We start from the raw sequence: 57,671 nt of genomic DNA on the forward strand, positions 1-57,671 counted from the left end.
CTTGCTGATTCGCGGTGAAGGTGATCCGGGCAGGCACTGTTTTCCGTTGGTGCTGGCCATGGCCGCGGCTATGGATAAAGGCTCTTCAGCCGTTGATGCGCTGAGTGGCCGGCTGGCCAATGCCAACCTCGAACCGCTGGCCAGCGAAACTCACGCATTGCTGCGCACCCTGGCTGAGCTGCGCAGTGTGCCGTTGGCTGAGTCCGGCACGGTGCTGGGCGCGTCCCGCCTGGATCAGGCGCTGCGCACGCTGGAAGGCAAAACCTCCACCAGCACGTTGATGCTCAATAGCGAAAGTCATTCGATGCTCTTGGCCAAAGTGGTGAACGGCGAGTCGAGCTCGTATCGTTTCTATGACCCTAACTTCGGTGTCTTCGGGTTTGAACAGGCACAGGGGCTGCAGCGTGGTCTTGAGCAGTTCTTCAGCGACCCGCAATTGACCCGGCTCTACGACATCCCGGCATCGATTGATGCCACGTTTAATGTCATCGAACTCAATGGCCAGCGAATCGCCGACAAAGCGTTACCGTCGAAGATCAGCGTCGCCGGTTTGCTCGCTCATGAACCGGTGAGTGCTGGTGTCAAGGTGGCGGCCTGGGACCACCACGCGGCATTGCGTATCCGTTCGTTGTCAGAAAATGCACGTCTGGGACGCGGCTTGGCGGAGCTGGACGCGCGTCATTGGGCAAAACAGATCGATAGCAGCGCGGTTCGCCTGCAGACAGAAAACCAACTGGGGCGCGAGTTTGTCCCGGTGTTCGAAACCCTGCGCGAAATGGCGGGCGGCAGCGTTGAAATCAGTCTGGTCCACGCCAGGGACGCCACGCGCACGGTACGAGTGTCGAGCACCGACCGTGCCCTGTCGCGAATCAAATCGTTCCTGACAGAGACCTTCCAGACGTTATCGGTCAAGCCATCCATACCGGGTGTGGTGGATCCGACGAACTTCAGTGCGGTGCATTCCATCAATGCGGCTTACACGGTGCAAGCGTTGCTGGCGGCACTCAAAACCATTGAGCAGACCGGCGACATCAATCACGACCGGGGCCTGACCACCGCCGTGCGGATGCATGGCTATCTCGCCTATGCGCAGCTGGCACATGGGAATCTGGTGGATGTGGTGGAGCTGGTCAAACTGTTCAATGTGGCGCTCAAAGATGCGCCCCTGGTGGCCAGGACCACCTCGTCGGTGCTGGGCAATGCCCTCGGGCATATCGCCAGGGATGGCGTGGCCACTGTGTTGCAACTGGCGACGGTCGGCTTCGACATCTACCTGTTGGCCAATGCCAGGAATGATCTGCAACAGGCGCAATACGGCACGCAACTGGCGTTTGACGCAGCAGGGCTGGCGTTGTCAGTGGCCGGTATCGGCGCAGGCTTGGCCGGGGCCGGCACAGCTGCTGCGTTCCTTGGCGGCGCCGGGGTCATCCTCGGTGGCCTGGCCGTCGGTGTGGGCGCATTGGTCGAGGGTTTCAACGGCACCCTGGAACGTGGTCGGCGAATCGGGCTGTACCTGAACCGGGTTGACAGGGCTTATCGAACGGGTGGTCACTCGATCAAGGATGGGGTGTTCTTCCCGAACCCCTACGCGAGCGTCCGTGAGATCGATTTACGTAAAAAACGCCTGACATTCGATAGCCAGGAAATTCTCTCGGTGAAGCCCGATTGGCTGTCCACCCCGGAGCAAAATCCCGATCGCACAAAAGCCATCAATATTCGTCAACACCTTGGCTTGCCGGAGCACGGCACGATTGCTGACCTGTCGACCTTTCAGACCATCGTCCTGCCTTGCGTGGCCAAGACTTACTTTGGTTTCGATTACTCCGCATTGCCGTTCTCGACCACCCGATCCGAGCATTTTGAAACCGCGTTGAAGCTCGAATACGACGCCGCAGGCAAGCGCCAGTTCTGGTTCACGTTTTACTCTTTCCCCAGTGAGTTCATCCTGCACAACCTTTACCCGGTGGAGGCCGAGACGACGATCAATGTCTTGCTGGATGACGGATCGCGTTCGCTGCTGGTACCGGAACTGGGCAAAGCCCTGCACGGCAAATTAACGTACACCATCGAAGGCGAGGGTGGTCATTGCGCACTGACCCTGACGCCCGGCATCCGCGCGGTTAGCCTGTCCAACGCCAAGAAAGCCCGGCCGATGGGCTGGACGTTGCGTGCACCGTGGCTGAGTGAAGAAGCAATCGTTGTGCAGGCGGGGCGATTGATCGTCGGCGATATCGACATCGAAGTGGCGGATAGCCCTGAAGTGCTGATCCAGACTTCGGAAAAATCATTGCGGGTGGACTGGGCGAAACACCGACTGTTGTTCGAAGAGTTGGCGTGGGCGCCAGACGCTGACACTGCGACTATCCAGACGCAGGTCAGGGCCTTGGCGAGCGCCAAACGTCTGGCAAGCCCTTTGACTGCGGTGCAAAACTTCCTTGTGCCTTACGGCGATCCGCGGCAGCCACAACGTACGACCGCGTATTACGAGCAGGATCACGACCGATTCATTTACGCTCGTGACTTGCCGCCAGCGCTCGCTGCCCAAGTGCGTTTGGGGGCGGTCATTGGCCGGCAAGCCTATTTCTATGCGCCTCAGGACGCGATCATCTGGCGGGTCGACGTCGTCACGGGACAGATCAATCGCTTTTATCGTCTGATGGACCCTGTTCCCGGTTCGAGCATCGCGGTATTCCAGCACCTCGGGCAGGGGGCGATTCGTGTTGTACAGCAGGTGACTCAACGCACCGGGCGGGAAGTCGAGATGACTTATCTGCTGGGCGACAACGAGGTGTTGCTCCTGGCGATTGCCGGGCACTTCACGGATCGGCAGCAAAGCCTGATGCTCAAAGACACTTTGGGGGCCTGGTCGAACTTTTTCTGGGACTACGAGTTACTGGTCAAACGCTCGAAACTTGAGCCCCTGACCCATGTGCCGGTCGTGGATTATCAACCTGCTGCTTTTACTGCTATCACCCGTTTGACCGCAGGCAAGAAGGACCCGATCAGTACCTGGGTACGCGCCAGCGATGGCTTGCTGATTCGCCCGAACGGTTTGCCAGCCGAAGGACCTGGTGGGCCGGTGAGTCCGTTATTGCTGACACCGGCGACCAGCGCGGGTGAGTTCTTTGTGTTCTATGACAAGCCAAATCGCACCCTCTATCGGCAAAAAATCAGCTTGGGCCTCACCGGCGAGCGCGCCGGGGCCGAAACCATTGAACTGGCGAATGTGGTGGAGGTTATCGCCAGCGAGGGGCGCTACGTTGCTGTGACCCGGGACGGTCGGTATTTCGATATCAATGACCAAGGGGGCGTGCAACTGGCCGGGTTGACTCAAGACTGGCTGGAGAACGCCAGGGGACCCCTGGGCACGGGGTTTCAATTGTGGACGGAAGTCGAAGCGGTTGCGCAGGCGCATCAGGCGTCGAACTTTACGTTGCTGGGCTTGGCTACCACGGCCCAGGATCGGATGCTGTGCGCCTGGTACATCGGAGGGCGGTTGCTGTTCGCCGATATGGGGGCCGGCAAAGTTGTGCGTCTGTTGGCGCTGACGCCAGACAAACAGGGCGCGTGGTTGCTGGATGTGTCGGCTGGTCAGATCTACCGCCAGGCGTTTATTGCACCCGCCAGTCTGTCCAGTGCCTTTGGCAATGACGTGCAACTGCTTCGTCCAGATCTGTTGCCGGCGCCGCGCAAGGAATGGTCCGAGTGGTCGTTTGTTCAGGTGCGGGCCCATGAAGCTGGATTGGTCGGGCGCACGGCGCAAGGCCTGGAAATCGAAATGCTCATGGGTGAACCGGCCCGTGTCGTCGGCGTGACCGGGCAATGGCTCGAAAAACAGGGAAGTACTCACCCTTACTCCGAGCAGGCCAGGCTGGCGCTGAAGGCGTTGACCGGCAAGCATCCCCATGCGCCGTTCATCCAGGTGGGCGCTCATCGTGGATACCACTGGTATGTCAGCGATATCGATCGTGTGCTGGGTGAAACGAACACCCAATTGGAAACACGCATGCTTGGCGTGGGCAAGGCAACGTCAGCCTTACTCCATGAAATCCCCACGCGCCGGACCTACAGTACCTCCATGGATGTCTGGCTGGAAAACAGTGTGGCGCAACGTGAAGGTGAAGTATTGAGCCTGCAGTGGCAAGGCGCGCTTGATGACCTGATGCCGTTGATCCCTGACGGTGTGTCTCAGTTGATCCTGAACCCTGGATCGGGGGCAAGTCACAGTCGTGTATCGAATGCGGTCTGGCAACGTCTGGAGTGCATCGTGTTTTCGGGGAGCGATGAGACGCCGCGATCCGGCACCTTGACTCTGCAGACCGGCGCGCAGGATGACTGGCGGGTTGATCGGGTTGAGGGGCACATGCTGTTGACTGACCCTGGCAACGGCCATTGCCTGATATTGCGCGATGCTCACACCGGCGATGAGGCGGCGCGCGGCGATTTAACGCTGAACCTTCAGGTTCTTGGTGGTACTCGACGCGTGAGTCTTGATCGGTTGCGAAAGGTATTGGATTCAGCGAGCACAGGCCATCGGCTTGCAGCGCTGGTGTTGAAAATGAACGAGTTGTAAGGCAGTCGCCGATCTAGAAACAACAGGGCCGCAGGTTTTCCAATCTGCGGCCCTGTGCATTCCGGTGTCAGGGCACCAGATAGCCCTTGACCCCGGTAAAGATGATTTGCGCCGCCAGGGCACACACGAATAACCCCATCAACCGGCTGACAATCTGCAACCCTTGATCACCCAGGATCCGCTCAATGCGGTTGGACAGATAAAGCACCACACCCACCGTGAAACTGGCCAGGGCAATGCTGAGAATCGCCGTGAGCTTGTCGTCCCAATGCGGCTGGCTCACGCCCATCACCAGTAGCGCACCAATGGTGCCGGGACCGACTGTCAGGGGAATGGTCAGCGGTACGATGGTCACGTCCTGCTGCACGTTGTCGGTCTGCACCGCGGATTTGCCTTGGGCCATGCCCAGGGCCGAGATAAACAGCACGCTGCCGGCGCCGATGCGGAACGCATCCACCGTGATCCCGAACACGCTGAAAATCAACCGCCCGAACAGGTACAGCAGAACACTGGAAACCAGCGTTGCGACGGCCACTTTCCAGGCCAGGCGACGTTGTTCCTTGCGCGAGTAGCCACGGGTCAGGCTGATGAAGCAGGACAACACGAAGAATGGGCTGTAAAGCACCAGCATCTTCAGGTAAACGCTGAACAACACGTGGAGCATGGGTGCTAGCTCACTGGCGAGGGAAGTCGAGGCGGAGTCTATCAGGCGCTGCGATGCCTGTCGGCTCAGGACGTTTGCGTCGTGACCCGGTTCTGCTGATCACGCTGGGCCACCCAGTGTTCGATCAACTCACGCAACTGCGACAGCTCCACCGGTTTGGCCATGTGCCCGTCCATGCCGGCCTGCCGCGCGCGTTCTTTATGCTCGGCGAGGATATGTGCGGTCAGTGCCACCACCGGCGTGCGAATCCGCTGGTTGCCAACTTCCCACGCGCGCAATTGCTGGGTGGCGGAGAAACCGTCGAGGATCGGCATTTCGCAGTCCATCAGCACCAGGTCGTAGCGTTGGGCTTTCATCGCCTGCAAAGCCTCTTCGCCGTTACTGGCAGTGTCCGGTTGCAGGTTGAGCTTGCCCAGCATGCCACGGATGACCTTGGTCGAGATGCTGTTGTCTTCGGCCACCAGAATCCGGAAATCGCTCGGCACCTTGACCGGCAGGGTGGGGCCGGCGGGCAGGTGATGCGACACGGCGAGACCTTTGTTGCGCTGGTTCAACTCGTCCGCCAAGGTGGTCTTGAGGGTGTAGCCGGCCACCGGTTTGGCGAGGATGCGCTTGATCCCGGAGTTACGGGCGATGATCTTGCTCGGCGCATTACTGATGCCGGTGAGCATGATCAGCAGGATGTCGTGGTTCAGGCTCGGGTCTTCCTTGATCTTGGCTGCCAGTTGCATGCCGGTCATGCCGGGCATGTTCTGGTCCAGCAGGACCACGTCGAAGTAGTCGCGCAAGTGGGCTTTGGTGCGCAGCAGCGCCAGGGCCTCTTTGCCGGAGGGTACGGCGCTGACGTTCAGGCCCCAGGCGCTGCACTGCTGCACCAGCACTTTGCGGCAAGTGTCGTTGTCGTCCACCACCAGCACGCGTGCGCCTTGCAATGGGCTGTCGAGGTCGGAGGTCGGGTGTTCGAGGCGATCCGGGTCCAGCGGCAAGGTCAGCCACAAGGTGCTGCCCTGGTTGGCGCCGCTCTTGATCCCGAATTCCCCTTGCATCAGGCGAATCAGCTGACGGGCGATCACTAGCCCCAGGTTGCCGCCCAGACGGGTGGCCGAAAGGAAATGCTTGCTGTGCAGTTCGGCGTGCATCAGCGCATCGCGCTCTTCGGCTTCCATCGGTACGCCGCTGTCCTGCACGGCGATGCGCAGGCGTGGTTTAGCGCTGCGTTCGTCGAGGGCGACGACAATCAGGATCTCGCCTTCGTCGGTTTTTTTCAGGGCGTTTTCCAGCAGGCTCAGCAGGGTCTGGCGCAGACGCGTCGGGTCGCCGCTGATGACGCGTGGTACTTGCGGCTGGATAAAGCTGATCAGCTCGACATTCTGCTGTTCGGCCTTGGCGCGGAAGATACTCAGGCAATCTTCGATCAGGGCATTGAGGTCGAATTGCACGTCGTCCAGTTCGATCTGCCCAGACTCGAGTTTGGAGATGTCGAGAATCTCGTTGATCAGGGTCAGCAGTTCGTTGCCGGCGCTGTGGATGGTTTGCACGTAATCGCGTTGCTTGACCGACAACGGCGTGCCCAGCAGCAGTTCGGTCATGCCCAACACGCCATTCATCGGCGTGCGGATTTCGTGGCTGATCTTGGCCAGGAATTCAGCCTTGGCGTTGATCTCGGCGTTGCTGGCAGCCAGGTCGCGGCTGACGCTGAAGCGGTCTTCGGTGATGCTGCGCTGGCGTTCGCCCAGGGCGATGCTCATCAACAAACCGCTGATGCAGATGAACGCCAACAAGGTGATGATCAGGCCTTGCGGCGCCACCAGGGTCAACCCCAGCAGCGCGGGCAGGATAATCAGCGCGCCGATGTTGAACACCACCATGGCTGCCACGAACAGGCGGGCCGGACGATAGCCTTTTTGCCAGTGGAAGGCGCTGACGAACAACATGCTCAGGCCCGCGAGCGCGACCAGGGCATAGGTGATGATGTTCAGCGGCAGGGTGTTGACGAATAACAGCAGCAACCCGCTGACCACCGTGAACAGGATAGCCCCGAGCAGTAGCTTGTTCAGCGGGTGCGGACCCAGTGGCGCAAAAAAGCGATAGGCGAACATCAGGCCGCATGGCGCGGTCAGCAGCAAGGCGAGATAGGCGCCGGGGGTCTGGATCGCGTGCCAGTTCGGCAGCCACGGCCCGGCCAGGTTCAGCAACAGGATCAGGCTGAGCATCAGCAGGCATTCGCAGGCAGCCAGCCAGAGGCTGCTGCGCGAGCGGGTGTAGGCGTAACGAACGACGTTGTGCAGGATCAGCATGGCGATGCAGCCGAACAGCAGGCCGTAGATCAGCGTGAGGTTCTGATTGGCCGCGGTCATCACCGCCGATTGCAGGGTGATGTAGGGCCGCAGCTGGTGTTCGGAAACCAGTCGCAGGTAGACGTCGAGGGTTTTGTCGCTTTGCGGCAGCGGCAACATGAAGTCGCTGCTTGGCAATGGCCGATCGGCCTGGGGCTGTTGGGTGCCGGTGTTCAGTTGCTCGACCAGCTTGTCACCGTCCAGCACATACAGATTGAGGTGCGACAAGTCGGGTGCGAACACGCGCAGCAATTGTTCGTGCTTGCCGGGTGCCAGTCTGAAACGCAGCCATAACGCACCGTCGGGCTCGGCCGCAGTGAGGCGGTCGAGTTCGATGGGGCTGAATTGATTGGAGAAACGAGCGGAACGGATGTCGCTCAGCGCCAGGTCGCCCTGTTCGTCGAGCAATACCGACCAGCCACTGCCTTGCGCGGCCTGGGCCGGGAGCATGCAGAGCAAGGTCAACAGAGTGACGGTAAGACCTATGGCAATCCTGAGCCAGCGCACGGCGAAATCCCTTCGTAGGTTGATGCCAGAATATAACTATGCGCGGCGCTGGAATAGTCCGGCAAGGGCCTCAAGCCCTTGCCTGGCCGAATGGCTGGCCTATTCCTGATTTTCGCCACGCTCGCGGGCAATGGCGCGGTAGCCGATGTCCTTGCGATAGAAGCTGCCTTCCCAGTCGATTTTCGCCGCCAGCTTGTAAGCCTGCTGCTGGGCAGCGTCAACACTGGCGCCCATCGCCGTGGCGCACAGCACCCGACCACCGGCCGTCACTACCTGACCGTCCTTGAGCGCAGTGCCGGCATGGAAGACTTTGCCTTCCAGTGCCGCCGCTGCTTCCAGACCGTTGATCGCCACGCCTTTAGCGTAGTCGCCAGGATAGCCGCCTGCCGCCAATACAATGCCAACGCTTGGACGTGGATCCCATTGTGCTTCGACCTTGTCCAGGGCTTGCGCCAGGGCTGCTTCGACCAACAACACCAGGCTCGATTGCAAGCGCAGCATCACCGGTTGGGTCTCTGGGTCGCCGAAACGGCAGTTGAACTCGATGACTTTTGGGTTACCAGCTTTATCGATCATCAGACCGGCGTAGAGGAAACCGGTGTAGACATTGCCTTCATCGGCCATGCCGCGCACGGTTGGCCAGATCACCAGGTCCATGACGCGCTTGTGTACTTCAGCGGTCACGACCGGGGCAGGGGAGTAAGCACCCATGCCGCCGGTGTTCGGACCGGTGTCGCCGTCGCCGACGCGTTTGTGGTCCTGGCTGGTGGCCATCGGCAGCACGTTCTTGCCGTCGACCATGACGATGAAGCTGGCTTCTTCGCCGTCGAGGAACTCTTCGATCACCACGCGGGAGCCGGCGTCGCCGAAAGCGTTGCCAGCGAGCATGTCGCGCACGGCGTCTTCGGCTTCAGCCAACGTCATCGCCACGATCACGCCTTTGCCGGCGGCCAGGCCGTCGGCTTTGATCACGATCGGTGCGCCTTTCTCACGCAGATAAGCCAGGGCCGGCTCGATCTCGGTGAAGTTCTGGTAGTCGGCGGTCGGGATCTTGTGGCGAGCCAGGAAATCTTTGGTGAACGCTTTCGAACCTTCGAGCTGGGCAGCGCCTGCGGTCGGGCCGAAGCAATCCAGGCCTCGGGAGCGGAACAGATCGACAACGCCCGCGACCAGTGGCACTTCCGGGCCAACGATGGTCAGGGAAACGTTCTTTTCGGCAAAATCGGCCAGTTGCTCAAGGGCCAGCACGTCGATAGCGACGTTCTCGCACTTGGCTTCGATGGCGGTTCCGGCGTTGCCCGGGGCAACGAAAACCTTCTGCACGCGCGGATCCTGAGCCACTTTCCAGGCCAGGGCGTGTTCACGGCCACCGCTGCCAATGATCAAAACATTCATTTCAAAAACCTCGGATGACGCTAATTCTGTGGGGGCTGATCGTTCCCACGCTCTGCGTGGGAATGCCTCAATGGACGCTCTGCGTCCGCTCTTGGGACGCAGAGCGTCCCGGGCTGCATTCCCACGCAGAGCGTGGGAACGATCAATCAGTGACGGAAGTGGCGCATGCCGGTAAAAACCATGGCAATGCCAGCCTCGTCGGCCGCTGCAATCACTTCGTTATCACGCATCGAGCCGCCTGGCTGGATCACCGCAGTGATGCCGACCTTGGCTGCGTTGTCCAAGCCGTCGCGGAACGGGAAGAACGCGTCAGAGGCCATCACCGAGCCTGCTACCTGCAAACCGGCGTGTTCAGCCTTGATCGCGGCGATACGGGCGGAGTTTACGCGGCTCATCTGACCCGCGCCGACACCGATGGTCTGGCGGTTCTTGGCGTAGACGATGGCGTTGGATTTAACGTATTTGGCGACTTTCCAGGCGAAGATCAGGTCGTTGATTTCCTGTTCGGTCGGGGCACGCTTGGTCACGACTTTCAGGTCTTCGCTGCCGATCATGCCGACGTCGCGGCTCTGTACCAGCAAACCGCCGTTGACGCGCTTGTAGTCCCAGGCAGCAGCGCGGTCAGCCGACCACTCGCCGCAGGCCAGCAGGCGCACGTTGGCTTTCGCGGCCACGATGGCGCGGGCTTCTGCGCTGACGGATGGGGCAATGATCACTTCGACGAACTGACGCTCGACGATCGCCTTGGCGGTTTCAGCATCCAGCTCGCGGTTGAAGGCGATGATGCCGCCGAATGCCGACTCGGTGTCGGTGGCGTAGGCCAGTTCGTAGGCCTGGCGGATACCGCCTTCAGCGTCCGGGCTCACGGCCACGCCGCACGGGTTGGCGTGCTTGACGATCACGCAGGCTGGCTTGACGAAGCTTTTCACGCATTCCAGCGCGGCGTCGGTGTCGGCCACGTTGTTGTAAGACAGTTCTTTGCCTTGCAGTTGGGTCGCGGTGGCGATGCCGACTTCGGCAGGCTTGGCTTCCACGTAGAACGCCGCGCTCTGGTGCGGGTTCTCGCCGTAGCGCATTTCCTGAGCCTTGACGAACTGGCTGTTGAAGGTGCGCGGGAACTCGCTGCGACCTTCGGTGCTGAGAGTCTCAGCAGCCTGATTCACGGTGCCCATGTAGTTGGCGATCATGCCGTCGTAGGCAGCGGTATGTTCGAAGGCCTTGAGCATCAGGTCGAAACGCTGTGCGTAGGTCAGGCCGCCGGCCTTGAGGCCGTCCAGTACGCTGGCGTAGTCGCTGGCGTTCACCACGATGGCCACGTCTTTGTGGTTTTTGGCTGCCGAACGAACCATGGTCGGGCCGCCAATGTCGATGTTCTCGATGGCGGTCGGCAGGTCGCAGCCTGGCTTGTTGATGGTGGCTTCGAACGGGTACAGGTTGACCGCCACCAGGTCGATCGGCTTGATGCCGTGCTCGTTCATGATCGCGTCGTCGATACCGCGACGACCGAGGATCCCGCCGTGGATTTTCGGGTGCAGGGTCTTGACCCGACCGTCCATCATTTCCGCGAAACCGGTGTAGTCCGCGACTTCCACTGCGGCAACACCGTTGTCGCGCAGCAGCTTGAACGTTCCGCCGGTGGAGAGGATCTCGACGCCCAGAGCTTCAAGCTCCTTGGCGAATTCGAGGATCCCGGTCTTGTCGGAGACGCTGATCAAGGCGCGGCGGATCGGCAGGCGGGTAGTCTGGTCGGTCATTTCAATTTCCATCAAAAGCAAAGGAGTCAGCAAAAAAGGCGACCGTTTTTACGCGGGCGCCTTTCTGGTTTGATTGAATGCTTACAGCAAATCGTACTGCTTGAGTTTCTTGCGCAGCGTGCCTCGGTTCAGCCCGAGCAGCTCGCTGGCCTTGGTCTGGTTGCCCTTGACGTAGTTCATCACGCATTCGAGCAGGGGCGCCTCGACTTCGGAGAGCACCAGGTTGTACACATCCGTGACGGCAGCGCCTTCAAGGTGGGCGAAATAATTGTGCAGCGCCTTCTCGACACTCCCGCGAAGGGTCTGACCTTCTTCGCTCGGCGTATTGAGGTGCTGTTTCAAATTCACGTTGTCGCTCACGGGTGTTGTTCCACTCACTAAAGTCTCGGTCATCATCGTCATGCGGCCACCCCTTCTCCGTCCCCTGTCAGGCTCTTGTAACGCTCGGCGAAGAACTCCCGAACGTTGGCGCATTGTGTTTCCGTACCATCCAAACGATTGAAGTGGGCGCGGAACTCCCTGGCGCCCGGCAGGGTTGCGAGGTACCAGCCCACATGCTTGCGAGCAATGCGTACGCCCATCACGTCTCCGTAGAAGGCGTGCAGCGCGGCCAGATGCTCAAGCAGAATACGTTCCACCTCGATCAGCTCCGGTGCCGGCAGCTTTTCGCCGGTACGCAGAAAATGGTCGATCTCACGAAAAATCCATGGCCGCCCCTGGGCGGCCCGGCCTATCAACAGGCCATCGACTCCGGTCGCGTCGAGCACGTACCGGGCCTTCTCGGGTGAATCGATGTCGCCATTGGCAAAGACCGGAATCGACACCGCCTGCTTGATCGCGGCAATGGTGTCGTACTCGGCCTCACCGGTGTACAGGTCGGCCCGGGTGCGGCCATGGACCGCCAACGCCGTAATGCCGGCCTGCTCGGCGATCTTCGCCACGGTCAGGCCGTTCTTGTTGTCCCGGTCCCAACCCGTGCGGATCTTCAACGTGACCGGCACATCAACCGCAGCCACCACGGCCTGCAGGATCTCGGTCACCAGTGCTTCATCTTTCAACAGTGCGGAACCGGCGGCCTTGTTGCAGACCTTCTTGGCCGGACAGCCCATGTTGATATCAATAATCTGTGCGCCCAGTTCCACGTTGGCCCGGGCCGCGTCCGCCAGCATTTGCGCATCGCCACCGGCGATCTGTACCGAGCGTGGCTCGGGATCACCTTCGTGAATCATGCGCATCCGCGATTTGCGGGTGTTCCACAAGCTCATGTCGCTGGTGACCATTTCCGAGACTACAAGCCCTGCGCCCAGTCGCTTGCACAGCTGACGAAAGGGCTGGTCGGTGACCCCCGCCATCGGGGCGAGGATCAAGCCGTTGTGCAATGTATATGGACCGATGCGTACCGCCGACATAGGACTTCCCTGTTGTGGGGCCGGATCATTAGAGTTCGAAAAAGGGTTGGCATGATACCCGCTCTCGATGACTGGATAAAGGCTGAATTGAACAAAATCTGAACAGTTCTTCTGTTATCGCCAGCGGTTTGGTTCGCGGGGGCAAAGTCAGAAAACCGCCGTCAATCCCGGAACACTGAAGCGTTTCACTCGGGCGAATGGAAGCTCAGGCTGTAGTTCACCGCTTTGGGGCCTGGATCGAGGATGTCCAACGCGATGTGGATCGGCGTTTGTGGTGGCATCTCGGCCATCCCTTCGAGGTCGCCGTTGAGGTACTCGCCGGGCTTGAAGCGACGACTGGCGATCAGGTGACCGTTGAGATCGGCGAAACGCAGTTCCAGCAGCGGGAAGGGCTGGGAGAACGCCGCGCGGTTATAGATGATGGCGTCCACCACCAATGCGCCGCTGAAATCCGGGTGGCTGCGCACCACCAGGTTGCTGCTTTTGATCTTGGCGATGTCGACCTTGGACGGCACCGTGCAGCCGATTTGTGGGCACAGTTGCTGGAACCATGGACGGTATTGGTCCTGGCGGGCCATTTCGTCGAAATGGTAGGCAATGTATTGGCCGGCAAGGGCAGCGGCGGCGAGCAGGATCAATACCAGCCATAACATCCGTCGGCCCCACGGCGAACGGCGTTTCTGCCAGTCCAGTTGCAACGGGTCGTCGGTCAGGTCGTGCAAGGCTTCGTCACGCTCGGTCGCCTCGCTGCGTTCGTGTCGCTTGCGCAAGGAGGTAATCGGGGGCAGGTCGTCGTCAGTTGTATTGGTTGCCGACAGACGATCATGGCGCAGGGGCGCGTCGAGTGGATCATTCAGGCGCAGTTGCGGCACCTGGGGCTCGTCGTCCAGATCAACCGGTTCCAGCGAGAACGAAGGTTCAGTGCGCGAGTGCTTGCCCGGTTCTGTCTGCGTTTCCCGTTGGTCGGCTTCGACGGCCTGGGCGCGATCAGCCGCCGATTCGCTGTAGAGGCTGTCGGACCACGGCTCTTCGTCGGCCTCGACACTGTCCCGGCGCGCGCTCAAGGAGTCTTCGCGGTGATGGCCCAATTCCTTGGTCGGCTGGATTTCCCGCTGTTCGAGCCGGGCGAGTTCCTGGTCCAGGTCGAGGCTGTCCAGATCCATTTCGGCCGCAGACCACTGCTTTTGGCTGATGGCCCGGACCGGCGGCTCGACGATGGCCGGGGCGACCGGTTTGACGGCTTCTTTGCCGGCCCGTTGCTCAAGCAGTTGCTTGGCGGCGTTGAACACCTGCAAACATGAGCCACAGCGAACCACTCCACGGGCCACGCTCAATTGAGCATGGCTGACGCGGAAGCTGGTTTGGCAATGCGGGCACTGGGTGACGAAGCTGTCGGTCATGCGGCGATCCGGATTATGCAGGCGCTCATTCTAGCGCCGACGGCCAGTGATGCGCACCCAGCCATCGCGATTGGCGATCGGGTCCAGATCGAAGTCCTGGGCGTAGGCCTTGGCGACTTCTTCGCCTTGTTCGGCGAGGATGCCCGACAGCGCCAGGCGGCCGCCCGGCTTGACCAGGCTGGACAACTGCGGTGCCAGGGAAACCAGCGGGCCAGCGAGGATATTGGCGACCAGCACGTCGGCCTGCACCTGCGGCAGATCTTCTGGCAGGTACAGCGGGAACAGTGCTTCAGCAATGTTGTTGCGCCCGGCGTTGTCGCGGGAAGCTTCCAGGGCTTGCACGTCGATGTCGGTACCGACGGCTTGCTTGGCGCCCAGCAACAGGGCGGCGATCGCCAGAATCCCCGAGCCACAACCGAAGTCGAGGACGTTGCAGTCTTTCAGGTCCTGGCCATCGAGCCATTCCAGGCACAGCGCGGTGGTCGGGTGCGTACCGGTGCCGAATGCCAGGCCCGGATCGAGCAGCAGGTTCACGGCATCCGGCTCAGGCGCGGCGTGCCAGCTCGGGACGATCCACAGGCGCTCACCGAAACGCATCGGCTGGAAGCCATCCATCCAGCTGCGTTCCCAGTCCTGGTCCTCGATGATTTCGCTGTGATGCTCGGGCAGCGGGCCGCCGGTCAGCAACTCCATGTGGGCCAGCACGCTGGCGGCTTCGGTGCCGTCCTCGAACAGCGCCAGCAGGTGCGTGTGCGACCACAGCGGGGTGGTGTTGAGTTCCGGCTCGAAGATCGGCTGGTCTTCGGCGTCCATGAACGTCACCGACACGGCGCCTACTTCAAGGAAAGCGTCTTCGTAGGTTTCGGCTTGTTCTGGGCTGATGGCGAGACGGACTTGCAGCCAAGGCATGGCGGGCACCTTTGAAAAATATTGATTGCAGCCTAGCGGGCTGCGAGAAGCGCGCAAGTTTACGCGAGCGCGGCCCAGAAGACGACCGGATTGCTTTGATGGGGGGAGCGGTCGCGTTCTTACTTATCGACGGGGAAGGCCCCTACCGGCTTCGCGGATTCCTCTCGCAGTGCTCCCGGAATTGCCCTCTATTGGCCCGTTTTTCACTGCGGGACTATTGAGGCTCAAGGCGCCCCAATACCTGAGGGCCCCAGCAGCGGTACTTCATTTCATGGAAGAACATCTTTTTATCAGGGGCCAAGTGGTCGGCAAGGACATTGATTCGAGTCGGCTGGCGGACTTTCAGACCAAGGGGGACGCGGGGGACCGGGTGCTGATCGACACGCTGATCGACTGCCTGTCGACTGCCATCCGTCGCGACTCCATCCGCTATGAAATGCCCGATACGTTCGATCTCCCCGAGAATTGCATGCTGTGGCAATGGCTGGATGTCTACCTGAAAGCCATTCAGCATCCGGAATTCCTGGCCTGGGCCGCTCAGCGCCATCTGGATCTCGGCAGCCTGCGGGTGCAGGGCGGGACCTTGTACGTCGATGTCGTCCAGGGTGGTGTCACGACCCCAAGCGTCATGGCATTGCACGATGACTCGGGTTGGTGGGGGGTGGCTGATCCCATCAATGCCGTGGTGCAAATCATCGACCCCGCCGGCGTCGATCCCTTCGGTATCAGGGATCCGTCGACGGCCTCCAAAAATGTGTTTTCCCTGCGGGCGACCCTGGCTTTCTACGGTTATCCGCTGCCAGCCAATCGGCCTCAGGCCCACGTCTTGGTCGACGAGTTACGGCGGCTGTCCGGGTTTCCGGTCATCGATAGCAGTGGCCATATTTCCACATCGGTTTCGGTGGAACAGGCGGAACAGGCCAAAGACTGCGCGAAGCTGGCCATCGAGTTGGAAAAAGCCTTGCGGGATCAACTGGCGAGCAATGCGGATTACGATTTTGTAGAAACCTATCGAAGGCGGATCAAGCTTGATTCCGGCTCGATGCTGGCTCTAACGATGAATTCGGCGCTGCGGTTGCTGCAAGGTCTGAGCATTAAATTGAATGTGGGGAAATCGACCGCGCCGACGGGCTACTATTTTTCCAGGATCGAGCGAACCCTCATGGAGATCGACCGTTATGCGGTCCCTAAGCCAGTTGCGGCCAACAGGCTCTCTGCGCCGGAAGTGGCCGGTGATTTTCGGGAGCTTGCCGCACAGTCGCAAAAGCTCGGTTCCGACGTTCATCCTGATGGCTGTTTCAGCCTGGCCTTCGTATTGGGGGCGTATGAGCGTGAAGCGCCGACTGATGCGGACGAGGTTCGGACGCTGGTCCTGGCCCTTGGTCAGTCAACCGAGTCGTCGACACCCTATGTCCATGCGTCGGCACATTCCGCAGCGGCGCTGCTCAGGCACCGGCGTTACATCGGTTTGCTCAATAATCGCTTTTGGATGGGCTTTGAACTCGAAACCTTGAGCCGCGCCAAAGCGGACACCGCTACGATCTCCACTGCGGGTCTGAACGTTTCCATCGATCCTGATTCACCCTTGTCGGAAATCACGGCGTTTGGCAGAAAAGAGCTGTTGGCCGTCATGTCGCTTGATGAGTTTGTAAAGATCAGGACTGCCAAGGAGCTTGATCCCGCCGGTCATGTCCTGGTGACCGGCTCAGGCTATGTCGGTGCCCGTAAGCGGGACGGTACCTGGGTAGACCTGGACAGTGCAGTGAGGGCGGTCGCCACCCTTGCAGACAAGTTCAAGTCTCTCGCCTTGACTGCCAAACGCGCGGGTGAAGCCCTTCGATCCAACGGCGAGGTTACGCTGGAGCAGATGCTGAAGTTCTACAGCTTCGGGACACCCGCCACCGCCATGGAGGCCCGGAACGTGGCGCAGCGATTGCAGGCGATTCCTCTGCGTCCTCGCGCGTCCGTGGAGTACTGGAATGCGCTGGGTGGGACGTTCGCCTCCGTGTCGTCGCCATTGTTGTCTCGCCGCCTGCAGATCATTGAAGAGCCCGAGCATTACATGCCCAGGATCGGTACTTCGCTGTATTACTGGTCGGCACTGAAGAGGGCTGAGGTGACGGTTGTGCTTTCACCGTCTCAGCGCCAACAGCTACGCGAAGCGGCTGTGCAGTTTATGGTCGGGCGCGATGGCTCGTTGTTCGACTACCTTGCAGAGACGGTCGTGAAGGGGAAAACCCGAGTGAGCGTGCGAGCGGAGGCCGATCTTTTGCTCTCGCAAATGCTCGCCAGCACACGGGCGCAACACCTGGCGGGTTTGCTGGCCAGCGCGGTGACCTGGCAAGGGGGGCATGCCGCGCATGCAATGACCCGAGCCGGTCGTCATTCGCTGGTGCTGGCTGCCGCGATCCTCAGTCTCGATCCGCAAGCGGGTCAGAGCAGGAACCGGATTGCCGGGGTTGACCTGGCCGATCAGCGATTCTGGGCGGACAGCTATGGCAATCTGTTGCGCAGTGTCGAGATGCGGCTTGAGTCTCACTACAAGATGAGCGCCGATGCTGCGCCGCTGGCGACCCACCTGTTGCTCAGTGGCGTTGCTCCCGAGTTCCTGGTGCGTGACATTCCTGATGAGATGGCCTACATGACGGGCCAAGTGTGGGTGCATTTCAAGCACTGTGTCGCGTATCTGGAAGGAAAGTACCCCGGATCATCTCGTCGCCTGACGTACGAGAGCATCATGAGCGGGGACAGACTGCGGTCCATGAAACCGGAGTACTGGAACCTGAAAGAATTCGCCGGCCCAATGATCGACTGGGCGAGTGCCAATGGCCTGTTGCCGAAAAACAGGGAGGTGTTTGCCGATGCAGAATTTGCCACGGCGAAAAGGGCTTTGCTGGTGCAATATGATGCGCTTGAAACAGCCATTGCCTCATTTCATCGTGTAGCCAGCACTCGTAGAGAGCTGGCTTTGGCTGATCTTCGCCGGGTTTTCCCGGGCAATGTGGCGCTGGAGCAGAAGGTCCTGGCGCAGTTGGCGGATGATTCGCAAGGTTCGCGAGAAACAGGCTCGGAGCAGGAGCAGAGCGTCCAAAAGGCTTCGCTTGTCGATTTGCACCTGTCCGGGCAATTGGTCTCGGCTTCGAATCGCTGGTACTCCACGACCGACACCCTCAATTACCCGCTCATGGCTGAGAGTTTCCGTTTGCTGAGCGACGTTAACAAGTCGTATGGCGGCGTGTTCATCACTCGGGAGAATGAACTGTGGTCGGCCTATGAGCAGGTGCTTCAGTACAACATGTCGTTATTGACGCTGAGTCATCGCAAGCGTCTGGAATATGGGACGTTAACGCTATTCTCCGTGAGTCAGTCGGGGGCAGGCGTAGTGACGAAAGGGCGTTTCGGCATCATCGTGCTGTGCCAGCATCCAGCCTTTCCCGATTGCGCTTATGAGTTTTTCCCTGGACAACTGACGATTGTCGAGCGACCTGACTTGAATGCCCTGCGTCTGCTTGGGGATGCCGAAGCGGTGCCAGGGGGAGGGACCACGCAAAGTTCGTCGGCAATGCTTTTGCCTATCGACTGGGCGGCCTATGACAAGGGGGAGATGTCCACGCCTGGCGTGACGTCTACGGTCATCCTGGGAAAGGTGGGTCACTTTGCGTCGGCGACCGATCAGGCATCCGTGGATGCCAATGTCTTGAGCGTGCCGAAAACCATGACGTCATACAGAATCCGTAGCCTTGCCTCGGACGTTCTCAGTGACAGTCTGTTTGCGGCGAGCTTGGGGCTGCGTGCATCGGCAGGTAGCGCGATGAGTCTGGACGAGGCGATCAGTGGCCGTGATCCCTGGTCTGAATATCTCAAGAACATGGCCAGCCATGATGCCCTTCAGGTGTAACTCGCTGAAGGAAAGCTCATAAGGCAGAAACAACAAAGCCGCTCGAAAGCGGCTTTGTTGGTCTGGATCACATCTTAATGCTGGTTGGCCAGCTTGTGTTCCAGGTAGTGGATGTTGATTCCACCTTTGCAGAAGCCTTCATCGCGGACCAGATCGCGGTGCAGCGGGATGTTGGTCTTGATCCCGTCGACCACGATTTCGTCCAGCGCATTGCGCATGCGCGCCAGGGCTTCGTCACGGGTTGCGCCGTAGGTGATCAGCTTGCCGATCAACGAATCGTAGTTCGGCGGAACGGCATAGCCACTGTACAGGTGCGAATCGACGCGAACGCCGTTGCCGCCTGGAGCGTGGAAATGCTTGACCGTGCCTGGGCTTGGCATGAAGGTTCTAGGGTCTTCGGCGTTGATCCGGCATTCAAGTGCGTGACCGCGGATGACGACGTCTTCCTGGGTGTACGACAGCTTGTTGCCAGCGGCGATGCTGAGCATCTCCTTGACGATGTCGATGCCAGTGACCATTTCCGATACCGGGTGCTCAACCTGAACGCGGGTGTTCATTTCGATGAAATAGAACGCGCCGTTTTCGTACAGGAACTCGAAAGTGCCTGCGCCACGGTAGTTGATGTCGATGCACGCCTTGACGCAGCGAGCGAGGACTTCAGCACGAGCCTTCTCGTCGATGCCCGGTGCCGGCGCTTCTTCGAGAACCTTCTGGTGACGACGTTGCAGCGAGCAATCGCGATCGCCCAGATGGATGGCGTGGCCTTGACCGTCAGAAAGCACCTGGACTTCCACGTGACGTGGGTTGGTCAGGAATTTTTCCAGATAGACCATCGGGTTGCCGAACGCCGCACCTGCTTCAGTACGGGTCAGTTTTGCGAAAGAAATCAGGTCTTCTTCTTTATGCACAACGCGCATGCCGCGACCACCACCGCCGCCAGCGGCCTTGATGATCACCGGGTAGCCGACTTCACGGCCGATGCGCAGCGCAGTTTCTTCGTCTTCCGGCAGTGGGCCGTCGGAACCCGGAACGGTTGGAACACCGGCAGCGATCATGGCGTGCTTGGCCGATACCTTGTCGCCCATCAGGCGAATGGTGTCGGCTTTCGGGCCAATGAAGGCGAAGCCGGAGTTCTCGACCTGTTCGGCGAAATCGGCGTTTTCCGCGAGGAAACCGTAGCCTGGGTGAATGGCGGTAGCGCCGGTCACTTCAGCAGCGGCGATGATCGCCGGAATGTGCAGGTAAGACTTTGCAGCCGATGCCGGACCGATGCAGACGGATTCGTCCGCCAGACCCAGGTGCATCAGCTCTTTGTCAGCCGTGGAATAAACGGCGACGGTCTTGATGCCCATCTCTTTGCAGGCACGCAGGATCCGCAGGGCGATCTCACCGCGGTTGGCGATCAGAACTTTTTCCAACTTCGCAGTCATCAAAGTCTCTCCGCGGTTCAAACGATGGTGAACAGCGGTTGGTCGTACTCAACCGGCTGGCCGTCTTCGACGAGGATGGATTCGATCACACCGCTGGTTTCAGCTTCGATGTGGTTCATCATCTTCATGGCTTCAACGATGCACAGGGTGTCGCCTTTCTTCACGGTCTGGCCGACTTCAACGAAGGACGGCGAGGACGGGGAAGATTTGCGATAGAAAGTACCGACCATCGGCGAACGGGCAACGGTGCCGTTCAGCACTGGCGCGGCCGGAGCAGCAGGGGCGGCGGCAGCAACCGGAGCAGCGGCAACAGGTGCCGGTGCCGGAGCGTGCATTGGCGCAGGAGCGTAGTACTGCTGAGCCGGGGTCTTGCTGTGACGGCTGATGCGTACGGACTCTTCGCCTTCCTTGATCTCGAGCTCGTCGATGCCGGACTCTTCCAGCAATTCGATCAGTTTCTTAACTTTACGGATATCCATGAATCATCAACTCCCAAGGGTCGGTCAGGGGCGTTCAACGCTTGTTGTTCAAGCCGTTGCCTGTCTTTCAAGCTGCTCTAGTGCGGCCTCCAGGGCCAGTCGATAACCGCTGGCGCCAAGGCCGCAGATCACTCCCACCGCTACATCGGAGAAGTAAGAGTGATGGCGGAAAGGTTCGCGTTTGTGCACGTTAGACAAATGCACTTCGATGAATGGGATGCTCACCGCCAGCAGCGCGTCACGTAATGCGACACTTGTGTGTGTAAAAGCTGCTGGATTGATCAGAATGAAGTCCACACCTTCGCTGCTGGCAGCGTGGATGCGATCAATCAATTCGTACTCGGCATTACTTTGCAGGTAGAGCAAATGATGACCGGCTTCGCGAGCACGGCGTTCCAGGTCCTGGTTGATCTGCGCCAGGGTGGTCGCCCCGTAGACGCCCGGTTCGCGGGTGCCGAGCAAGTTCAGGTTGGGTCCGTGCAGAACCAATAGCGTCGCCATCTGCTGTTCCTTGTTATCTGTGTGCAATTGTCAGAACCCGGCGACTATGCCGCAAAGCCTTTGTGACTGTCCAGTTCTATGCAATAGCCAGCACGATGGCCGATGTTTGCGCAAAATATGTGACCGAGTGATTAAATCCGGTCATTTGCTTTGGCGACACGTTCGGCGAAGTCTTTTGCATTGATCTCGCCAATCACCCGCACATCGGCGCGTTCGGCGCCATCCTTGCCGAAAAACATCAACGCCGGTGGACCGAACAATTTGTAGCGGTCGAGCAGAGTGCGTTGTTCGGCATTGCTGGCGGTGATATCGAAGCGAATCAACCGATAACCCTTGAGGCGTTCGACGACTGTCGTGTCGTTGAGCACTTCGTGTTCGATAACTTTGCAACTGATGCACCAGTCGGCATACCAATCCAGCAGCAGCGGGGTGCCTGACGTCCTGGCTTCGGCGAGGACACGGTCCAGGTCGGCCGGGGTGCTGACGGTTTGCCAAGTGCTGGTGTCTTGCGCCTGTTCATTGACAATAACGGTGCGCGACTGGCCGATGGGGTTGAGCGGATCGGTCTGACCACTGAACGCGCCATACCAGCAGGACAGGGCATAAAACACCAGGAACATCCCGAGCAATTGGCCCAGGCGTTTTCGAGGGGGTTTATAGACGAACTCCAGCGCGCCCATGAACAAACCGACGCCACCGGCCAGCAAGCCGATCAAGAGCAACGTGATCTGGCCCGGCAGCACCCGACTGAGCAAGCCCACCGCCAGCCCCAGCAGCAACACGCCAATGGCGTTTTTTACATAGATCAGCCACGGTCCGCTTTTCGGCAGCCAGGCGGCGCCGCCGGTGGCCACCAGCAACAGCGGCGTGCCCATACCCAGGCCCAGCACAAACAGTTTCAACCCGCCGCCCAAGGCGTCGCCGCTGGCGCTGATGTACAGCAATGCGCCCGCCAGCGGCGCCGAGACGCAGGGCGAAACCAACAGACTGGAAACTACGCCCAGCACTGCCGCGCCCCACAACGAGCCGCCTTCGGTGCGCCCGGCGATGTGGTGCAGTCGATGACTGATGGCATCGGGTAGCTTGAGTTCGAACACGCCGAACATTGCCAGCGCAAACACTGCAAAAAACGTCGCGAACGGCACCAGTACCCAAGCCGATTGCAGGCGTGCCTGAAGATTGAGCTGCGCGCCGAACATCCCCATCAAGGCGCCGAGCAGGGCAAAGCAGACCGCCATCGACAGCACGTAGGACAGTGACAGATTGAACCCACGCAGCCCGCCAATCTGGCCGCGCAGCACCACGCCGGAGAGGATCGGCAGCATCGGTAGCACGCAGGGCGTAAACGTCAGGCCCAGGCCAGCGAGGAAGAACAGCGCCAGTTCGCGCCAGCTCCAGTTCGCCGTAGTGGTGGCGACGTTTTCGGCGACCGCCGCGCCGATGCCATCAATGCTCAACCGCTCGGTTTCGGGCGGATAGCACAAGCCTTTGTCGGCGCAGCCCTGATAGGTCACCGCCAGGGTGAACGCGCGTTGATCGGTGCGTGGCAGCTCTACATCGAGAATCCCGTGGTAAACCTCGACATCGCCGAAGTACTCATCGTGCTTCTTTTCACCGTTGGGCAGTTGCGCAGCGCCCAGGGCGACATCGGTCGGATCGGCGCGAAACTGGAAGCGGTGCCGATAGAGGTAGTAACCCTCGGTGGCGACAAAGCGCAGCTTGATCGATTGCGGCGTGCTGTCTACCAGGCTCAACTGAAAGGCTTCGCGCACTGGCAGAAAATCGGCGCTGTTGTTGATCGAGCCCAATGTCGAACTGGGCCGACTGTCCAGCAACCCGGCGGCGGAAGCCGGCAGGGCGAGCACTAAAAGCAACAGGCAGAGCAAACGGCGCATGACAATCTCGCGTATCGAACGTGGGGGCATGATAGCTGAGTGCGCGATGCCTGCATCTACACCGATCTCTGTAGGAGACGATGATCGTTCCCACGCTCCGCGCAGGAATGCAGCCCGGGACGCTCCGCGTCCCAAGAGCGGACGCAGAGCGTCCATTGAGGCATTCCCACGGGGAGCGTGGGAACGATCATGTGGGGCGGTCTATCAGACTCGGAAGGCCTGGACGGCGGTATGAAGCCGTCCGCCCAACACCAACAAATTCTCCCCCTGCTCGCGCCCCTCACCAATGCGCAGCAAGTTATCCCCACCCAATTGATGAATCCGCTCACTGTGATCGCGAATCTCACTGACCGCCCCACTTTGCTGTGCCGTGACATCGGCAATGCGCACCGCCGTGTCGGCAATGGTCTGGATCGCCCCAACAATTTTATCCAGCGCACCGTCAGCCGCCTGGGCCTGATTGGCGGTGGCTTCGGCGTGTTCGACCTGGGCGCGCATGCCTTCGACCGATTGCCGCGCCGCCGTTTGCAGGCCGGCGATCAAGGTCTGGATTTCGGCCGTGGCGCCGGCGGTGCGTTGCGCCAGGGACCGCACTTCTTCGGCGACCACCGCAAAACCGCGGCCCATTTCCCCGGCGCGAGCGGCTTCGATGGCGGCGTTCAGCGCCAGTAAATTGGTTTGGTCGGCAATCGAGCGGATCACCGTCAGCACGCCGCCGATGGTCGCCGACTCTTCAGCCAGGTGTTCGATCATCTGCGCGTTACCTTGCACTTCGCCCACCAGCGCATGCAGCCCGGTCAGGCTCAGGCCGATCACTTTCTGACCCTGCTCCACCGCCAATCCGGCATTGCGACTCGCATCAGCGGCCTGACTGGCATCGCCGGCCACTTGTTGAATGGTGGCCTCCAGTTCACCGAGGGAATCGCGGATCAACGCGGTGTCGCCGGCCTGATGCTCGGCACCGCGGTGCAGGTCGTTACTCAGTTCGGCCAAGGTGCGGCTGCTGCCGGCGACCTGTTCGGCGTTGAGGCGAATGGTCCCCACCAAGTCCACCAGATAGGCGCGCAAGCGATTGAGCGAGGCCTGTATGTCATGCAGTTCACGATTGGTCTTGCCCAATTGAATGTCCTGGCTGAAATCGCCCTCGGCCCAGGTCGAAAGGGCGGGCGCCAGGTTGGTCAGGGTGCGGGCCAAGCGGCGTTGCAAGGTGTCGATCAGCAGCGCGATCAGCAGGATCAGGCCGATCATCAGGCCTTGCATCAAGCGCACTTCCGCCTGGATCTGCCCGTGCTGGGCGCGCACCACCGGTTCCAGACCGGCGATGGCTTGTTGTACGGCGGTGATTTTCAGGTGTGTCGCGGCGCTCAGGTCGGCGCGCTTCTGGATCTGGTCGCGGGTGCGCGCCAGTTCGGCCGGGTAACGGGTGAGCAGGCTGTTCAGTTCGCGCTTGAGGCCGACGCCGGCATCTTCGGTCACGGCTTTTTCGGTGTTCTCCAGGCCCATCAGCGAGGCAAAGTCATCGGTGTTCGATTCACTGCTGCTGGTCACGCCGAGCAGCGGCAAGGTGTCCAACAACTCAGCCTGTGTGCGGATGTTGGCGACTTCGCGCTCGACATCGGCGGCCAGTTCGCTGCGACCGCTGCTGACCAGTTTGTCCCGGGCCAGGGACAGCTTGCCCAAGTGCTGGGAAGCGGCGAGCAACGGTGTCAGATAGCTTGCATTCGCGCTGGCGTATTGGCTGAGTTGATCGAGGCTGGCGCCCAATTCCCGTTCGGCCTGGAGCAGCAGCGCTTGTGGATCGCCCGCGAGTTTGCCGGCGGCCAGCAGGTCGGTCTTGCTGAATTCTTCAAGGCCCGACAGGCTTGGACGCAAGGTGTCGGCCAGCGCCGGGGGTAATTCAGTCAGCTCTTTTTGCAAACCGCTGATGGCCTGGCCGGCGCTGCTCAGCCGTAGGGCATCGCCGCTGGACAGGTAGTCTTCAACGTTACGCGCCACTTCATTTTGAAATTGCTGGGACAGGCCCAGGTAGCGTTCCATCAATAGATAGGGGCGCTCCAAGGCTTTTTGCGACCACCACAGCGTGGCGCCGAGGGCGACGCACACGGCGACGAGCAGGAGGGTATTGAGGTTGGTCAGCAGCTTCAGGCGCATAACGGATCTACCAACGGCAGAATGGTAAGCGCCTGAATTTATTGCGTTTGTGTTACAGGGTTATGACCGAGTCGGTGGATTCCGATGAAAAAGTGGCACTTTGCTTTGACGCTCGCGCGGCCTGCACGCGGTTGCGTCCGGCGTCCTTGGCGCGGTACAGCGCCTCGTCCGCCTGGCTGGCCATCATCAGGCTGTCGGAATCTTCGCGCAGCTCGACCACGCCGGCGCTGAAGGTGCACCAAAGGTCCTGGGGCTGGGCCGGGTAGTGAATTTCGGCAAAGCGCTGACGGATTTCGTCGAGCACCTTGTGGGCCGATTCGACATCGGTGTCCGGCATCACAATCGCGAACTCTTCGCCACCGTAACGGCCAATGAAGTCGGTCTTGCGCAATCGCTGCTTGAGAAACAGTGCCAGGCTCTTGATCACTCGGTCGCCCATGGGGTGGCCGTGGCTGTCGTTAACCCGTTTGAAGTGGTCGATATCGAGCATCGCAAAGCTCAGCGGCTTGCTCTCGCGACGGGCGCGGAACGAGCAGTCTTCGAGCAATTGCAGAATGTGGGTGTGGTTGTACAAACCGGTGAGGCTGTCGCGGACCATCCGTGCTTTGAGGTTGCGCGCACGGGCGGCGCGGTTGCGCACGGTGGTGATCAAGTGGCGCGGCTTGATCGGTTTGGTCAGGAAGTCATCGCCGCCTTCGCTCATGGCGTCGAGTTGCTTGTCGAGGTCGTCTTCGGCTGACAGGTAAATGATCGGCACGCTGACGTAACGGTCGTTGTGGCGAATCACTTTGGCCAATTCGGTACCGGTGCAGGCTGGCATGTACATGTCGAGGATGATCAGGTCGGGCTGGAAGTCCGCCAGCTCGGCCATGGCCTGGATCGGCTCGATCAAAGTCCGCGTGACAATCCCGGCGCTGTTGAGCAGCCGCTCGGTGTGCAAAGCCTGGGCGCGGGAGTCGTCGATGATCAGCACTTTATACGGTTCGTACTGGGCGACGCAGGTCAGGACTTCGATCTTCTCCAGCAGGCTCGAGGCTTCGAGGGTGCCGGTGAGAAATTCCTGGCCACCGGCGCGCACGGCGGCGAGGCGGGTTGGGGTGTCGGTTTCGAGCAGGCTGAAAAACAACAGCGGCAACGGTTCATCGAGACCGACCTGGGCTTCGGCCGCCAGTTTCAAACCGATGCCGGGGCCGCTGAAGTCCACATCCATGACAATCGCCGCGGGCAGTCGCTCGACCATCGAGGAGCGAAACGCCGACACGCTGTCCAGGGATTGGGCGCTGAGCCCGAAGAATTCCAGTTGTTTGGCCAGCCGTTCGGCGCGATCGTGATCCTGCAACATCACGTAGATCGGCTTGCGCAACGGCGGCAGAAAGGTTTGGTCAAGCTGATCGCCGTGACGCAGGCCGGTGCGGGACAGGCGTTGCATCAATCGGTTGAGGTCAGTGATCAGGCCGCTGCTCAAGCGTCCGCGGTTGGCGTCTACCGCTTCCAGCGACTGGCCGATGTGGCGCGCCAGTTGCGTGTGTTCCGGTTGTTCGAAGCGTTCGGCAAAGCGCAGCAAGCGCAGGTTGGCCTCGCTCAGCTCGGACAAATCGGTGGTGGACCACTCGCTGCGTTGCAGGCGCTGCCATATCTCAAGAATCTGACGTGCCTGATGAATTACCCGCTGGGCAAAGTGGTGCTTGAGGCGCTCACGGCTGGGGTCTTCTGGCTCGGTCATATCCTGACTACTAGTTAGGGTGCATGCTGAGGTCGACTGGTGGCTCTATGCTAGCACCTCTTTTCAGTCACATGAGTGTCGTACGTCAATAATCTGCAAAGCGACCTCATTCAGTTTCTGACTAATCGGTCGCGCAGGCTCTGTGCAGCAGCTGCCGAAGGCTGCGTTCGGCGGCGAAGCCGTCGTGAAATCAGGTGGCTCGGTGTTTCAGGACGACCTCGCACTCAGGTTTTACGACGGTTTCGCCGCCGAACGCAGCCTCACAGGCTCGGCAGCTGCTACAAGGCCCGTCCTTCATTTATAGTGACGCCTCGATCGCTGCGATTGTGTGGCTCGCTGTTTCCCGCTGGATTTATGCGCGGTAAAAAGAGGCACGATGGCGTAGGGTTGTGGTCGAACCGATGAACTCAAGTGATTGAAAGGATATCGCCATGCTGGACTGGAAGAACCGCGCGGGCAGCGCGCCTGAACGTGCCGCTGAACCAAAATCGGCCACCCGCAGCTACGTCAGTGGCCTGTTGTTCAGCCGGGCGCTGGCCACTCTGATTGCCATTTACCTGCTGGTCACCATTGGCCTGGGCTGGTACTGGAGTGAAGAGCCTGCACTGTTTCCGGTCCAGCAAAATGCCCAGGTCGCGGCTGAGCAACAAGGCAAGCAAATGGTCGTCGGTTACACCACGGTGGAAACCCTCAAGACCGTTGCCGGCACCTTGCTGACCAAACCGGGCGGCTACATTTCCAACGACCGCTTCCCGCCGGGTCTGTGGATGGACAACATGCCGAGCTGGGAATATGGCGTGCTGGTCCAGGTCCGCGACTTGACCCGCGCCCTGCGTAAAGACTTCGCGCGCTCGCAGTCGCAATCGGCGGAAGATTCGGATCTGGCCAAGGCCGAGCCGCGTTTCAACTTCGATAACAAGAGCTGGATCTTGCCGTCCAGTGAGTCGGAGTATCAGGAGGGCATCAATTCCCTGAGCCGCTACCAGGCGCGTCTGTCCGATCCGTCGCAGAAAAACGCTCTGTTCTATGCACGCGCTGACAACCTGAACAACTGGCTGGGCGATGTCGGGACCCGTCTGGGTTCGTTGTCACAACGCCTGTCGGCCAGTGTTGGCCGGGTCAAACTCAACACTTCGCTGAAGACCGAGGTGGTGGTGCCGGGCCAGGTACCGCAGGTTGACGAAGAAATCGTCGAGACCCCGTGGATGCAGATCGACAACGTGTTCTACGAAGCTCGCGGTCAGGCCTGGGCCTTGTCCCACCTGCTGCGTGCCATCGAAGTCGACTTCGCTGACGTATTGGCGAAGAAAAACGCCACGGTCAGCGTGCGTCAGATCATTCGTGAGCTGGAGGCTTCGCAAGAACCGGTCTGGAGCCCGATGATCCTCAATGGCAGCGGCTTCGGGGTGTTGGCCAACCACTCGTTGGTCATGGCCAACTATATTTCCCGGGCCAACGCGGCCGTGATCGATTTGCGTCAACTGCTCAATCAGGGCTGAGTCATGGTCGATAACGCCAGGGAGGCCGCCCATCGCGCGGCCTCGGATGCCGAACAGATCGCCTGGGTCGACGAGCAGGACAACCTGCTCGGCGGCCTGGTCCGCAGCGACTTGCGCGAACGCGGGCTGATCGGGCGCGGTACCTACATCATGCTGTTCAATTCGGCCGGTGAGCTTTGCGTACACCGGCGCACCCTGAGCAAAGCCATTTATCCCGGTTACTGGGACGTGGCGGCGGGGGGTATGGTGCAGGCCGACGAGAGCTACGCCGAATCGGCCGCTCGTGAGCTGGAAGAGGAATTGGGCGTGAGCGGTGTGGAACTGACCGCCCATGACCACTTTTTCTTCGAGGACACTGGTAATCGGCTGTGGTGTTCGGCATTTTCGGCGGTATGGGACGGCCCGTTGATCCTGCAGCCGGAAGAAGTGCTCGAAGCGCGCTTTATCCCGATCGATCAGGTCATGCAGGAAATCACGCAAAAGCCTTACTGCCCGGACTCTTTGGCTGCGTTGAAGCGTTATCTGCGGGCTCAGCAAACCGACGTCGCAAAAGAGCTGTAAATTGGCGCCCATTGGCTCTTAGCAAGTCGGCTTTTTGCCGTTACACTGCGCGACCTTTTCAAGCTGAACCTGCTGTGCCTGTGTAGGAGCTGCCGAAGGCTGCGATCTTTTGATCTTGATTTAACGGCAAAATCAAAAGATCGCAGCCTCGTTGCACTCGACAGCTCATACAGAGGATTTCTGGTTCAGTAGCGCTGCCCCTGCCTGAGTGGGGCTTCGCGGTCGATAGCCTTGCCTAAGTGCTGCGACCAGTCTTTGTCCTCCCAAGAGGATTGCCGGTGGCCAAAAAAGCCGCATCCTTCGCCGCCCTTGGTGGCTTGGTATTTTCCACCGACGCAGGTCGTCATTGCCCGGACTGCAGCAAACCGGTGGATGCCTGTATCTGCAAACAAACCGTGATCCCGGCCGGCGACGGCATTGCTCGCGTGCGTCGCGAAAGCAAGGGCCGTGGCGGTAAGACGGTGACCACCATCACCGGCGTGCCGTTGGCCCTTGAAGCGCTCACGACCCTGGCGACCACGCTGAAGAAGCGTTGCGGCACCGGTGGGGCGTTGAAAGACGGCATCATCGAAATCCAGGGCGATCATGTCGAGCTACTCTTGGCTGAACTGATCAAACTGGGTTTCAAGGCGAAGAAGTCCGGCGGCTAGCAGCCTCTGTGAAAACCACCCTCGGCTTGACCCGGTCCTGACAGCAGGCCTGGCGTCGCCCACATGGTTTTCACAGAGCCTGTTCTGACTGGTTTCTAAACTCACTGCGGTCAACGAGGTCTATCCCCTCGTTGACGAACCGTCATTTTCATTCTTTAGACTGCGCCGGCCTGAACCCAGGCGACGCTCTATGACTTCTTTATAGGGGACTTCAATGTCCGTAAGACGCACACGCAAAGACGATGGCAGCCAATGGACAGTTGCGGACAGCCGCAGTGTTTACGGGATTCGCCATTGGGGGGCCGGATATTTCGCGATCAATGACGCCGGTCGCGTCGAAGTTCGTCCGAACGGTCCGACCAGTTCGCCTATCGACCTGTTCGAGCAAGTCGACCAGCTGCGCAAAAGCGGTTTGTCCTTGCCATTGCTGGTGCGTTTCCCGGATATCCTGCAAGACCGCGTGCGTCAGCTGACCGGTGCCTTCGATGCCAACATCGAGCGCCTGGAATACCAGAGCAAGTACACCGCGCTGTACCCGATCAAGGTGAACCAGCAAGAAGCGGTGATCGAGAACATCATCGCCACTCAGGACGTGTCCATCGGCCTCGAAGCCGGCTCCAAGCCTGAGCTGCTGGCGGTGCTGGCACTGGCGCCGAAGGGCGGCACCATCGTCTGCAACGGTTACAAGGACCGCGAGTTCATTCGCTTGGCGCTGATGGGCCAGAAGCTTGGCCACAACGTGTTCATCGTGATCGAGAAAGAGTCCGAAGTTGAGCTGGTGATCGAAGAAGCGGCCGCATTGAAGGTCAAGCCTCAGGTCGGCCTGCGCGTGCGCCTGTCGTCCCTGGCCTCGTCCAAGTGGGCGGACACCGGCGGCGAGAAGTCCAAGTTCGGTCTGTCGGCGGCGCAACTGCTGTCCGTCGTCGAGCGCTTCCGCGCCGCTGGCCTGGATCAAGGCATTCGCCTGCTGCACTTCCACATGGGCTCGCAGATCGCCAACCTGGCGGACTACCAGCATGGTTTCAAGGAAGCGATCCGCTATTACGGCGAGCTGCGCAACCTCGGCCTGCCGGTGGACCACATCGACGTCGGCGGCGGTTTGGGCGTGGACTACGACGGTACGCACTCACGCAACGCCAGCTCGATCAACTACGACATGGACGATTACGCCGGTGTCGTGGTCGGGATGCTCAAGGAATTCTGCGACGCGCAGAACCTGCCGCACCCGAACATCTTCTCCGAGAGCGGCCGCTCCCTGACCGCCCACCACGCCATGCTGGTGGTGCAGGTGACCGACGTCGAGAAACACAACGACGACGTGCCGGTCATCGATAACAAGGAAGAACTGCCGGAAACCGTGCAGTGGCTGGTTGACCTGCTGGGCCCGACCGACATCGAGATGGTCACCGAAACCTACTGGCGCGCCACGCACTACATGAGCGACATCGCCACCCAGTACGCCGATGGCAAGCTGACCCTGGCGGAAAAAGCCTTGGCCGAGCAATGCTACTTTGCCGTTTGCCGTCGCCTGCACAACTCGTTGAAGGCGCGTCAGCGTTCCCACCGTCAGGTGCTCGACGAGCTCAATGACAAGCTTGCCGACAAGTACATCTGCAACTTCTCGGTGTTCCAGAGCCTGCCGGACACCTGGGCGATCGGCCAGGTGCTGCCGATCCTGCCGCTGCACCGTCTCGACGAAGAGCCGATGCGCCGTGCGGTGCTGCAAGACCTGACCTGCGACTCCGACGGCAAGATCAAGCAATACGTCGACGAGCAGAGCATCGAAACCAGCCTGCCTGTGCACGGTTTGAATGAAGGTGAAGACTACCTGCTGGGGATTTTCCTGGTCGGCGCTTACCAGGAAATTCTCGGCGACATGCACAACCTGTTCGGTGACACCGACTCGGTGAACATCTACCAGAACGCCGACGGCAGCGTGTACCACGCGGGTATCGAAACCCACGACACCATCGAAGACATGCTGCGCTACGTGCACTTGTCGCCGGAAGAGCTGATGACCCACTACCGCGACAAGTGCGCCAGTGCGCGCATTACCGCGGCCGAGCGGACCCAGTTCCTCGACGCGCTGCGCCTGGGCCTGACCCGTTCGTCTTACCTGTCTTCTTGAGGTAAGGCACTGCTCCCATCGGGTTGTCTGAAAATGTTCCGCACACCGCGGAAATTTCAGATGACCTGGTGCGACACTTCTCTCTTTCCACGCGAAATGACTCACATCAACGGCTTCTAAAGCGATGTGGTCTTCTTTTCGCGTAGGTCATTTCCTAAGTTGTACTTCGGCACTCTACTCGGCCATGTCTCTCAGCGAGAATCCCCGGCCGCCCCTCCTGTAGAGAATCGCCGATGTTCGATCCAGTCAACGAGCCGTCATTTCGTCTGGACGTTGCGGGCCTGCCCGACGCCTTTGAGGTCCTGGCCTTTACCGGCAGTGAAGCCATCAGCGAGCCGTTTGTGTTCGAGGTGGATCTGCTGATCGATGACCCGACACTCGACCTTGCAAGCCTGCTATATCGTGCGGCGTTCTTGCAGTTCGAAGCCTCGGGAAACGGTATCCACGGGCAATTGCATGAACTCGTCCAGCGTGAACATGGCGCCTTGTCCCGGCTCTGTCGTGTGCGCCTGGGGCCGAAACTGGCGTGCCTGGCCCAGCGTTTCAGCCAGCGCATCTTCAGCGCGCGCTCGGTGCCGCAGATTCTTGGCCAAGTGCTCAAGGAACACGGCATTGCCGGCAAGAACTGGCGTCTGGAGTTGAGCGGCGATTACGCGCCCCGGGATTTCTGCACGCAATACCGCGAATCGGATTTGCAATTTTTCCAGCGCCTGTGTGCCGAAGAACGCCTTCATTACCACTTCGAGCATTCCAGTCGCGGGCACTGTTTGATCATTGGTGACGATCAAAGGCGCTCGCACCGCGCTGAAACGCTGGTCTTTCAGGGTGAGAGCGAGCCGTGCGCAGTGTGGCGGTTTGAGGTGCAAGTCGGAGTGAAGACGGTGCCGGTCGCCGAGGGTCGTACGACTTTGACGACGTTGCGCAGCGGTCAATTGATGCCGCTGGCCGGTCATCCGGTCAACGAGTGGAATGATGTGTGGCGCTTGATTGAGGTTGAACACCAGGGCGGCCAGGAGCCGCTGTTTTCCTATGCCAACACGATTCGCGCCGTGCCATGGGAGACGCCTTGGGTGGCAACCCACGGGCCGGCGAAACCCAGGATGCTCAGCCTGCAACGGGCCTGGGTCGTCGATGTCGAAGAGGCCCAGCCCGATCCGACCCGCCCGGTGGCTGTGCAGTTCGACTGGCTCTATCAGGGCGAAGGCGCAAAACCGGACCACTGTTGGTTGCCGTTGGCTCCCGAGCTGAACAACGCAGCCTCCGCGCAATGGATGGCGGGGGCCGAGGTGGTGGTCAGCTTCATCGAGGGCGATCCGGATCAACCGTTGATCACCGGGCTGCTTCAAGGCCCGCCGTGCGTCAGCGAGCATGAAGTGCCGAGCGCGGTGCCGCCTGAATCAGCAGGCTTGCTGGCCTTGCTGCGATCGAGCGAACCCTTGCTGTTGCTATGCCTGCTGCCCGGCGGCGGCAGTTTCAGCCATTGTCGGGAGCAGGTCTGCACCTGTCGGACGGCAGCGCTGTTTGGTCAGAGCGGTGCGGCATGATTGGCGTTCAGACGCCAGACCCGACCTCGCACTGGCTGTTGCTGGATGTCCCCGGCGCTCCCGGCGCGGCGGCCATGTTGCAGCGACGATTTACCGATGTTCGCTGGTTCTGGTTGTTCGAAGACACCGAGTTGCATCCGTTGCGCGAACAAGGACCGGCGCTGGTCGAGCTGCGGGATTGCCCGGCGCTGATCGAGCTTTGCTACGGAGAACCGCACACCTGGCAAGGTTTGCTACTGGTCAGCGAAGCGTCGGCGGCCCCGTTGCTGGCGCATTTGCGGCGCATGCTCACGGTGACGCTCGGCCTGCATCACCGGGCGTTGCTGAGCTATTACAACCCGCACTGCGCCAGTTACTTCTTCGATGCCTGCGATGCCGAGGAACTGAGTCGCTGGCTTGGCCCGATCAGCCAGTTGCGCTGGTTCGGCGGGACTTGGGCCGATCGGGCGATTGGCAGTCAGGGCTGGCAGCAATTGCTCAATCCCGGGTTGGCGGTCAGCCCGCTGGCGGTCGAAGCAAACCTCAGCCCGCGCCAGCGGGAAAAACTGCAAACCTGCTTGCTGGAGCAACATACCTGGCACTGGAGTCGATCCACCGGTACCGATTACAACCGTCTGTGGGCCCATGTGCAGGAAGGCCTGGCGCTGGGCTTCAGCGAACGGCCGGTGCTGGATGGCTGGTTGTGGCTACGCTTGCAGTGTCCCGGCGTTTTACCCGCGCAACCCTTGCCGGGGCAGACCCAGCAGGAACGACTCGATTACCTGCGCCACCTGTGGCAGGGCGATCAACGCTGAACACGAGGATTTACCGATATGGCGAGCACGATCCGGCGACTGTTCAAGGTGTTGATCGGCGGGGTTTTACTGGCCGTGGTGGCTGCCTGTTCGCCGTTGAAAATGCTCAATGCCTTTACCCCTGACGGCACCTACGACAAGACCGACGGCATTGCCTATGGTGGTGATCCACGGCAAAAACTCGATGTGTATGTGCCCCGGCGTCCCGTGAAAAACGCTCCCGTGGTGGTGTTTTTTTATGGAGGCAGCTGGAACAGCGGTTCACGCAGCGATTACAGCTTTGTCGGCGAGGCGCTGGCCTCCCGAGGCATCGTCGCAGTGCTGGCGGACTATCGGTTGTATCCACAGGTGCGTTATCCGCTGTTTCTAGAGGACGGCGCCAAAGCCGTGGCCTGGACCCACGAGCACATTCGTGAGTTTTCCGGTGACCCTAAACGGTTGTTCCTGATGGGCCATAGCTCGGGGGCCTACAATGTGGCGATGTTGGCGCTGGAGCCGCAGTTGCTGGAGGCGGTCGGCATGTCGCCCCATGATCTCAGTGGCTGGATCGGCCTGGCCGGGCCGTATGATTTCCTGCCGATCGAGAATCCCGAGGTGCGTCCGGTGTTTTTCTGGCCGGATTCACCGCTGCAATCCCAGCCGATCAATCACGTCAGTCGCGGGGCGCCGCCGGCTTTGTTGATGGCGTCAAACGACGATGAGGTGGTCAACCCGATCCGCAACACCGGCGGCCTGGCGAGCAAACTGCGGGCGGACGGGGTTCCGGTTCAGGATCGATACTATTCCCGCACCGGCCACGCCACGCTGGTGGCGACCCTGTCCCGACCCCTGCGCAGCTTGGCGCCGGTGCTGGATGAGGTCACGTCTTTCGTCAAATCCACGCCGATTCAGTGAGCGCGGCCGGCAAACCAGCCATCGTTCTGGCGCAAGTACCAGGCAAATGCGCCGAGCGTCAGGCTGCGCAGCAACATGAACAGCAGGAACGTTATCCACAGCCCGTGGTTGCCAAGACCTTGCAGCGCCCAGGCGAAGGGCAGCAACAGCAGCACCGTCAACAGCATGCCGTTGCGCATTTCACGGGCGCGGGTGGCGCCGATAAACAAACCGTCCAGCAGGTAACTCCAGACCGCGATCAGCGGCAGGGCGGCCAGGTAGGGCAGGTAGACGAACGCGGTGTCGCGCACGCTTTGGATGTTGGTTTGCATCTCGATGAACAAGTGCCCGGCAAACAGAAACAGCACGGCAAAGCCCAGGCTCGCGATCAGCGACCAGCCAGCGGCCACCACCAGTGAACGGCGCAGCGCTTCGCGATCCCGAGCGCCGATGGCGTGGCCGCACAGGGCTTCCACGGCGTGGGCCAGGCCATCGAGGGCGTGGGCGGTCAGCAGCAAACCGTTGAGCAGCAGCGCATTGGCGGCGACCGTGGCGTCACCAAGCCGTGCGCCTTGCACGGTGATCAGGAAAAACACCGATTGCAGCGCCAGGCTGCGAATGAAAATGTCGCGGTTGACCGCCAGCAGCGGGCGCCAGCTCTGCCACAGGGCCAGGGCGGCCCAGGCGATGTGCCCGGGATACGCGCGCAGGGCCTTGCGGGTCATGAACAGGCCGATCACTGCGCCGGTCCACTCGGCAATCACCGACGCCCGGGCCGCGCCGACCACGCCCCAGTCCAACCCGAGGACGAACCACAGGTTCAGCGCGATGTTTACCAGGTTGGTGCCCAGAAGAATCGCCAGCGGCGCCCGGGCATTCTGGGTGCCGAGGAACCAGCCCACCAGCGCATAACTGGCCAGCGCTGCCGGAAGGCCAAATAATCGAGTGTGGAAAAAATCGCGGGTCAACTGATCCAGCTCCGCTGACGGTTGCATGAAGTGCAGCGCAACGCCGCTCAACGGAATCCCCGCCGCCCCCAACACAATCGCCAGCCCCATTGCCAACAGCAGACCCTGCAACAAAATCTGCCGCAACGCCGCGCCATCTCCACGCCCGGCAGCCTGCGCGGCAAAACCGGTGGTGCCCATGCGCAGAAAACCCATGCCCCACGCCAGGAAGGTATACAGGCTGGCCCCGACGGCGACGGCGCCCAACTGATGGGCGTGGGGCAGGTGACCGATGACGGTGCTGTCGACCAGCGCCACCAGCGGTACGGAAATGTTCGAGAGGATCATGGGCGCGGCGAGCGCCCAGACCTTGCGATGGGTCGTGCGGTCGCGCCAGTCGGCGATCAGGTTGGACATGCAGGCTCCTTGGGGAGCGGGCATTGTAGCGACAGTTTGTGATGATCGTTCCCACGCTCCGCGTGGGAATGACTCCTGTGACGCTTTGCGTCACGCCGTCAGGGACGCGGAGCGTCCCGGGCTGCATTCCCACGCAGAGCGTGGGAACGATCAGGGGTGTCAGTGGATGATCCAGCTAAGCAACCAAAGCCCCAGCAGCAGCCAGATGATCCCCATGATGATCGACGCATTCATGAACGCCCGGATCGCCGACCACAGCAGCATCAGACCGATGATCAGCGCGATGATGCTGATGATCGACGTGTCCATGCCCAGTGTCCGGGACAGCCCTTCGACAAAGTTGCTGCCCGCGTGGCTGAGAATGTTGAACAGGCCACTGAGGCCGTCGACGATAAAGCGAATGACCGAACCGAGTGCCTGGCCGAGCCATTCGAAAAAGCTTTCTACCTGCATGTGGGCGTCCTGATGAAAGTGGTGGCAAGGTTGCCGCGCCTGACTTGGGCCACGGATCGCGGTGCCGAGTTCCCTACTAGCATAGAGCGTTTGGATCGTTCCCACGCTCCCGCGTGGGAATGCCTCACCGGACGCTCTTGGGACGCGGAGCGTCCCTGGCTGCATTCCCACGCGGAGCGTGGGAACGATCATCTCTGCCACTTGCCTTCACTGCCCATCCCCCCGAAGCTATACGCCTTCAGGAGAGCCCGATGAACCTTGTTGAACTGACCGAACGCCTGCACGCCATTCGCGACCGCAATGACTGGCGGCAATTTCACAGCCCGAAAAACCTGGCCATGGCCGCGAGCGTGGAGATGTCCGAGCTGGTGGAAATCTTCCAGTGGCTGACTGAAGACCAGTCACGCCAATTGCCGGCCGATAAACTGGCCCACGCCGGACAGGAAGTCGGCGACATCGTGCTCTATCTATTATTGCTGTGCAGCGAGTTGGGGTTGGACATGAACGAAGTGGTGCGCAGCAAACTCGCAGACAGCGAACGGCGGTTCAGCTGATGAGCGACCGTCATTTCGATCAGTTGGCGACTCGTTTCGCCGAAAAAATCTACGGCGGGGCCAAAGGCGCGATCCGTCTGGCGGTGCTGCAGGCCGACCTGGCCGAAACCCTGCCGGACCGACCGCTGCGTGTCCTCGACATCGGCGCCGGCCTTGGCCACATGTCACTGTGGCTGGCCCAGCGTGGGCATGACGTGACCCTCGCCGAACCGGCCGCACCGATGCTCGAAGGCGCTCGCCAGCGTTTCGCCGACGCCGGGCAAAGCGCGACCTTCATCCAGGCACCGTGGCAGGATTTGCTCGGTCAACTTACCGAACCCTACGACCTGGTGCTGTGTCACGCGGTGCTGGAATGGCTGGCCGAACCCCATGCGATCCTGCCGGTGTTGCATCAGCTCACGACCAAGGACGGCTGGTTGTCCCTGGCGTTCTATAACCGCGACGCGCTGATCTACCGCAACCTGCTCAAAGGCCACTTCCGCAAAATGCGCAAGAACGACATGGCCGGCGAGAAGCAAAGCCTGACCCCGCAACAGCCCCTTGATCCGCGGGAACTGGCGGCGCAACTTGAAGGTATGTGGCAGGTCGAAACCCAGAGTGGGGTGCGGGTTTTTCACGATTACATGCCGGTGGAATTCCAGGCCCGCGCCGAATTGGTGGACTTGCTGGAAATGGAACTGGCCCACCGTCGTCACCCAAGCTTTGCCGGGCTTGGGCGCTACTTGCACTGGATCTGTCGGCCGATCTGATCGGAGAACAAAATGAACACGCGTTCAGGGTTACTGCTGATGTGTCTGGGGTTGGCCGCCTGCCAGGGCAGCAACCCTTACGTGGCGACGTCCAATCCCTTGCCACCGGCGCCGCCGCAAGCGGCGAACACCTTCGACCGCAGTGCCTACCCGGCGGCGCCTCGGGACTATGGGCGCTACCGCAGTTGGGCCTGGCTCAACGGGCAACTGCCGCCGGGTTCGGCCTGGGCGGATTCGGCGCAAGTGGCAGAGGCGGTCAGCGACGCCCTCGATCAGCGCGGCTTGCGCCCACTGCACGACAATCGCCCTGCCGACCTGTTTGTCCGTGCCGATCTGCATCTGGAAACCCGCTTGCGTCAGGTTCAGGACGACTATGGTTATTACGGCGGCGGTTATGGCGGCTACCGCCGTTATGGCGGTGGTTACGGCATGTACGAGACCGTGCCGGTTGTCCGTACGTATCAGGAACAAGTTGTGGTGGTGCGCGTCGATCTGTTCGATGCCGGCACCGGTCAACCGGTGTGGAGCGCCAGCGCCGAAACCGGCAATCAGGGCAACCAGAGCCAGCGCGCCGATGCGATACGGGAGGCTGTGGAAAAGGCAATGTCGGCGTATCCTCCTAGTTAGCTTCTGTAGATAAGAAGCATTCCCAGGGTTCATGTCTTCAATCGGAGAACGATCATGTTCCGCTGTCTCGCAATACTGGTCGTGGCCGGACTGCTCAGTGCCTGCGCCCACCAGGTCAATAATGACTTTGACGCCAGCCGCGACTTCGCCGCTTATCGCAGCTGGAGCTGGAAGGAACCTGCCCTGCAATACCGGCCCGATGATCCACGAATCAAAAGCGACCTGACCGAACAGCGCATTCGCCAGGCAGTGGCCGATCAGTTGGACCAACGCGGCTTGCGTCCGGCCGCCGGCGGCCAGAAGGGTGATGTAAACGTGCAGGCCTACTTGATTGTTGAAGACCGTCAGCAACAAGTGACCACCAATTACGGCGGCGGTTGGGGCGGCCCATGGAATGGCTACTGGGGCGGCCCGATGTACAACGAAACCCGCAACGTCAGCTACAAAGTGGCGACCATCCAGATCGACCTGCTCGATGCCAGGGACGGCAAACTGGTATGGCGCGGCAGTGACGAGCAAATGCTCAGCAGCACCCCCAACCCGACGGATCGCAGCAATGCCGTGCGCGAAACGGTGGGCCGGATCCTGGCTAATTACCCACCCAGATAAACACCACAACCCCTGTAGGCGCGAAGCTTGCTCGCGAAGACGGCGGCCCATCCAAAATGGATGTGCCTGACACACCGCCATCGCGAGCAAGCTTCGCTCCTACAGGTTTTGTGTGGTCAGCGCTGGCGTGTGGCCAGCAACCTCGCCAACCCTTGTCTACACTGCATTTCACCAATGGAGGCAGCACAAGGTGTGCGCCGGCGAAGGAGTGCGCGATGTCGCAGTTTCGCGGTCCGGTCCGGCAACGGGGGGCTATCGGTTTGATGGCGGCGGTGACCCTGGGCCTGGCGCTGCTGTTGATGCTGCTGGTGGTCGACACCGGCCGACTCTACATGGAGCAGCGCAAACTGCAGCGCGTGGTCGACACCGCCGCGCTGGAAGCCGTCAGTCGTGGCGGCACCTGTTTGCCGGGGCTTACCGCTGCCAGCTATGCCAATCAAAGTGCGACGCGCAACGGCTTCACCGTCGATGCCAGCAACACCCTCGTCATCACCTGCGGCACGTTGCTGACTGCGGCCACCGGGCTGCGCACCTTCACGCTGGACGCCACCCAGGCGGCGGCGATCAAAGTCGTCGCCAGCCGGACGCTCACCACCAGTTTTGCCGGTGGCGTGCAGGCGTTGGTCAGCGGCACGTCGGTCAGCCTGACCACTCAGCTCAATGCCACGGCGGTGGCCGGCAAACCACTGCCCAGCGTCGCGCAACTGAATATTCGCAGCACGCTGATCAACATCAGTACCGCCCAATCGAACATCCTCAACCCGCTGTTCGGCGGACTTCTGGGCGGTAACGTCAGTCTCACGGCGGCGGGCTGGAACGGTTTGCTGAATACCGACGTTAACCTGCTCGGCTACTTGAATCAGTTAGCGATCAACCTCAATGTCGCGGCCGGTAACTACAGCCAACTGCTCAACACTCAAACCACAGTGACCCAACTGATCCGGGCGGCAGTGCAGGTGGTTCAACTCAATGGCGGGACCGCCGATGTCATGGCCGCACTGGGTAACTTGCAGGTCGCGGCGGGGGCGAATGTCAGCCCGGTCAAGCTGGGGGATATTTTGCAACTGCAAACTGGCACTACGGCCGCCGGGCTGGATGCCAATGTGCAGTTGCTGCAACTGATTCAAGGCGTGGTCCAGTTGGCCAACAGCAAAAGTGCGGTCGCCGCGACCTTGCCGATCAGCGTCCTGGGCTTGGCCAATGTGACCGTACGGGTCAAGGTGATCGAGCCGCCGCAGTTCTCCGCCATCGGCGACCCGGCCTTGGCCAAGGCCAGCCCGTTAGGAGCCAACCGGATCTACGTGCGCACCGCTCAAGTACGCACAATGCTGTCGGTGAACCTGCCGGTGCTGTCCGGCGTGACCGGGCTGACCAACGCGGTGCTGGGGTTGGTCGGCACATTGACCCCGACCCTCAACAGCCTGCTGAGCCTCAATCTGGTGTCCACGATCAATTCCCTGACTTGCCTGCTGGGTGCTGGTTGCGATCAGCTCGATCCCGAATTGCTGCCATCCCCCGAGATCGACATCAGCCTCGATGCCGGGGGCGCCATCAGCTACGTCACCGATTACAGCTGCCCGGTCGGCACTACCGGCAGCAAAAGCCTGACCGCACACACCATCACCTCGGTGGCCGATCTCAAGGTCGGCAAGATCGACCCGACCAACGCCTTCTCATCCTCCGCCGAACCCACGGTCACACCGCTGCCGCTGATTGATATCGGCATCTGGACCTGCCACAAGATACTTGGCATCGGCACCTGCGGCCCGGCGCGAACCGCGTACGCCGGTGGCGGCATCGCGATCATGGCCCAGACCAGCGTCGCGCAGAACAGTCAGGACCTGGTGTTCTCCAGTACCACACCTTTTGCGACGCCGGCCAACCTCAAATTACCGCCGAGCGTATTGTCAGCGGCCCCCACCAACAACATCGTCGCCAGCCTGGCGAACACCCTGGCGGGTATCAATCTGATCGTCTACAAACCGGTGGCCGGTAATCCGTTGGGTGCCATCGTTGCGGGGGTTGGCGGTTTGATCAGTGGCGTCAGCAACATTCTCCAGCCGCTGATCACCAACCTGCTGAGCCCGCTACTTGATCCGTTGCTCAACAACCTGCTGAGCAGCCTGGGCATCAACCTGATGGAAGTGGACGTCGGCGCCAACATGACCTGCGGCCAGACCGGCAAGGCCTATCTGGTGCTCTAATCGTCCTGCATCACCGGCAGTTCAATGCAGAACCGAGCACCCTCAACCGAGTTCTTCACACTCAACCTCCCGCCCATGTTCTCGACGATCCCGTAACTCACCGACAGCCCCAGCCCGGTGCCGACACCCACCGGTTTGGTGGTGAAAAACGGTTCGAAAATCCGCTCCAGCAAGCGCGGATCGATACCGCCTCCGTTGTCCTCGACCCACAGCCGCACCGACTGCGCATCGCGCTCGGCGTACACGGAAATCCACGGCTTGAACTCACGGTCGCCCTCGCGCTTGCTGAGCAGCGCATCCCTTGCGTTGACCATCAAGTTGATCAGCACCTGTTCCAACTGATCAACATAACCACGCACCTGCACGGTAAAACCGGTTTCGCTGACCCGCAGCTCCACGCCTTTGCCGCGTATGCCTTCGGCCAGCAGCGCCAGCGTGCCTTCAATGGCTTCGACTGGGTTGAACGGGTGCTGCTCGATTTCTGAACGCCGGCCAAATACCCGCATGTGATCCACCACCCGCGCCGCACGTTGAACCTGGGCGTCGATGCGGTTGAGTTTGTCGGTCAGGTAATCGATTTGCACCTCGCCACTGCTCAGGCGTTTGAGCACATTGACGATGGCCATGCGCATCACGTTCAGCGGTTGGTTGATTTCATGGGCCAGCCCCGTGGCCATTTCGCCAAGCGTGGCCATTTTCGCGCTCTGGGTCAGTTGCTGCTGGGAGCGCCGGACCTCGGTGTTGTCGCGGCCCACGGCCTGGATTTCCAGCAGGCGACCCTGGTCGTCGAACACCCCGCGATCCGACCAGACCCACCAGGCATGTTCGCGCCCGGGCAGTTGCAGGCTGATTTCGGCAGTGCTCACCGGGAACTCCAGGGTCAACAGGCCCAGCCGCTGGAGAAACGCTTCACGCTGTTCGTCCGACATCCAGCTACCCAGGTTCACCCCCGGCAGTTGCTCGGGTTCAATTTCCAGATACCTCGCCAGTGGCCGGTTGCCAAAACTCAGGGTCAGGTCCGGACGGTAACGGCAGATCATCGCCGGGGAATCCTCGACCAAAATCCGATAGCGCTCTTCGCTCTGCTTGACCTGTTCGGCAGCGAGGGTCGCTTCCGTGACGTCCAGCCACAGGCCGACGGCTTCCACCGGTAAGCCAAGGTCATCGCGCAGCAGTTTGGCTTCGTCGAGCAACCAATGGTAATCGCCGCGAATGTCCCGCAGACGGTAGCGGGCGCGCACCGAGCCTTCGCGCAGCAGGTGCCGACTGCGTTCGAAGTAGCGGTCGCGGTCTTCGGGATGGACGCGCTCAATCAGCGCGGCGGCGTCACAGTTTTCGAGGCTCCAGCCCAGCAGCGGCTGCAGACTCGCGCTGAAAAACGTCGGCTGCAGCGCGCCTTCGACATAACGCTGGACGTAGATCACCGCTGGCGAACTGGCGATCAGGTTATCCAGTCGCGCATGGGCGGCGGCCGCTTGATGTTCCTGGTTCTTGATGTCGCTGATGTCGAGCATGAAACCCACCAGCCGCCGACCCTCGCCCGTGCCGATGGCCTGGCCTTGAAGCCTGTACCACAGCGGATGTTGCTCGGCATCACTGCGGTGCAGGCGCACACAAAGGGTCAGCGGCTCGTCGTGTTGGTGCAGCGCGTGCAGCCGGCTGCGCAACTCTTCGCGATCGGCGGGATGGATCTGCAACAGCCAGTTGTCGAGCGTCAGCCTGACACTGTCCAGGTGCAGGGCATCGGCCAGGGACGGCGCCAACAGGATTTCATCGCTGGCGCCAAAGGCTTCCCACCAGCCAGTGCCCAGCAAGGCTTGCAACGACTCCACCCGTTCCAGGTGCAGGTGATGATGCTGCTCACGCAAACGACTGAGCAACGGCCCGGCCAATGCACTGACCAGCAGCAACCAGTCGCGATCACCCAGGTCCGGCGCGTGCTCCTGCACCGGGTAAAAACCGCACAGCAGCCACGCGGCGACGCCATGGTCATCGCTATAGGGCACGGCAAAACCCTCGGCATTGCCAAACAAGTCGTGCACGCGCAGGTGTTCGTTGATGCCGTGACTGTTGCTCAAACGCTGAGGCGCGGAGCCGTTCAAACTGTCAAGTACCGTGCCCAGGCGTTGGTCGTTTTGCCACAGCTCTGGAGCATCATGGGCGCTGAACTGGCGATGGATTTGCCAGCCCTCTTCCTGTTCATCGAGCAACGCCAGGGCCACGCAGGGCATGTGCCAGCGCTGGGCGATGGTTTGCAACTGTTCACTGACGATCACCGGCAACCGGGCCAGGCTACAGGCGCGCAAATGCTCGCTGATCTGCCGGGCCAGCGCTTGGCATTCTTCCCGGCTGTGCGCTTGATGGCGTTCGAGCAACAGGTCGCCGATGTCCATCAACTGCAACAACCAACCGCCGGCCCACGGTTGCACCCAGCCGCGCAGGTGCAGGGTCTGGTCGGCCAGCCCGAGGAAATCCAGGTCCAGGCTTTGCCCCTGCCAATCGCCGGGCTGACCCTCGATGGTCAGGGTGCTATGGGCCAGCACGTAGCGGTGCAGCAACAAAGGTTGTTCGTGCGGTGTTTGTTGGGCCAGCGAGTGCCGTAGAGGCCCGGTCATTTGCAACACATGACCCTCGTCGTCCAGGTGCAGATGCAAGCCCAGTGGTTGCGCCAGCAGCTGCTCGGACGCCTCGACGGTGGGAAGGCTGGGACGCTTGAGCAAGCGAGCGAAGAGCTTTTCCCCGGAGGTCAAAATTGCAGACTCGAGGTGGCGCTCAGGTTCGTCGGCAAGTTGGGCACCGTGCCCAGTCCCGGCAACACCAGAAACGGTATGACCTGATTCAACTTGCTGGTGGGGTAATTCACCGTAACGGTCAGCGTACCGTTGCCGCTGTTGTAGACCGCGCTGGTGTCGACGCCGATCACCAGGTTCAGGGCGCTCGGCACCCACGACAGTTGCTGTTTCAGCGTATCGCTCGCGGTGCTTTGCACCACCGTCGCGTAACCGGGCGTATTGGGGTCGACGGCCACACTGCGGCGCACCGCTTCGGCGGTGGCCTGGTTGAACGACTGCATCAGCACGAACGGCAGGCTGTAGCTGACCAGCCCATAGAACACTGCGAAAAAGATCACGAACACCAAGGCGAATTCAATCGCCACAGCGCCTTTTTGCTTGCTGGGGAGGCCTGCTTTCATGAGTGCGTCTACCCTGACAGTCACAGCGTAATATCAGCATAGAATCATTCAGCCAAAACGGGCGGTTTTTACCGGATGCAGAGCCTTGTCTTGATTACCTGGCTGGCGCTTTGCGCGGCACAGGATGCACGCCACCGGCAGATCGCTAATGCCTTGACCCTTGGCGCCGCCGCGGCGGCGTTGGTTTATCTGCTATGGACCGGCAACACCTGGCTTGGGGCCGAGGCAGAGCAGGGTGGCTGGGCTTTTTTGCTGGCGCTGGCCTTCACCTTGCCGGGTTATGCGATGAAGCGGATGGGCGCCGGCGATGTGAAACTAATGACAGCTTTAGGCTTGGCGACCGACGGTGCACACCTTTTGGGTACGTTCATCGGCGCCGGGCTGGCGAGCGTGTTGTGGTTATTGCTTGCGCCAAAAGTCTGGCTGCATATGAATCAAGGGTTTAAGTTGAATTTTCAGTATATGAGCCCAGATTCGTCAAAAAAGCAGCCTTATGCGCCGTTCGTGCTGCTAGGCATGGTGTGTACGCTCATTTGGATCCATTAGTCGCAAGATGCCACTGGTCTTGTGTACATAGTCGGAAAGTGCGACTACTTTCAAATTAGAGTAGTTATACAACCAGCGGCTAAAAGTACAGGAATGGTCAGCTTTCGACCTGGGCATGGAGTAGCACGTGAACAAGCTTACGTCCGCAGTAAAAGTCCTTGTGGTCGATGATCAGCCGTTGATTGTCGAAGAGTTGTGTGAATTCCTCGAGAGCAGCGGTTATCGCTGTGTTCCTTGCGAGTCCAGCACCCAGGCAGTCGAACGCTTCACGCAAGATCCGGACATCGGCCTGGTACTGTGCGATTTGCACATGCCGGGCATGGACGGCATCCAGCTGGTGCAGGAACTGCAACGGCTGTGCGGTCGGCACCGGGCGTTTGAAGCGATCATGCTCACGGGGCGCGCCGACAAGCAGGATGTGATCAAGGCCTTGCGCGCCGGGATTGCCGATTACTATCAAAAGCCGATTGATCTGGATGAGTTGCTGGAAGGTTTGCAGCGTCAGGAAGTGGCGTTGCAGGAGCGGCAGAAGGATGTGCAACTGGGGCATTTGAACCGCAAGTTGCAGTACCTGTCCGAGTCGATCGATGATCTTTATCAGGATCTGGACAAAGTGCGGCGCAGTCCGCGTTCGCCAGATGCTGGTGATGTTGCTGTCAGTGAGGCGGATCGGGTGGAGGTGCCGGCGATTTTCAATCAGCTGTCGCCCCGGCAGCTGGATGTGGCGCGGTTGGTGGGCAAGGGGCAGACCAATTATCAGATTGCCTGTGAGTTGGGGATTACCGAGAACACCGTGAAGCTGTATGTGTCGCAGGTGTTGCGGTTGACTCATATGCATAACCGTACGCAACTGGCGTTGGCGTTGTCGCCGAGTAATTCTGGGATGCGGCAGCGGGTTTCGGCGCACTGATTCTCCTGGGTGTTCGCCGATTGACTGTGGGGGTTGGGTTGCCTGCGATGGCGGCCTGACAGCCGACCATGCTGTGTTGATGGTGTGCATATCCGTTTCTGCGGTAACGGCCGCTGGCGGTTTCGCTCTTACAGCGAGTCCCTTTTGGCAAACGCCCCAAAAGGAACCAAAAGGTCTCGCCCCGAGCGTCCGGCCCCTCGCTTAGGCTCGGCGTGCCTTCGTTCCGGTATTCATCTGGGGGCATCGCCTCCGGTCGGCTTCGCTTCGACCTCCTCTCGATGTGTTCGACTTCGTCGAACGGCGCTGCGCGCCTGCCCCCCAGATGAACACATCCACTCAGCCTCCCGAAGGGGCGGGTAGAGCAAGATCAAGGGCAGGCGAGCTAACGCTCGGCCTAATGAGTGGTGAAGAGCGAGGGCGGTGCATGCCGCTCTGCTTTTGCCTTTGATTTTGTAGGAGCGAGGCTTGCCCGCGAAGGCGGCCTGACAGCCGACCAATCTCTCTCGAATGTACCCGCTCAAACTGTGGGAGCGGGCTTGCTCGCGAAGGCGCCAGGGCAGCCTACTTGTTGATCTGAATCTTCCCGCCCGCATCCGGATCGTATAAGTCCGGAATCTCATACCGATATTTCTTCAGCCAGCGCTGCAACGCTTCTTCCCGTTCCACCGCGCTCGCGGTTTGCGGTGTCTTGGACGCTACTGTGTTGCGGCTTTGCAGCACCAGCCAACCTTCGGTTTCCTGTTGCTGCGCCGATGATGGGCCCGCATCGATGGCCATCGCGCTCAGGGGGAGTATCAACAGACTCAGGCAGCACACTTTCATCATGGCCAGCTCCTATTTAAGGGACGTTTATTGCGCGTCAGCCGCAGTCGCTACTTGATCACCCACCGCTGCTTTTCCCTTGGCTGGCTGCTTGAGTTTTTCCGCGCGCGCCTGGGCATCGGTGAATTGTTCGGGGGTCAAGTGTGAACGGCTGACCACTTCTGCTGCTTGCTGCCAGTTGTCCTGATACAGCAGCAAAGTCACGAGGTTCGCCGCCGCCAGGTTGTCGTGCTGCTTGAGTTCGATCGCGGTGAGGAATTCAAAACGCGCGTCTTCGAGGCGCAACTGATTGAGGTAGACCACGCCCAAATCGTTGCGGATTTTTTCGTCGGTCGGGGCCAGGCGAGCGGCGCGTTGCAGGTGAGACTGGGCCTGGCCGTAGTCCCCGCGTGCGGCGAACAACTGGCCCAGGCCTTGTTCGGCGTCGGCCGACAGGCAGGTGCCAAGCAAGCTGCGATACAACGGTTCGGCTTCGCTGCGCCCCAGCAAACGATAGACCTTGGCCTTGCGCAAGCGCACTTCGCTGAGGTTGTCGGGCAGGCTTTGCAAGTTGGCCAGGCTCGCGTGCAGCTTGCCGTCGTTGGCCAGATCGTCGGCCAGGTTCAGGGCCAGTTCCTGATCAGAACTCAGCTTGCTGCAACTGGCCGGCGACATCATTGCCGACCAGGGCGCCTGGCCGTCGGTGGCGCAACCCGCGAGCAGCAGCAGGCTCATTACAGCGATCAATGCTTTCATCTGGATCCCTCAAAAGTTGCAGCTGCTCAATTGGCAAACGCCCGGGTTATGGCGGTAAAACCGGGTCCGGCCAGGACGATCAACAAGGCTGGAAATAGAAACAGCATCATCACCACGGACATCTTCGCCGACATTTTCGAGATGTATTCTTGCAGCCGGGTCAGGCGCCGATCGTCAAGCAGTTGCTTGAGCGCCAGCAGCGATTTCATCGCGCCGCCGCCCTGGTGAATCAACTGCTGCAAGATCACGCAGGTGTCGCTGAATTCGTCTACCGCCAGCATCAATGCGGCTTTGTGCAGTTCCTGGCTGAGCTCCAGGCCGGAATCGACACGGGTCAGGATCAGGCGCAATTCGCTGGTCAGTTCCGGCAAGAGTTTCTGCCCTTCGGTGCTGAGCACCCGCAACGCTTGCTCGACCGCCATGCCCGACTCGAACAGGATGCGCAGCAGCGGGATGAAGGTGGAGATTTCCACCGCGATGGTTTTCTGCCGACGAGCAGCGGCGTAGGCCAACAGGCGTTTGGGGAGTAAATAGCCGAGGCCGGTGGCGAACAGCGGCACCAGCCAGCTGTTAGCGGCGTTGGGGAAAAACACTTCCCGCAGAAACAGACCCAGCCCCAGCATCAACAACGGCGTGCCGATCTGACACGCCGCGTACACCGCGCGTTCATTGGCCCGGCGCCAGCCCAGGCGACTGAGCAGGGTCTGGGTCTCGCTGTCGATGCTGACCGAACGCTGGCCGAACCGGGTGTTGCCGAGCAGTTGCAACCAACTGCCGAAACGGTTCTCCCGCACCAGTTGCCCCCGCAAGCGCCGGGTCACCTGACGCACCCGGCGACGCTCCTGCAGCAAGTGGCTGACCACCAGCAGCAGGGCCCCGAGAAACAGCATCAGACTGGCAAGCAGGACCATCTCAAACACTCCGCAACATGCGCCACAGCGCCAGGCAGCCAAACATCTGCAGGAACACTGCGACGATCAACATGGTTTGGCCGCCGGAGTCATGCCACATGCCGAGCATGTAGCCGGGATTGGTCAGCATGAAATAGCTCACCAGAATCATCGGCAGCGAGCCCAGTACCCAAGCGGTCATGCGCGTTTCGCCGGTCATGGCACGCAGTTGGCGAGCACCCTGATCGCGTTCGCGAATCAGTTTGATCAGGTTCTCCAACAGCTCGCTGGCGTTGCCGCCGTAGCGATGATTGACCTTCAAACCGAGGGCAAACATGCGCAGTTCGTCCTGTTCATAAAACTCGGCAAAGTCGCTCACGGCGTCCGGCAAATTAACCCCAAGCTGCACGTTGCGCTGCACTCGGCCCATGGCGTACTTCAGAGGATCGTCACTGGCCTCGATCCCGCCCATCACCGCATCGGTCAGGGTCCGCCCGGATTTGAGACTGCGCACGCTGTGATCCAGCAACTGCGGTAATTGCTCGATCATGCGTGTGAGGCGGCGGCGATACAGCCATGCGATGTACACCCGCAACAGCAGTGGCGGCGCGAGCAACAGCGTCAGCAAACCGGCCCAATCGGCGACCAGGTAACCGAGCAGCATCGCCACACCCCAGAGCGTCAGCCACAGCCCCAGGCGTTCAGTCGGACGACCCAGGCCCGCCCTTAGAAACATGCGTTCAAGACCCACCCATGTGGGTTTCTGAGTGGCCAATTGCGGCTGCCCTTGGGCCAGTCGGCTGAGCACCCGTTCATTGCCGGTCTTGCGAATGCCATGCAAAAACAGCCACACCGACAGCCCGAGCAGCACCATGCAAATCAGGCTGAGAATGATCGGTACGATCATGCCGAATACTCCATGCCGTCAGCCCAGGCTCGACTCGTGCCGCAACTTGTCACCCGCCGGATTGACCGCCTCGCGCAGGAAACCGAAACCCGTGCGCCGGTCGAGCCGGAACAGGGTGTTGGTGACGTAGACGTCCTCGCGCACACCGACCACTTCCACCACCTCGCTGACGCAACGTCGACCATCGGGCATGCGCGTCAACTGAATGATCACGTCCAGTGCCGCGCAGATCATTTGGCGCAAGGTGCGCTCCGCCACCGTGCGTCCTGTGAGGCCGACCAGGGTTTCCAGGCGCAGCAGCGCATCCTGGGCGTTGTTGGCGTGCACGGTGCTCATCGAGCCGTCGTGGCCGGTGTTCATTGCGGTGAGTACATCGAGCACTTCGACACCGCGAATCTCGCCAAGGATGATGCGGTCCGGACGCATCCGCAGGGCGTTGCGAATCAGGTCGCTGGCCTTCACTTCGCCGTGGCCCTCGGCATTCGGTGGTCGGGTTTCCAGGCGTACGACGTGGGGGTGGCCGAGCTGCAACTCGGCCACGTCTTCGATGGTGACCAGTCGTTCGTGGGGGTTGATCAACTGGCTGAGAATATTCAGCAACGTGGTTTTCCCGGTGCCGGTGCCGCCGCTGATCAGGATGTTGCAGCGCTTGCCGACGGCATTTTGTAAGAACTCGAAAATCCCCTGGTCGATGGTTTGCATCGCCATCAGGTCGCTGCTGTTGAGCATGTCCTTGCGAAATTTACGAATCGACAGGCAAGGGCCATCTAAGGCAATCGGCGGAATGATCGCATTGACCCGACTGCCATCGGGCATGCGCGCATCGACCATCGGCGAGGACTCATCGAGCCGTCGACCGAGGGGCGCAAGGATGCGCTGCATGACCCGCTCCACATGGTGCGCGTCGATAAACCGCAGGTCACTCAGGTGCAGCACGCCGTCGCGCTCGATGAACACCCGGTGCGGGCCGTTGACCAGAATTTCGGTGACCGCCGGATCGCGCAGCAGCACTTCCAACGGACCGAAACCGGTGAGTTCGTCGACGATTTCCTCGGCCAGTCGCTCCATTTCATAGCGGGAAATCGCCAGGTGCAGGCGGGCGATGTACTCGGCGACTTTGTCGGTGACGAATTGCGACAGCAGTTGCCGTGAACCTTCCAGCAGGTTTTTCCCGGACTCCTCGATGGCATCGATGATGTAGCGGTGCAGCACCAGTTTCAGGCCTTCATGGTCGGTGTTGCCGGGCGCGTTACGTTGCGGTGCGCCGAAGAGTTTTTCGGTCATTGCGTACCCCTCAAGCGGTCAAACCAGCCGGCCTTGGGTTTGGCCAGTCCTTCGGAGCGTTTGGCCAGTTGTTCGCCGAGGGTACGCAGGCCAAGGGTGAGTTTTTCCCGGGGGGCCAGTTCGAACAGGGTCACGCCCTGGTTCTTGGCGTTCAGGCGCACTTCCGGGCTGTACGCCAACACCGCGATCACTTCCAGGTTGAAGGTTTTGCCGAGGGTTTCCGCGTCCGGTGCGACGTGGCTCAAGTAGCGGTCGACCAGCAGGCGCCCGTGGTCGAGCTTCAGGCCTTTTTCTCGCCATAGGTTGAGCACCGCCAGGTTGCGGCGGCAGTCGAGGACGTTCTGGTCGCTGTACCACAGCAGTTTGTCGCAATGGCTGACAAAGGTGCGCAAGGCTTCACTGTCCGGTTGGCCGGTGAGGTTCACGACGATGTGCTGGAAGTGTTGGCGCAGGGCGCTGAGCAGCATGTACAACTCGGCGGCGCTGGTGCTTTCCAGCGGCTCATCGTTGCTGGCGTAGGCGAGGATCCGTAGGCCGGCTTCGGCACTGGTGAAGGCGCTGTCGATCAGCGTCGCGTCGAGGCGGCGCAAGTGGCGCAAGGCATCGCCGAAGTGAAACGAACTCTCTAGCCCCAGCAATGCCAGGCTGTCGCCTCGGGGCAGGCCGAGATCCAGCAGCAAGGTTTGTTGCCCGCTCTTTTGCACCACCAGCGCCAGGTGATTGGACAACAGGGCGCCGTCGGCATCGCTCTGGGTGCCGTACAGCACCGTCAGGCCGCCCAATTGTTTACTCGGCGCTACGGGCGGCAGGCGTTTGCTCAGACGGCGCACCAACCCGGCGACTTCACTGGAGCGAGAACCATAGGCGACGAAATCCCGTGCTCCGGCGCGCATGGCGTTGAGTACCAACTGGTTATCCATGCCGTCGCCGAGTGCGACGATCGCCAGCATCGGCTTGGCTTCCAGCGCCCCTTCGATCAGCGCGCTCTGGGCCACCACGTGTTCACGGTCGAGGCCGACGAACACTAGGCTGGCGAAGGTCACGTCCACCAGCGCGAGCAATTCGTCGAGACTGCCGCCGCCAGCGCTGACGACCTGGCCAAGCGGCGCGAGCGCGCCTTGCAGCCACTCAAGGTCGGTGCTGTTACGGGTGATGGCGAGAAAGGTCTGGCTCAGGTTCTGGCTCATTGCGACAGTCCGCTGCGTTTGTCGAAGTTGCCGTTTTCCAGGAAGAACATGCGATAGAAATTCGGGTCGTAGTTGCGCAGTTTTTCCCCCGGCAACGACGGCAGCTGCGCGTCGGCAGCCAGGGGTTGAACCAGGTGCGGGGTGACGATCATCAACAGCTCGCGTTCTTCACGGTTGATCTGCGAGCTGCGAAAAAACGCACCCAGAATCGGGATGTCGCCCAGCCCTGGAAACTTGTTCACCTGGGAGCTGTTGGTGGTGCTGATCAGGCCGCTGATGACGAAGCTTTCACCGTCGGCCAGGGAAATACTGGTGTCGGTGCGGCGGATGGTCAGGGCCGGTACGGTGGTGCCGGCGATGTTCACGGCGTTGCTGAAGTCCAGCTCGCTGACTTCCGGCGCGACTTTCAGGGTGATGCGGTTGCGGCTGATGATGGTCGGCGTCAGGGTCAGGCGAATGCCGAATTCCTTGTACTCGATGGACACGTTATCGCTGCCGGCACTCGGCACCGGAATCGGGATTTCGCCACCGGCGAGGAAACTTGCGCTCTGCCCGCTCAGCGCCACCAGGCTTGGTCGCGCCAGGGTGTAAGCGAAGCCGCTGCCCTCCAGCGCGTTGATGATCATCATGGTTTTGCCGCCGATCCAGGAGAAGTTGAACAGGCTGTTATCCACCGGCAGTCTGGGCGTTGGTACACCGTCGATGGCGGGCAAGGTGCCGGGGGCACCGAACAGGAAGTTGCCGCGGGTGCCGATCAATGAGGCGGTGGCTTCCTTGAGTTTGGTGCGGCTGACTTCGACGAAGCGGATATCGGTTTGCACTTGTGACAGCAGCGACGGGTCATCGGACGGCAGCAGGCTGGCGCTGGTCAGGGCCGCCGTGGCGCGCCCCTGGACAAACACCATGCTCTGGCGCGGCTCGCTGGCGCAGGCCGTCCAGATCATCAGGCTGGTGGCGCCAGGCGCCATGCCGGTCAACAGAAAGGCGCTGCTGCCATTGGGATGCACGTCGGCGATTTTCGGATCGCCAATGGCCAGGCGGGTGATCGCCACCGGCGATTGCAGGTCCTGTTGCAAGCCTTCGCCGATCTCGATCACCGGCGGCAAACGCCCCAGCGCGGCGCAATTGCCGGTCACCGCGAAAGCGCTTTCCAGGGGCAGCGCCACCAGCATCAAGGCCCAGAAAACGGGTTTGAATATCGGCATGGAACGACTCTGCATGCAGCTGCATCCTTGATCAGTCATGGGGTTTGTTGAGTCAGTTGGTTGCCGCGGATCACTTCGATTGCACGCCGTGGTGCTGCGCCACCGCTGACCGTGCCTTTGGGCGCGCCACCGAGGGCCAGTTGGGTGAACTGGAAGAGCTGGCTGTTGGCGCTGTCGAGTTTGCCCGGCGCTGCGTTTTCGCCGGCCCAGTATTTGGCCAGACGCTGCTCTTCACTGCTGCGCACCGCCAGGCGCAACGTGCCAACCTGGGTCGCCAGCATCAGCCGGCTCAAGAGTTGTTCCGGCACGGCCAGCACTACGGTGCGCGCGGCGGTGCGGCGTTGATCCTGTTTGAGTTTGTCCTCGGCGTTCAGGGCCGGTGTGGCGGGTTGGCCGTCGTTGGTCAGGCCGAACTGCTCACCCACGCCCAGCACCCGCATGGCCGGCACGACGATCTGCGCCGACTGCTGCAAATTGCTGGTGTCCTGGCGCAGAAACAGCAGCACATCGACGTAGTCGCCCGGCGTCAGTTGGCCTGCGGCACCGATCACTTCGTCCACCGCCACGGCGAGGGCGCGTTCATCGCTGCGAATCATCCGGGCCAGGGTGCCGCCGGCCTTGAAGCTGTCATCGCTGAGCCAGGTGCCGGCGCTCAGGTGCCGCCAAGGCGTGCGGCCGATGGCCTGGTCGAGGTTGCTCAGGCTGCCGGCAGGAGCACTGCGCAGTTTTTCCACGGTCAGGTCGGCGGCGGTCAGCGGGGTGAACGGCGGCACATCGTGGATGAGGACCACGACAGGTTGACGGGTCTGATCCTCGGCGGCGGCAACGGTTTTTTCCACCGTCACGGTGGCAGTTGGTGGGGCGACAGCAGAGACGACAGGAACCGGCTGGCGGCTGAGCATCAACCCCCAATAACCGACAAAAATGGCCCCGAGTAAAAGCAAGCCGGCAAGGCCCATGGTGACGCGACTGTTCATGACGGCTCTCCCTTTCCTGCTGCACCAAGTCTCGTAATAGTTAACGAGGCGTTTTCGCAATCAGGCAGCTATGAACATCCAACTATTTCGCTATTTCAACGCTAGTCGATCTAGAGCAAAACGCCATTACGGACCTGAAAATAACTGCCCCCTGTATGAGAATTGGCTGAATGATCACTGTTCTTTGATGTCGGGTATTCGACTAATACTTTGTGATTAATCCGTTCTTACAGTTGTTGGCCGCAGGTTTGTTGACAATGCTCTGATGGCACATTGAAACCCTGTCGCAGTACTGTTTCGTCGGCGCCAGAGGCGCAAAAGGAGTAGACGTATGATTCTCGAATATCTGTTGCTCAGAGCCCGGTTGTTCTTCAAAAGTACCGAAGGTGCATCGGCGATCGAGTACGCGATTGTGGTTGCCATGGTGGCAGTAGTGGTCGTGGTGTTTGTGACGCCGATCAGTACCAAAGTCCTGAACATCTTCAACCTGGTTCTGACCACGCTTGGTGGTACGGCCGTCGTCAAACCAACGCCTTGATCGAAGTCATTTCTCCATCATTCCTACCCGCGCGTTTGTCTCCAGGGTCACTGCCCTGGATGACACGCCCGGGGGTTAGCTTGTTGTTGTCTGGGTGCCTCTCGCACCAAGGAGAACTTCCATGCTCTTTGAATACCTGATGGTGCGGGTGCGTCTGTTCCTGGATAACACCGAGGCGGCTTCGGCCATCGAATACGCGATTGTTGTCGCCATGGTGGCGGTGGTCGTCGTGGTGTTCATCACGCCGGTCGGTGCCAAGGTCCTGGCGATTTTCAACAGTGTGCTGGTGGCCTTGGGCGGGACCGCGCAGACCGCGCCAGTGCAGACCCCCTGACCACTGCAAACATCGCGGTCGGCGAATGACACGCTACACTCGGTCCTACACTCCGTCTTCAGGTGCCGCCCATGAATCCTTCTTCGCCGCCACGCCAACAGCTGCTTCTGGTTGACGACGAAGAGGACGCGTTGCTGGAGCTGGCAGAGTTGCTGGAGGGCGAGGGCTTCAATTGCTTTACGGCCACCTCGGTCAAGCTGGCCCTGCATCATCTGACGCGCAACCCTGATATCGCCCTGGTGATCACTGATCTGCGCATGCCCGAGGAAAGCGGCATGTCGCTGATCAAGCGCCTGCGCGAACACACGTCGCGCCAGCACCTGCCGGTGATCGTGACGTCCGGGCATGCGGACATGGAGGATGTCAGTGACATGCTGCGTCTGCAGGTGCTCGACCTGTTTCGCAAGCCGATCTATCACGTGCGGTTGTTGGAAACGTTGAACAATCTGTTTCCGCTGCCTGCGACCAGTCTGGTTAATCCTTGATCAGTTAAATTTGACGCCATCACTTTGACATTTAAGTAGTGTCGAAATGATGGCTCGTGTACATTTGCCGCCCCCGATCAGCGCCCTGCTGAGGGGCCGGTAGGGATGCCTGATTAATTCGTCACCCTGCTGAAACTGCCATTTCAAGTTTCGGAAGGGACTCACGATTGAATACCTCTTGCCTGCGCCGCTCGTTGTTGGCGTTGTCCGTGGCGACCGCCGCGTTTCAGACCTCTGCCGTTGAAGCGGCGGACCTCAATTACGATTTGAGCAACGGCCCGTACACTGGCGTCGGGCAGACTTGGCGAGCCGCCACGTTGACCGGGAGTATCAACACCGTCCCTTCAGTGTTTGGAGTGGGTGATGCGGTGAACTTTCAGGAGTTGACCCTCCAGGAAAACCTGACCAACAAAGGCTCGATCCTCATTGATGGTCTGGCGTTCGCCCGCGGAATCTCGATCAGTAATGGCAGTGGTGCTACGGTGATTGGCGGTTCCCTGATCAATGACGGCTCAATCAAGATCAATGGTCTTGCCAATAGCGGTTCCTCGATGGGTATCGACGCCAGCGGCATAACGTTGACGAATTCGTTAGTCAATAGCGGTGAAATTGCGGTCAATGGCATGCGACCGATAGCGGTGCTGCTGTCCCACACCACACTGACGGGTATCAGCAACACCGGTTCGATCAGTGCCAATGGTGAAGGCGCGATGGCGGTGGATCTGGATCGCGCGACGCTGAGCAACTCTGTCTATAACGAGGGCAGCATCCGCGCCACCGGCCTCGACGCCGAGGCGGTGGCGTTTGAGGGCGTGGTGCTGGCGCCCACTAACCGGTATGCGGTCTGGAACCGTGGCACGATCTCTGGTGAGTCCTTCGGTATCCATGTCAGCCTGCCCGTTGCGGGCCAGGGAGCTTTCAGTTTTTATCAGGACGCCGGCCTCATCGAGGGCGGCACGGCCGCGATCCAGGTCGATGGTGGGGATAGCTATTTCTACTGGAACGGCGGCAACGTCAAAGGCGATTTGCTGGGCCTTTCCGGAGTTCTCATCGACGGCGATGCGAATTTCGATGGCTCAACTATCAGGTCGGGGTACGTCACGATCGAAAGCGGCAAACTGACGCTGATGCAGCCGCACACCACGATCATCGGCGACTTCGACATGGAAGAGTCCAATTCGGTGCTGGAGATGTACCTGGGCAACGACACCAACCCCGCGTTGCCGGTGTTGAAGGTCACAGGCGCCTCGGATATCGCGCCGGGGGGACGGCTCCAGTTGCTGGCCCGCTCCAACGACTTCCGCATCAACGCGGGCGGCACTCGCTACACCTTGATCAGTTCCGGCGCGTTGACTGGCGGTGAGAACCTGACCGTGACGTCGTCCTCTGCCTTGCTGGATGTCAAAAGCTTTGGCGTTGAAGGCAACGATATCAAGGCATTGGTGACGACCAAATCCGAGGACGTGGTTGCACAAAATATCCTCAGTGCCGGCGGTACGCGCAATGCCGTCGGGGCCGTGGGACGTTTCTCGACGTCCGTCATGCCTTTGCTCGACGAACAGGACCCGGTCTTCCAGGCTTTCGCCAATGCGGGCACTGACGCCGAGCTGGCGCAACTGTCGGAAAAACTCAGCCCGGACGTCAGCCGTGGCGTGCTTCATGCGACCACCAACAGCCAGACGCTGGTCGCCAACGCCATCAACGATCGCTCCAGCCGCGCCCGTACCCGCAACGGCTCGACGAACAAAGGCGTGTGGTTGCAAGCGCTGAGCAGCGATGCCAATCAGGACGAGCGCCATGGCGTGGCGGGTTATGAAGCCGACAGCCACGGGATTGCGGTCGGTGCTGACGGTCAGTTGAATGCCGACACCGTCGTTGGTCTGGCCTACAGCTATCTCAAGAGCGATGTGAAATCCGATCTCGGCAGCAAAACCGATGTCACCGGGCATGCGTTGACCCTGTATGGCAACTGGACCCATGACAACTGGTTTGTCGATTCGTCGTTGATGTATGGCTGGAACGATA

46 protein-coding genes (2 of these 46 only partly in view) are annotated in these 57,671 nt (G+C 60.6%); 20 read left to right on the forward strand and 26 right to left on the reverse strand.

What is annotated here, in order from left to right; genetic code table 11:
- A protein-coding gene (locus ACA071_RS03260) for a TcdA/TcdB pore-forming domain-containing protein (protein ID WP_497645263.1) crosses the window boundary here: on the forward strand, window positions 1–4,573 show its 3' portion. It extends 401 nt beyond the left edge of the window; the window shows 4,573 of its 4,974 coding nt (coding positions 402–4,974); its start codon lies off the left edge, out of view; its stop codon occupies window positions 4,571–4,573.
- A 67-nt stretch (window positions 4,574–4,640) separates the two neighbouring features.
- Here the strand turns inward: ACA071_RS03260 and ACA071_RS03265 are convergent, their stop codons facing one another.
- From ACA071_RS03265 to prmA, 8 genes are all read right to left on the reverse strand, one after another.
- Window positions 4,641–5,237, reverse strand: coding sequence for a MarC family protein (locus ACA071_RS03265; RefSeq protein ID WP_497643106.1), 597 nt, complete (start codon window positions 5,235–5,237; stop codon window positions 4,641–4,643).
- A gap of 65 nt (window positions 5,238–5,302) precedes the next feature.
- Window positions 5,303–8,080, reverse strand: a complete 2,778-nt coding sequence (locus ACA071_RS03270) for a hybrid sensor histidine kinase/response regulator (RefSeq protein WP_497643107.1) — start codon at window positions 8,078–8,080, stop codon at window positions 5,303–5,305.
- Between the two features lie 99 nt (window positions 8,081–8,179).
- Window positions 8,180–9,475 (reverse strand): phosphoribosylamine--glycine ligase, encoded by a 1,296-nt coding sequence (purD, locus tag ACA071_RS03275; protein WP_497643108.1) that lies wholly within the window; start codon window positions 9,473–9,475, stop codon window positions 8,180–8,182.
- Window positions 9,476–9,621: 146 nt separating this feature from the next.
- Window positions 9,622–11,229, reverse strand: a complete 1,608-nt coding sequence (gene purH, locus ACA071_RS03280; protein WP_497643109.1) for a bifunctional phosphoribosylaminoimidazolecarboxamide formyltransferase/IMP cyclohydrolase — start codon at window positions 11,227–11,229, stop codon at window positions 9,622–9,624.
- Between the two features lie 81 nt (window positions 11,230–11,310).
- Window positions 11,311–11,631, reverse strand: a complete 321-nt coding sequence (fis, locus tag ACA071_RS03285) for a DNA-binding transcriptional regulator Fis (protein ID WP_007907419.1) — start codon at window positions 11,629–11,631, stop codon at window positions 11,311–11,313.
- On the reverse strand, window positions 11,628–12,638 hold the full coding sequence (gene dusB, locus ACA071_RS03290; protein ID WP_497643110.1) for a tRNA dihydrouridine synthase DusB: 1,011 nt from the start codon (window positions 12,636–12,638) through the stop codon (window positions 11,628–11,630). Before dusB ends, fis begins: the two co-directional genes overlap by 4 nt.
- A gap of 185 nt (window positions 12,639–12,823) precedes the next feature.
- Window positions 12,824–14,038 carry a DUF3426 domain-containing protein gene (locus tag ACA071_RS03295; protein WP_497643111.1) on the reverse strand — a complete coding sequence of 405 codons (1,215 nt, stop codon included), beginning with the start codon at window positions 14,036–14,038 and terminating at the stop codon, window positions 12,824–12,826.
- 30 nt (window positions 14,039–14,068) lie between these two features.
- A complete protein-coding gene (gene prmA, locus ACA071_RS03300) occupies window positions 14,069–14,947 on the reverse strand; it encodes a 50S ribosomal protein L11 methyltransferase (protein WP_163908106.1) in 879 nt (292 codons plus the stop codon).
- A 271-nt stretch (window positions 14,948–15,218) separates the two neighbouring features.
- Here prmA and ACA071_RS03305 point away from each other — a divergent pair, with 271 nt between their 5' ends.
- On the forward strand, window positions 15,219–18,845 hold the full coding sequence (locus ACA071_RS03305; RefSeq protein ID WP_497643112.1) for a hypothetical protein: 3,627 nt from the start codon (window positions 15,219–15,221) through the stop codon (window positions 18,843–18,845).
- 74 nt (window positions 18,846–18,919) lie between these two features.
- Here the strand turns inward: ACA071_RS03305 and accC are convergent, their stop codons facing one another.
- The 6 genes from accC to gcbA form a co-directional block, all read right to left on the reverse strand.
- Window positions 18,920–20,275, reverse strand: coding sequence for an acetyl-CoA carboxylase biotin carboxylase subunit (gene accC, locus ACA071_RS03310; protein ID WP_497643113.1), 1,356 nt, complete (start codon window positions 20,273–20,275; stop codon window positions 18,920–18,922).
- Window positions 20,276–20,292: 17 nt separating this feature from the next.
- Window positions 20,293–20,754 (reverse strand): acetyl-CoA carboxylase biotin carboxyl carrier protein, encoded by a 462-nt coding sequence (gene accB / locus ACA071_RS03315; RefSeq protein ID WP_054044024.1) that lies wholly within the window; start codon window positions 20,752–20,754, stop codon window positions 20,293–20,295.
- A 48-nt stretch (window positions 20,755–20,802) separates the two neighbouring features.
- A complete protein-coding gene (aroQ, locus tag ACA071_RS03320) occupies window positions 20,803–21,255 on the reverse strand; it encodes a type II 3-dehydroquinate dehydratase (protein WP_497643114.1) in 453 nt (150 codons plus the stop codon).
- Between the two features lie 131 nt (window positions 21,256–21,386).
- Entirely contained in the window at window positions 21,387–23,150 is a 1,764-nt protein-coding gene (locus ACA071_RS03325) for a protein-disulfide reductase DsbD (protein ID WP_497643115.1), read from the reverse strand.
- A gap of 204 nt (window positions 23,151–23,354) precedes the next feature.
- A complete protein-coding gene (locus ACA071_RS03330; protein WP_497643116.1) occupies window positions 23,355–25,301 on the reverse strand; it encodes a methyl-accepting chemotaxis protein in 1,947 nt (648 codons plus the stop codon).
- Between the two features lie 52 nt (window positions 25,302–25,353).
- A complete protein-coding gene (gene gcbA / locus ACA071_RS03335; RefSeq protein WP_497643117.1) occupies window positions 25,354–27,024 on the reverse strand; it encodes a diguanylate cyclase GcbA in 1,671 nt (556 codons plus the stop codon).
- Between the two features lie 431 nt (window positions 27,025–27,455).
- On the opposite strand from gcbA, the gene ACA071_RS03340 reads away from it, so the two are divergent.
- The 7 genes from ACA071_RS03340 (at window position 27,456) to ACA071_RS03370 (ending at window position 35,094) form a co-directional block, all read left to right on the forward strand.
- On the forward strand, window positions 27,456–28,523 hold the full coding sequence (locus tag ACA071_RS03340; RefSeq protein WP_149660676.1) for a DUF2333 family protein: 1,068 nt from the start codon (window positions 27,456–27,458) through the stop codon (window positions 28,521–28,523).
- Window positions 28,524–28,526: 3 nt separating this feature from the next.
- Complete coding sequence (locus tag ACA071_RS03345; protein ID WP_497643118.1) at window positions 28,527–29,084, forward strand: NUDIX hydrolase; 558 nt, start codon at window positions 28,527–28,529, stop codon at window positions 29,082–29,084.
- 278 nt (window positions 29,085–29,362) lie between these two features.
- Window positions 29,363–29,734 (forward strand): translation initiation factor Sui1, encoded by a 372-nt coding sequence (locus ACA071_RS03350; RefSeq protein ID WP_497643120.1) that lies wholly within the window; start codon window positions 29,363–29,365, stop codon window positions 29,732–29,734.
- Window positions 29,735–29,948: 214 nt separating this feature from the next.
- On the forward strand, window positions 29,949–31,862 hold the full coding sequence (speA, locus tag ACA071_RS03355; RefSeq protein WP_497643121.1) for an arginine decarboxylase: 1,914 nt from the start codon (window positions 29,949–29,951) through the stop codon (window positions 31,860–31,862).
- Window positions 31,863–32,095: 233 nt separating this feature from the next.
- On the forward strand, window positions 32,096–33,406 hold the full coding sequence (locus ACA071_RS03360; RefSeq protein WP_497643122.1) for a contractile injection system protein, VgrG/Pvc8 family: 1,311 nt from the start codon (window positions 32,096–32,098) through the stop codon (window positions 33,404–33,406).
- On the forward strand, window positions 33,403–34,200 hold the full coding sequence (locus ACA071_RS03365) for a DUF4123 domain-containing protein (RefSeq protein ID WP_497643123.1): 798 nt from the start codon (window positions 33,403–33,405) through the stop codon (window positions 34,198–34,200). The genes ACA071_RS03360 and ACA071_RS03365 overlap by 4 nt, the downstream gene beginning before the upstream one ends.
- Window positions 34,201–34,218: 18 nt before the next feature.
- Window positions 34,219–35,094, forward strand: a complete 876-nt coding sequence (locus tag ACA071_RS03370) for an alpha/beta hydrolase (protein WP_497643124.1) — start codon at window positions 34,219–34,221, stop codon at window positions 35,092–35,094.
- Here the strand turns inward: ACA071_RS03370 and ACA071_RS03375 are convergent.
- Both ACA071_RS03375 and ACA071_RS03380 read right to left on the reverse strand, forming a co-directional pair.
- On the reverse strand, window positions 35,088–36,437 hold the full coding sequence (locus ACA071_RS03375; RefSeq protein ID WP_497643125.1) for an MATE family efflux transporter: 1,350 nt from the start codon (window positions 36,435–36,437) through the stop codon (window positions 35,088–35,090). The genes ACA071_RS03370 and ACA071_RS03375 overlap by 7 nt on opposite strands.
- Before the next feature lie 159 nt (window positions 36,438–36,596).
- Window positions 36,597–36,890 carry a hypothetical protein gene (locus tag ACA071_RS03380; protein ID WP_133839339.1) on the reverse strand — a complete coding sequence of 98 codons (294 nt, stop codon included), beginning with the start codon at window positions 36,888–36,890 and terminating at the stop codon, window positions 36,597–36,599.
- Between the two features lie 251 nt (window positions 36,891–37,141).
- On the opposite strand from ACA071_RS03380, the gene ACA071_RS03385 reads away from it, so the two are divergent.
- The 5 genes from ACA071_RS03385 to ACA071_RS03405 all read left to right on the forward strand — a co-directional run bounded on the left by ACA071_RS03385 (window position 37,142) and on the right by ACA071_RS03405 (window position 41,633).
- Window positions 37,142–37,444 (forward strand): MazG-like family protein, encoded by a 303-nt coding sequence (locus tag ACA071_RS03385; RefSeq protein ID WP_007951009.1) that lies wholly within the window; start codon window positions 37,142–37,144, stop codon window positions 37,442–37,444.
- Window positions 37,444–38,193 (forward strand): methyltransferase, encoded by a 750-nt coding sequence (locus ACA071_RS03390; protein WP_133839338.1) that lies wholly within the window; start codon window positions 37,444–37,446, stop codon window positions 38,191–38,193. The genes ACA071_RS03385 and ACA071_RS03390 overlap by 1 nt, the downstream gene beginning before the upstream one ends.
- 12 nt (window positions 38,194–38,205) lie before the next feature.
- Window positions 38,206–38,820, forward strand: coding sequence for a DUF4136 domain-containing protein (locus ACA071_RS03395; RefSeq protein WP_497643126.1), 615 nt, complete (start codon window positions 38,206–38,208; stop codon window positions 38,818–38,820).
- 54 nt (window positions 38,821–38,874) lie between these two features.
- Complete coding sequence (locus tag ACA071_RS03400) at window positions 38,875–39,429, forward strand: DUF4136 domain-containing protein (protein ID WP_497643127.1); 555 nt, start codon at window positions 38,875–38,877, stop codon at window positions 39,427–39,429.
- 215 nt (window positions 39,430–39,644) lie between these two features.
- Window positions 39,645–41,633 carry a pilus assembly protein TadG-related protein gene (locus tag ACA071_RS03405; protein ID WP_497643128.1) on the forward strand — a complete coding sequence of 663 codons (1,989 nt, stop codon included), beginning with the start codon at window positions 39,645–39,647 and terminating at the stop codon, window positions 41,631–41,633.
- On the opposite strand, the gene ACA071_RS03410 is transcribed toward ACA071_RS03405, so the two are convergent.
- Entirely contained in the window at window positions 41,630–44,383 is a 2,754-nt protein-coding gene (locus ACA071_RS03410; RefSeq protein ID WP_497643129.1) for an ATP-binding protein, read from the reverse strand. The genes ACA071_RS03405 and ACA071_RS03410 overlap by 4 nt on opposite strands.
- Complete coding sequence (locus tag ACA071_RS03415) at window positions 44,380–44,826, reverse strand: TadE/TadG family type IV pilus assembly protein (protein ID WP_497643130.1); 447 nt, start codon at window positions 44,824–44,826, stop codon at window positions 44,380–44,382. Before ACA071_RS03415 ends, ACA071_RS03410 begins: the two co-directional genes overlap by 4 nt.
- Window positions 44,827–44,901: 75 nt before the next feature.
- On the opposite strand from ACA071_RS03415, the gene ACA071_RS03420 reads away from it, so the two are divergent.
- Entirely contained in the window at window positions 44,902–45,372 is a 471-nt protein-coding gene (locus ACA071_RS03420; RefSeq protein WP_497643131.1) for a prepilin peptidase, read from the forward strand.
- 127 nt (window positions 45,373–45,499) lie between these two features.
- On the forward strand, window positions 45,500–46,282 hold the full coding sequence (locus tag ACA071_RS03425) for a response regulator transcription factor (RefSeq protein ID WP_497643132.1): 783 nt from the start codon (window positions 45,500–45,502) through the stop codon (window positions 46,280–46,282).
- 561 nt (window positions 46,283–46,843) lie between these two features.
- On the opposite strand, the gene ACA071_RS03430 is transcribed toward ACA071_RS03425, so the two are convergent.
- The 8 genes from ACA071_RS03430 to cpaB are packed head-to-tail and all read right to left on the reverse strand — an operon-like array spanning window position 46,844 to window position 54,289.
- Window positions 46,844–47,107: a DUF3613 domain-containing protein gene (locus tag ACA071_RS03430; protein WP_497643133.1), complete on the reverse strand. Its 264-nt coding sequence runs from the start codon at window positions 47,105–47,107 to the stop codon at window positions 46,844–46,846.
- Window positions 47,108–47,131: 24 nt separating this feature from the next.
- Window positions 47,132–47,839 (reverse strand): tetratricopeptide repeat protein, encoded by a 708-nt coding sequence (locus tag ACA071_RS03435; RefSeq protein ID WP_497643134.1) that lies wholly within the window; start codon window positions 47,837–47,839, stop codon window positions 47,132–47,134.
- A 26-nt stretch (window positions 47,840–47,865) separates the two neighbouring features.
- Window positions 47,866–48,750: a type II secretion system F family protein gene (locus ACA071_RS03440; protein ID WP_497643135.1), complete on the reverse strand. Its 885-nt coding sequence runs from the start codon at window positions 48,748–48,750 to the stop codon at window positions 47,866–47,868.
- A 1-nt stretch (window position 48,751) separates the two neighbouring features.
- Window positions 48,752–49,636, reverse strand: a complete 885-nt coding sequence (locus ACA071_RS03445; protein WP_497643137.1) for a type II secretion system F family protein — start codon at window positions 49,634–49,636, stop codon at window positions 48,752–48,754.
- A gap of 18 nt (window positions 49,637–49,654) precedes the next feature.
- A complete protein-coding gene (locus tag ACA071_RS03450) occupies window positions 49,655–50,920 on the reverse strand; it encodes a TadA family conjugal transfer-associated ATPase (protein ID WP_497643138.1) in 1,266 nt (421 codons plus the stop codon).
- Window positions 50,917–52,107 carry a CpaE/TadZ family protein gene (locus ACA071_RS03455; protein WP_497643139.1) on the reverse strand — a complete coding sequence of 397 codons (1,191 nt, stop codon included), beginning with the start codon at window positions 52,105–52,107 and terminating at the stop codon, window positions 50,917–50,919. The genes ACA071_RS03450 and ACA071_RS03455 overlap by 4 nt, the downstream gene beginning before the upstream one ends.
- Entirely contained in the window at window positions 52,104–53,327 is a 1,224-nt protein-coding gene (locus tag ACA071_RS03460; RefSeq protein ID WP_497643140.1) for a type II and III secretion system protein family protein, read from the reverse strand. Before ACA071_RS03460 ends, ACA071_RS03455 begins: the two co-directional genes overlap by 4 nt.
- A gap of 20 nt (window positions 53,328–53,347) precedes the next feature.
- Window positions 53,348–54,289, reverse strand: a complete 942-nt coding sequence (cpaB, locus tag ACA071_RS03465) for a Flp pilus assembly protein CpaB (protein WP_497643141.1) — start codon at window positions 54,287–54,289, stop codon at window positions 53,348–53,350.
- Between the two features lie 331 nt (window positions 54,290–54,620).
- Here cpaB and ACA071_RS03470 point away from each other — a divergent pair, with 331 nt between their 5' ends.
- From ACA071_RS03470 to ACA071_RS03485, 4 genes are all read left to right on the forward strand, one after another.
- Window positions 54,621–54,827 (forward strand): Flp family type IVb pilin, encoded by a 207-nt coding sequence (locus ACA071_RS03470; RefSeq protein WP_497643142.1) that lies wholly within the window; start codon window positions 54,621–54,623, stop codon window positions 54,825–54,827.
- Between the two features lie 121 nt (window positions 54,828–54,948).
- Window positions 54,949–55,161, forward strand: coding sequence for a Flp family type IVb pilin (locus ACA071_RS03475; protein WP_497643143.1), 213 nt, complete (start codon window positions 54,949–54,951; stop codon window positions 55,159–55,161).
- A 71-nt stretch (window positions 55,162–55,232) separates the two neighbouring features.
- On the forward strand, window positions 55,233–55,646 hold the full coding sequence (locus ACA071_RS03480; protein ID WP_497643144.1) for a response regulator: 414 nt from the start codon (window positions 55,233–55,235) through the stop codon (window positions 55,644–55,646).
- Between the two features lie 167 nt (window positions 55,647–55,813).
- On the forward strand, window positions 55,814–57,671 hold the 5' portion of the coding sequence (locus tag ACA071_RS03485) for an autotransporter family protein (RefSeq protein ID WP_497643145.1). Its footprint extends 527 nt past the window's final position; only the first 1,858 of its 2,385 coding nucleotides appear in the window; the start codon lies at window positions 55,814–55,816; its stop codon lies beyond the right edge, outside the window.

This window comes from Pseudomonas sp. LBUM1646 (genome assembly GCF_059716165.1).

What these genes read in the sequence shown, in the direction of transcription:
- ACA071_RS03265 (WP_497643106.1), bottom strand. Translation starts at nt 5,237, where the DNA reads ATGCTCCACGTGTTGTTCAGCGTTTACCTGAAGATGCTGGTGCTTTAC.
- purD (WP_497643108.1), bottom strand. Translation starts at nt 9,475, where the DNA reads ATGAATGTTTTGATCATTGGCAGCGGTGGCCGTGAACACGCCCTGGCC.
- purH (WP_497643109.1), bottom strand. Translation starts at nt 11,229, where the DNA reads ATGACCGACCAGACTACCCGCCTGCCGATCCGCCGCGCCTTGATCAGC.
- fis (WP_007907419.1), bottom strand. Translation starts at nt 11,631, where the DNA reads ATGACGATGATGACCGAGACTTTAGTGAGTGGAACAACACCCGTGAGC.
- dusB (WP_497643110.1), bottom strand. Translation starts at nt 12,638, where the DNA reads ATGTCGGCGGTACGCATCGGTCCATATACATTGCACAACGGCTTGATC.
- ACA071_RS03295 (WP_497643111.1), bottom strand. Translation starts at nt 14,038, where the DNA reads ATGACCGACAGCTTCGTCACCCAGTGCCCGCATTGCCAAACCAGCTTC.
- prmA (WP_163908106.1), bottom strand. Translation starts at nt 14,947, where the DNA reads ATGCCTTGGCTGCAAGTCCGTCTCGCCATCAGCCCAGAACAAGCCGAA.
- ACA071_RS03305 (WP_497643112.1), top strand. Translation starts at nt 15,219, where the DNA reads ATGGAAGAACATCTTTTTATCAGGGGCCAAGTGGTCGGCAAGGACATT.
- accC (WP_497643113.1), bottom strand. Translation starts at nt 20,275, where the DNA reads ATGACTGCGAAGTTGGAAAAAGTTCTGATCGCCAACCGCGGTGAGATC.
- accB (WP_054044024.1), bottom strand. Translation starts at nt 20,754, where the DNA reads ATGGATATCCGTAAAGTTAAGAAACTGATCGAATTGCTGGAAGAGTCC.
- aroQ (WP_497643114.1), bottom strand. Translation starts at nt 21,255, where the DNA reads ATGGCGACGCTATTGGTTCTGCACGGACCCAACCTGAACTTGCTCGGC.
- ACA071_RS03325 (WP_497643115.1), bottom strand. Translation starts at nt 23,150, where the DNA reads ATGCGCCGTTTGCTCTGCCTGTTGCTTTTAGTGCTCGCCCTGCCGGCT.
- ACA071_RS03330 (WP_497643116.1), bottom strand. Translation starts at nt 25,301, where the DNA reads ATGCGCCTGAAGCTGCTGACCAACCTCAATACCCTCCTGCTCGTCGCC.
- gcbA (WP_497643117.1), bottom strand. Translation starts at nt 27,024, where the DNA reads ATGACCGAGCCAGAAGACCCCAGCCGTGAGCGCCTCAAGCACCACTTT.
- ACA071_RS03340 (WP_149660676.1), top strand. Translation starts at nt 27,456, where the DNA reads ATGCTGGACTGGAAGAACCGCGCGGGCAGCGCGCCTGAACGTGCCGCT.
- ACA071_RS03345 (WP_497643118.1), top strand. Translation starts at nt 28,527, where the DNA reads ATGGTCGATAACGCCAGGGAGGCCGCCCATCGCGCGGCCTCGGATGCC.
- speA (WP_497643121.1), top strand. Translation starts at nt 29,949, where the DNA reads ATGTCCGTAAGACGCACACGCAAAGACGATGGCAGCCAATGGACAGTT.
- ACA071_RS03360 (WP_497643122.1), top strand. Translation starts at nt 32,096, where the DNA reads ATGTTCGATCCAGTCAACGAGCCGTCATTTCGTCTGGACGTTGCGGGC.
- ACA071_RS03365 (WP_497643123.1), top strand. Translation starts at nt 33,403, where the DNA reads ATGATTGGCGTTCAGACGCCAGACCCGACCTCGCACTGGCTGTTGCTG.
- ACA071_RS03370 (WP_497643124.1), top strand. Translation starts at nt 34,219, where the DNA reads ATGGCGAGCACGATCCGGCGACTGTTCAAGGTGTTGATCGGCGGGGTT.
- ACA071_RS03375 (WP_497643125.1), bottom strand. Translation starts at nt 36,437, where the DNA reads ATGTCCAACCTGATCGCCGACTGGCGCGACCGCACGACCCATCGCAAG.
- ACA071_RS03380 (WP_133839339.1), bottom strand. Translation starts at nt 36,890, where the DNA reads ATGCAGGTAGAAAGCTTTTTCGAATGGCTCGGCCAGGCACTCGGTTCG.
- ACA071_RS03385 (WP_007951009.1), top strand. Translation starts at nt 37,142, where the DNA reads ATGAACCTTGTTGAACTGACCGAACGCCTGCACGCCATTCGCGACCGC.
- ACA071_RS03390 (WP_133839338.1), top strand. Translation starts at nt 37,444, where the DNA reads ATGAGCGACCGTCATTTCGATCAGTTGGCGACTCGTTTCGCCGAAAAA.
- ACA071_RS03395 (WP_497643126.1), top strand. Translation starts at nt 38,206, where the DNA reads ATGAACACGCGTTCAGGGTTACTGCTGATGTGTCTGGGGTTGGCCGCC.
- ACA071_RS03400 (WP_497643127.1), top strand. Translation starts at nt 38,875, where the DNA reads ATGTTCCGCTGTCTCGCAATACTGGTCGTGGCCGGACTGCTCAGTGCC.
- ACA071_RS03405 (WP_497643128.1), top strand. Translation starts at nt 39,645, where the DNA reads ATGTCGCAGTTTCGCGGTCCGGTCCGGCAACGGGGGGCTATCGGTTTG.
- ACA071_RS03415 (WP_497643130.1), bottom strand. Translation starts at nt 44,826, where the DNA reads ATGAAAGCAGGCCTCCCCAGCAAGCAAAAAGGCGCTGTGGCGATTGAA.
- ACA071_RS03420 (WP_497643131.1), top strand. Translation starts at nt 44,902, where the DNA reads ATGCAGAGCCTTGTCTTGATTACCTGGCTGGCGCTTTGCGCGGCACAG.
- ACA071_RS03430 (WP_497643133.1), bottom strand. Translation starts at nt 47,107, where the DNA reads ATGATGAAAGTGTGCTGCCTGAGTCTGTTGATACTCCCCCTGAGCGCG.
- ACA071_RS03435 (WP_497643134.1), bottom strand. Translation starts at nt 47,839, where the DNA reads ATGAAAGCATTGATCGCTGTAATGAGCCTGCTGCTGCTCGCGGGTTGC.
- ACA071_RS03440 (WP_497643135.1), bottom strand. Translation starts at nt 48,750, where the DNA reads ATGGTCCTGCTTGCCAGTCTGATGCTGTTTCTCGGGGCCCTGCTGCTG.
- ACA071_RS03445 (WP_497643137.1), bottom strand. Translation starts at nt 49,636, where the DNA reads ATGATCGTACCGATCATTCTCAGCCTGATTTGCATGGTGCTGCTCGGG.
- ACA071_RS03450 (WP_497643138.1), bottom strand. Translation starts at nt 50,920, where the DNA reads ATGACCGAAAAACTCTTCGGCGCACCGCAACGTAACGCGCCCGGCAAC.
- ACA071_RS03455 (WP_497643139.1), bottom strand. Translation starts at nt 52,107, where the DNA reads ATGAGCCAGAACCTGAGCCAGACCTTTCTCGCCATCACCCGTAACAGC.
- ACA071_RS03460 (WP_497643140.1), bottom strand. Translation starts at nt 53,327, where the DNA reads ATGCAGAGTCGTTCCATGCCGATATTCAAACCCGTTTTCTGGGCCTTG.
- cpaB (WP_497643141.1), bottom strand. Translation starts at nt 54,289, where the DNA reads ATGAACAGTCGCGTCACCATGGGCCTTGCCGGCTTGCTTTTACTCGGG.
- ACA071_RS03470 (WP_497643142.1), top strand. Translation starts at nt 54,621, where the DNA reads ATGATTCTCGAATATCTGTTGCTCAGAGCCCGGTTGTTCTTCAAAAGT.
- ACA071_RS03475 (WP_497643143.1), top strand. Translation starts at nt 54,949, where the DNA reads ATGCTCTTTGAATACCTGATGGTGCGGGTGCGTCTGTTCCTGGATAAC.
- ACA071_RS03480 (WP_497643144.1), top strand. Translation starts at nt 55,233, where the DNA reads ATGAATCCTTCTTCGCCGCCACGCCAACAGCTGCTTCTGGTTGACGAC.